This is a genomic window from Brevibacterium sp. K72 (assembly GCF_050562175.1).
GTDB classification, from domain to species: domain Bacteria; phylum Actinomycetota; class Actinomycetes; order Actinomycetales; family Brevibacteriaceae; genus Brevibacterium; species Brevibacterium casei.
Window position 1 is genome coordinate 2895605 of sequence record NZ_CP191582.1, and the last position, 54991, is coordinate 2950595.

Annotated in this window: 57 protein-coding genes (1 of these 57 only partly in view); 16 read left to right on the forward strand and 41 right to left on the reverse strand. The window is 69.0% G+C overall.

Annotated features, from left to right (window positions below; genetic code table 11):
* The first annotated feature begins 13 nt into the window (after window positions 1-13).
* Window positions 14-739, forward strand: coding sequence for a class I SAM-dependent methyltransferase (locus ACQ1RG_RS13080; protein WP_009375736.1), 726 nt, complete (start codon window positions 14-16; stop codon window positions 737-739).
* Between the two features lie 55 nt (window positions 740-794).
* Here ACQ1RG_RS13080 and ACQ1RG_RS13085 read toward each other — a convergent pair whose 3' ends face one another.
* Complete coding sequence (locus ACQ1RG_RS13085; RefSeq protein WP_009375738.1) at window positions 795-1259, reverse strand: Hsp20/alpha crystallin family protein; 465 nt, start codon at window positions 1257-1259, stop codon at window positions 795-797.
* An 87-nt stretch (window positions 1260-1346) separates the two neighbouring features.
* Between ACQ1RG_RS13085 and ACQ1RG_RS13090 the strand changes: the two genes are divergently transcribed.
* The gene (locus ACQ1RG_RS13090; RefSeq protein WP_193338342.1) at window positions 1347-2282 is read left to right on the forward strand and encodes an AEC family transporter; all 936 of its coding nucleotides are present in this window, start codon (window positions 1347-1349) and stop codon (window positions 2280-2282) included.
* A 59-nt stretch (window positions 2283-2341) separates the two neighbouring features.
* Here ACQ1RG_RS13090 and ACQ1RG_RS13095 read toward each other — a convergent pair whose 3' ends face one another.
* The 5 genes from ACQ1RG_RS13095 to ACQ1RG_RS13115 form a co-directional block, all read right to left on the reverse strand.
* Complete coding sequence (locus ACQ1RG_RS13095; RefSeq protein WP_040341019.1) at window positions 2342-2857, reverse strand: ferritin; 516 nt, start codon at window positions 2855-2857, stop codon at window positions 2342-2344.
* 131 nt (window positions 2858-2988) lie between these two features.
* Window positions 2989-4446 (reverse strand): amidase, encoded by a 1458-nt coding sequence (locus ACQ1RG_RS13100; RefSeq protein ID WP_430600155.1) that lies wholly within the window; start codon window positions 4444-4446, stop codon window positions 2989-2991.
* Window positions 4447-4451: 5 nt separating this feature from the next.
* Entirely contained in the window at window positions 4452-5684 is a 1233-nt protein-coding gene (locus ACQ1RG_RS13105; RefSeq protein WP_009375745.1) for an amidohydrolase, read from the reverse strand.
* 45 nt (window positions 5685-5729) lie between these two features.
* Window positions 5730-6461, reverse strand: a complete 732-nt coding sequence (locus tag ACQ1RG_RS13110) for a hypothetical protein (RefSeq protein ID WP_009375746.1) — start codon at window positions 6459-6461, stop codon at window positions 5730-5732.
* Between the two features lie 25 nt (window positions 6462-6486).
* Window positions 6487-7233, reverse strand: coding sequence for a DUF5058 family protein (locus ACQ1RG_RS13115; RefSeq protein ID WP_430600156.1), 747 nt, complete (start codon window positions 7231-7233; stop codon window positions 6487-6489).
* Between the two features lie 139 nt (window positions 7234-7372).
* Between ACQ1RG_RS13115 and ACQ1RG_RS13120 the strand changes: the two genes are divergently transcribed.
* The gene (locus tag ACQ1RG_RS13120; protein ID WP_063250924.1) at window positions 7373-7942 is read left to right on the forward strand and encodes a maleylpyruvate isomerase family mycothiol-dependent enzyme; all 570 of its coding nucleotides are present in this window, start codon (window positions 7373-7375) and stop codon (window positions 7940-7942) included.
* Here the strand turns inward: ACQ1RG_RS13120 and ACQ1RG_RS13125 are convergent, their stop codons facing one another.
* From ACQ1RG_RS13125 to ACQ1RG_RS13165, 9 genes are all read right to left on the reverse strand, one after another.
* Window positions 7943-9289 (reverse strand): MFS transporter, encoded by a 1347-nt coding sequence (locus tag ACQ1RG_RS13125; RefSeq protein ID WP_430600157.1) that lies wholly within the window; start codon window positions 9287-9289, stop codon window positions 7943-7945.
* A gap of 674 nt (window positions 9290-9963) precedes the next feature.
* Window positions 9964-10404 carry a transglycosylase family protein gene (locus tag ACQ1RG_RS13130; RefSeq protein WP_276097487.1) on the reverse strand — a complete coding sequence of 147 codons (441 nt, stop codon included), beginning with the start codon at window positions 10402-10404 and terminating at the stop codon, window positions 9964-9966.
* Between the two features lie 165 nt (window positions 10405-10569).
* Window positions 10570-11319, reverse strand: coding sequence for a transglycosylase family protein (locus ACQ1RG_RS13135; RefSeq protein WP_276097488.1), 750 nt, complete (start codon window positions 11317-11319; stop codon window positions 10570-10572).
* A gap of 102 nt (window positions 11320-11421) precedes the next feature.
* Complete coding sequence (locus tag ACQ1RG_RS13140) at window positions 11422-13800, reverse strand: ATP-binding cassette domain-containing protein (RefSeq protein WP_009375759.1); 2379 nt, start codon at window positions 13798-13800, stop codon at window positions 11422-11424.
* Between the two features lie 7 nt (window positions 13801-13807).
* Window positions 13808-14218, reverse strand: coding sequence for a VOC family protein (locus ACQ1RG_RS13145; RefSeq protein ID WP_009375761.1), 411 nt, complete (start codon window positions 14216-14218; stop codon window positions 13808-13810).
* 25 nt (window positions 14219-14243) lie between these two features.
* Entirely contained in the window at window positions 14244-14654 is a 411-nt protein-coding gene (locus tag ACQ1RG_RS13150) for a helix-turn-helix transcriptional regulator (protein ID WP_009375762.1), read from the reverse strand.
* Complete coding sequence (locus ACQ1RG_RS13155) at window positions 14651-16183, reverse strand: APC family permease (RefSeq protein ID WP_009375763.1); 1533 nt, start codon at window positions 16181-16183, stop codon at window positions 14651-14653. The genes ACQ1RG_RS13150 and ACQ1RG_RS13155 overlap by 4 nt, the downstream gene beginning before the upstream one ends.
* Window positions 16184-16191: 8 nt before the next feature.
* A complete protein-coding gene (locus tag ACQ1RG_RS13160; protein WP_009375765.1) occupies window positions 16192-17553 on the reverse strand; it encodes a flavin monoamine oxidase family protein in 1362 nt (453 codons plus the stop codon).
* A gap of 111 nt (window positions 17554-17664) precedes the next feature.
* Window positions 17665-18600, reverse strand: a complete 936-nt coding sequence (locus tag ACQ1RG_RS13165) for an SDR family oxidoreductase (RefSeq protein ID WP_009375767.1) — start codon at window positions 18598-18600, stop codon at window positions 17665-17667.
* 63 nt (window positions 18601-18663) lie between these two features.
* On the opposite strand from ACQ1RG_RS13165, the gene ACQ1RG_RS13170 reads away from it, so the two are divergent.
* Window positions 18664-19614 (forward strand): helix-turn-helix transcriptional regulator, encoded by a 951-nt coding sequence (locus ACQ1RG_RS13170; protein ID WP_009375768.1) that lies wholly within the window; start codon window positions 18664-18666, stop codon window positions 19612-19614.
* A gap of 24 nt (window positions 19615-19638) precedes the next feature.
* On the opposite strand, the gene ACQ1RG_RS13175 is transcribed toward ACQ1RG_RS13170, so the two are convergent.
* Window positions 19639-20403: a septal ring lytic transglycosylase RlpA family protein gene (locus ACQ1RG_RS13175; RefSeq protein ID WP_009375770.1), complete on the reverse strand. Its 765-nt coding sequence runs from the start codon at window positions 20401-20403 to the stop codon at window positions 19639-19641.
* A 136-nt stretch (window positions 20404-20539) separates the two neighbouring features.
* Window positions 20540-20881 (reverse strand): hypothetical protein, encoded by a 342-nt coding sequence (locus ACQ1RG_RS13180; protein WP_009375772.1) that lies wholly within the window; start codon window positions 20879-20881, stop codon window positions 20540-20542.
* A gap of 55 nt (window positions 20882-20936) precedes the next feature.
* On the opposite strand from ACQ1RG_RS13180, the gene ACQ1RG_RS13185 reads away from it, so the two are divergent.
* Window positions 20937-21716, forward strand: coding sequence for a glycerophosphodiester phosphodiesterase family protein (locus ACQ1RG_RS13185; protein WP_009375777.1), 780 nt, complete (start codon window positions 20937-20939; stop codon window positions 21714-21716).
* 48 nt (window positions 21717-21764) lie between these two features.
* Window positions 21765-22106, forward strand: a complete 342-nt coding sequence (locus ACQ1RG_RS13190; protein WP_009375781.1) for an RNA polymerase-binding protein RbpA — start codon at window positions 21765-21767, stop codon at window positions 22104-22106.
* An 87-nt stretch (window positions 22107-22193) separates the two neighbouring features.
* Here ACQ1RG_RS13190 and ACQ1RG_RS13195 read toward each other — a convergent pair whose 3' ends face one another.
* Both ACQ1RG_RS13195 and ACQ1RG_RS13200 read right to left on the reverse strand, forming a co-directional pair.
* A complete protein-coding gene (locus ACQ1RG_RS13195; protein ID WP_009375783.1) occupies window positions 22194-22946 on the reverse strand; it encodes a polyprenol monophosphomannose synthase in 753 nt (250 codons plus the stop codon).
* Window positions 22947-23267: 321 nt separating this feature from the next.
* A complete protein-coding gene (locus ACQ1RG_RS13200) occupies window positions 23268-24182 on the reverse strand; it encodes a metal-dependent hydrolase (protein WP_009375785.1) in 915 nt (304 codons plus the stop codon).
* Between the two features lie 77 nt (window positions 24183-24259).
* Here ACQ1RG_RS13200 and ACQ1RG_RS13205 point away from each other — a divergent pair, with 77 nt between their 5' ends.
* Both ACQ1RG_RS13205 and secA2 read left to right on the forward strand, forming a co-directional pair.
* Window positions 24260-25978, forward strand: coding sequence for a 5'-3' exonuclease H3TH domain-containing protein (locus tag ACQ1RG_RS13205; RefSeq protein ID WP_231882277.1), 1719 nt, complete (start codon window positions 24260-24262; stop codon window positions 25976-25978).
* A 1-nt stretch (window position 25979) separates the two neighbouring features.
* A complete protein-coding gene (secA2, locus tag ACQ1RG_RS13210) occupies window positions 25980-28241 on the forward strand; it encodes an accessory Sec system translocase SecA2 (RefSeq protein WP_009375788.1) in 2262 nt (753 codons plus the stop codon).
* Window positions 28242-28244: 3 nt separating this feature from the next.
* On the opposite strand, the gene ACQ1RG_RS13215 is transcribed toward secA2, so the two are convergent.
* From ACQ1RG_RS13215 to ACQ1RG_RS13235, 5 genes are all read right to left on the reverse strand, one after another.
* Window positions 28245-30995 carry a DEAD/DEAH box helicase gene (locus tag ACQ1RG_RS13215; protein ID WP_430600158.1) on the reverse strand — a complete coding sequence of 917 codons (2751 nt, stop codon included), beginning with the start codon at window positions 30993-30995 and terminating at the stop codon, window positions 28245-28247.
* Complete coding sequence (gene tatC, locus ACQ1RG_RS13220) at window positions 30992-31780, reverse strand: twin-arginine translocase subunit TatC (protein ID WP_040341022.1); 789 nt, start codon at window positions 31778-31780, stop codon at window positions 30992-30994. Before tatC ends, ACQ1RG_RS13215 begins: the two co-directional genes overlap by 4 nt.
* 56 nt (window positions 31781-31836) lie before the next feature.
* Window positions 31837-32118 carry a Sec-independent protein translocase subunit TatA gene (gene tatA, locus ACQ1RG_RS13225; protein ID WP_040341024.1) on the reverse strand — a complete coding sequence of 94 codons (282 nt, stop codon included), beginning with the start codon at window positions 32116-32118 and terminating at the stop codon, window positions 31837-31839.
* Between the two features lie 78 nt (window positions 32119-32196).
* The gene (locus ACQ1RG_RS13230; protein WP_063250917.1) at window positions 32197-33084 is read right to left on the reverse strand and encodes a WYL domain-containing protein; all 888 of its coding nucleotides are present in this window, start codon (window positions 33082-33084) and stop codon (window positions 32197-32199) included.
* Entirely contained in the window at window positions 33068-34084 is a 1017-nt protein-coding gene (locus ACQ1RG_RS13235; RefSeq protein WP_430600159.1) for a helix-turn-helix transcriptional regulator, read from the reverse strand. The genes ACQ1RG_RS13230 and ACQ1RG_RS13235 overlap by 17 nt, the downstream gene beginning before the upstream one ends.
* Window positions 34085-34143: 59 nt before the next feature.
* Here ACQ1RG_RS13235 and ACQ1RG_RS13240 point away from each other — a divergent pair, with 59 nt between their 5' ends.
* Complete coding sequence (locus tag ACQ1RG_RS13240; RefSeq protein WP_063250915.1) at window positions 34144-35271, forward strand: DUF3866 family protein; 1128 nt, start codon at window positions 34144-34146, stop codon at window positions 35269-35271.
* 44 nt (window positions 35272-35315) lie between these two features.
* On the opposite strand, the gene ACQ1RG_RS13245 is transcribed toward ACQ1RG_RS13240, so the two are convergent.
* The 7 genes from ACQ1RG_RS13245 to dop are packed head-to-tail and all read right to left on the reverse strand — an operon-like array spanning window position 35316 to window position 41359.
* The gene (locus tag ACQ1RG_RS13245; protein WP_009375802.1) at window positions 35316-35690 is read right to left on the reverse strand and encodes an FKBP-type peptidyl-prolyl cis-trans isomerase; all 375 of its coding nucleotides are present in this window, start codon (window positions 35688-35690) and stop codon (window positions 35316-35318) included.
* A gap of 55 nt (window positions 35691-35745) precedes the next feature.
* Window positions 35746-36702 (reverse strand): FKBP-type peptidyl-prolyl cis-trans isomerase, encoded by a 957-nt coding sequence (locus ACQ1RG_RS13250; protein ID WP_231882275.1) that lies wholly within the window; start codon window positions 36700-36702, stop codon window positions 35746-35748.
* A gap of 36 nt (window positions 36703-36738) precedes the next feature.
* Window positions 36739-38142, reverse strand: a complete 1404-nt coding sequence (gene pafA / locus ACQ1RG_RS13255; RefSeq protein ID WP_063250913.1) for a Pup--protein ligase — start codon at window positions 38140-38142, stop codon at window positions 36739-36741.
* Window positions 38142-38831, reverse strand: coding sequence for a proteasome subunit alpha (gene prcA, locus ACQ1RG_RS13260; RefSeq protein ID WP_009375808.1), 690 nt, complete (start codon window positions 38829-38831; stop codon window positions 38142-38144). The genes pafA and prcA overlap by 1 nt, the downstream gene beginning before the upstream one ends.
* Window positions 38828-39628 carry a proteasome subunit beta gene (prcB, locus tag ACQ1RG_RS13265; RefSeq protein WP_009375810.1) on the reverse strand — a complete coding sequence of 267 codons (801 nt, stop codon included), beginning with the start codon at window positions 39626-39628 and terminating at the stop codon, window positions 38828-38830. Before prcB ends, prcA begins: the two co-directional genes overlap by 4 nt.
* A 1-nt stretch (window position 39629) precedes the next feature.
* Window positions 39630-39821 carry a ubiquitin-like protein Pup gene (locus ACQ1RG_RS13270; protein ID WP_095375555.1) on the reverse strand — a complete coding sequence of 64 codons (192 nt, stop codon included), beginning with the start codon at window positions 39819-39821 and terminating at the stop codon, window positions 39630-39632.
* Window positions 39821-41359 carry a depupylase/deamidase Dop gene (dop, locus tag ACQ1RG_RS13275; RefSeq protein ID WP_201670938.1) on the reverse strand — a complete coding sequence of 513 codons (1539 nt, stop codon included), beginning with the start codon at window positions 41357-41359 and terminating at the stop codon, window positions 39821-39823. Before dop ends, ACQ1RG_RS13270 begins: the two co-directional genes overlap by 1 nt.
* A gap of 32 nt (window positions 41360-41391) precedes the next feature.
* Here dop and ACQ1RG_RS13280 point away from each other — a divergent pair, with 32 nt between their 5' ends.
* Window positions 41392-41787, forward strand: a complete 396-nt coding sequence (locus ACQ1RG_RS13280; protein WP_009375819.1) for a DUF3054 domain-containing protein — start codon at window positions 41392-41394, stop codon at window positions 41785-41787.
* A 47-nt stretch (window positions 41788-41834) separates the two neighbouring features.
* Here ACQ1RG_RS13280 and arc read toward each other — a convergent pair whose 3' ends face one another.
* From arc to ACQ1RG_RS13295, 3 genes are read right to left on the reverse strand one after another with little or no spacing between them, the layout of a single operon-like run.
* The gene (gene arc, locus ACQ1RG_RS13285) at window positions 41835-43484 is read right to left on the reverse strand and encodes a proteasome ATPase (protein WP_201670940.1); all 1650 of its coding nucleotides are present in this window, start codon (window positions 43482-43484) and stop codon (window positions 41835-41837) included.
* Window positions 43481-44485, reverse strand: coding sequence for a tRNA (adenine-N1)-methyltransferase (locus ACQ1RG_RS13290; protein ID WP_009375823.1), 1005 nt, complete (start codon window positions 44483-44485; stop codon window positions 43481-43483). The genes arc and ACQ1RG_RS13290 overlap by 4 nt, the downstream gene beginning before the upstream one ends.
* A gap of 46 nt (window positions 44486-44531) precedes the next feature.
* Window positions 44532-45692: a site-2 protease family protein gene (locus tag ACQ1RG_RS13295; protein ID WP_009375825.1), complete on the reverse strand. Its 1161-nt coding sequence runs from the start codon at window positions 45690-45692 to the stop codon at window positions 44532-44534.
* A 131-nt stretch (window positions 45693-45823) separates the two neighbouring features.
* On the opposite strand from ACQ1RG_RS13295, the gene ACQ1RG_RS13300 reads away from it, so the two are divergent.
* Window positions 45824-46633, forward strand: coding sequence for a RecB family exonuclease (locus ACQ1RG_RS13300; RefSeq protein WP_201670942.1), 810 nt, complete (start codon window positions 45824-45826; stop codon window positions 46631-46633).
* On the opposite strand, the gene ACQ1RG_RS13305 is transcribed toward ACQ1RG_RS13300, so the two are convergent.
* Complete coding sequence (locus ACQ1RG_RS13305; RefSeq protein ID WP_201670944.1) at window positions 46611-47270, reverse strand: HAD family hydrolase; 660 nt, start codon at window positions 47268-47270, stop codon at window positions 46611-46613. The two genes, ACQ1RG_RS13300 and ACQ1RG_RS13305, sit on opposite strands and share 23 nt — an antisense overlap.
* 22 nt (window positions 47271-47292) lie before the next feature.
* Here ACQ1RG_RS13305 and ACQ1RG_RS13310 point away from each other — a divergent pair, with 22 nt between their 5' ends.
* On the forward strand, window positions 47293-48123 hold the full coding sequence (locus ACQ1RG_RS13310; protein ID WP_095375550.1) for a proteasome assembly chaperone family protein: 831 nt from the start codon (window positions 47293-47295) through the stop codon (window positions 48121-48123).
* A 26-nt stretch (window positions 48124-48149) separates the two neighbouring features.
* Here ACQ1RG_RS13310 and mshC read toward each other — a convergent pair whose 3' ends face one another.
* Genes mshC through ACQ1RG_RS13325 form a run of 3 tightly spaced genes read right to left on the reverse strand, consistent with a single transcriptional unit; the run spans window position 48150 to window position 50833 of the window.
* Window positions 48150-49409, reverse strand: coding sequence for a cysteine--1-D-myo-inosityl 2-amino-2-deoxy-alpha-D-glucopyranoside ligase (gene mshC, locus ACQ1RG_RS13315; protein WP_430600160.1), 1260 nt, complete (start codon window positions 49407-49409; stop codon window positions 48150-48152).
* Between the two features lie 40 nt (window positions 49410-49449).
* Window positions 49450-50259, reverse strand: a complete 810-nt coding sequence (locus tag ACQ1RG_RS13320) for an SCO1664 family protein (protein WP_009375835.1) — start codon at window positions 50257-50259, stop codon at window positions 49450-49452.
* A gap of 10 nt (window positions 50260-50269) precedes the next feature.
* Entirely contained in the window at window positions 50270-50833 is a 564-nt protein-coding gene (locus ACQ1RG_RS13325) for a DUF3090 domain-containing protein (RefSeq protein WP_009375837.1), read from the reverse strand.
* A 77-nt stretch (window positions 50834-50910) separates the two neighbouring features.
* On the opposite strand from ACQ1RG_RS13325, the gene ACQ1RG_RS13330 reads away from it, so the two are divergent.
* A complete protein-coding gene (locus ACQ1RG_RS13330) occupies window positions 50911-51165 on the forward strand; it encodes a hypothetical protein (RefSeq protein ID WP_063250909.1) in 255 nt (84 codons plus the stop codon).
* A gap of 5 nt (window positions 51166-51170) precedes the next feature.
* Here the strand turns inward: ACQ1RG_RS13330 and ACQ1RG_RS13335 are convergent, their stop codons facing one another.
* A complete protein-coding gene (locus tag ACQ1RG_RS13335; RefSeq protein ID WP_009375843.1) occupies window positions 51171-52070 on the reverse strand; it encodes an aldo/keto reductase in 900 nt (299 codons plus the stop codon).
* A gap of 69 nt (window positions 52071-52139) precedes the next feature.
* Between ACQ1RG_RS13335 and ACQ1RG_RS13340 the strand changes: the two genes are divergently transcribed.
* On the forward strand, window positions 52140-52973 hold the full coding sequence (locus tag ACQ1RG_RS13340; protein ID WP_063250908.1) for an undecaprenyl-diphosphate phosphatase: 834 nt from the start codon (window positions 52140-52142) through the stop codon (window positions 52971-52973).
* Between the two features lie 3 nt (window positions 52974-52976).
* Here the strand turns inward: ACQ1RG_RS13340 and ACQ1RG_RS13345 are convergent, their stop codons facing one another.
* Complete coding sequence (locus tag ACQ1RG_RS13345; protein ID WP_063250907.1) at window positions 52977-53717, reverse strand: histidine phosphatase family protein; 741 nt, start codon at window positions 53715-53717, stop codon at window positions 52977-52979.
* Between the two features lie 37 nt (window positions 53718-53754).
* On the opposite strand from ACQ1RG_RS13345, the gene ACQ1RG_RS13350 reads away from it, so the two are divergent.
* Together ACQ1RG_RS13350 and ACQ1RG_RS13355 are read left to right on the forward strand one after the other, a co-directional pair.
* Entirely contained in the window at window positions 53755-53958 is a 204-nt protein-coding gene (locus tag ACQ1RG_RS13350; protein WP_176472425.1) for a DUF5703 family protein, read from the forward strand.
* Between the two features lie 23 nt (window positions 53959-53981).
* A complete protein-coding gene (locus ACQ1RG_RS13355) occupies window positions 53982-54965 on the forward strand; it encodes a DMT family transporter (RefSeq protein ID WP_231882274.1) in 984 nt (327 codons plus the stop codon).
* On the opposite strand, the gene ACQ1RG_RS13360 is transcribed toward ACQ1RG_RS13355, so the two are convergent.
* Window positions 54919-54991, reverse strand: partial view of a M20/M25/M40 family metallo-hydrolase gene (locus ACQ1RG_RS13360; RefSeq protein WP_009375853.1) — the end only. It continues 1235 nt past the right edge of the window; 73 of the gene's 1308 nt are visible here — the last part of the coding sequence; its start codon lies off the right edge, out of view — the gene reads right to left on this strand; the stop codon is at window positions 54919-54921. The two genes, ACQ1RG_RS13355 and ACQ1RG_RS13360, sit on opposite strands and share 47 nt — an antisense overlap.

Below are 54991 nucleotides of genomic sequence, written 5' to 3' on the forward strand. Positions count from 1 at the left end.
AGAGGAGAGAGCGATGGTCAGGCCCCGCGCCCGCGCCGCTCACGGCACCCGTTTCGGTGCCGAGGCGCACCGCTACGACGCGGTGCGACCCGACTATCCCGCGGACGCCCTCTCCCTCCTCGGACGGGAATGGACGGGCCTCGACGTGTGCGACCTCGGCGCGGGGACGGGGATCCTCAGCCGGCAGCTTCTCGACCGCGGGGCTGCCGTCGTCGCCGTCGACCCCGACGAGGCGGCCCTGCTCCGCAATCCCGCGTCCGGCCGCACAGGCACCGCCGAGGACACGGGTCTGCCGACAGCCTCGTGTGACGTCGTCACCGTCGCCCAGGCCTGGCACTGGTTCGACGAGGCGGCCGCGGCGATCGAGATCGGCCGGATCCTCCGCCCCGGAGGCAGGCTGCTCATCCTCATCAACCAGCTCGACGTCCGCGTCGACTGGGTGCTGCGGCTGAGCCGGATCATGCATGCCGGCGACGTCTACCGCCCCGCCTACGTCCCCGCACCCGACGGCTTCTCCCTCGTCGACCGTGCGGTCATCGACTTCGCCACCCCGCTCGACATCGACGGGATCGTCGACCTCGCCCGCACCCGCTCCTATTGGCTGCGGTCGGATGCGGCGACCCGGGCGCGGGTCGAGTCCAATCTGCGCGGCTACCTCACCGAGGAGCACCCGATCGATGGTGCCGTCGACCTGCCGTACATGTGCCTGGCCTACGTGCTTGAACCGGTGCGGTCCTGACCGGCGGGGCCGCACCTCGTGCGACCCCGCCGGACGGGTGAGGGATTGAGACCCCTCAGAGCCGCTGCTCGTCGTCGGTCTCGATGACCTCGGTGGACTCGACGACCTCGGTCTGCTTCGGCGCCTGGTGCTGGACGCTGATCTTGCGCGGCCGCGCCTCCTCGGCGACGGGGATCGTCAGCGTGAGCACTCCGTCCTCGTAGTCGGCGCGGATGCGGTCGAGGGCGACACGGTTGCCGAGCGTGAGCTGACGGGCGTACGTGCCCGTCGTCCTCTCCCGGGTCAGCCACTTGACGTCCTTGTCGCCCACCGGCGAGGTGCGCTGAGCGCGCACGGTCAGCGTCCGGTCCTCGACGTCGACGTCGATGCTCGACGGTTCGACGCCGGGCATGTCGATCGCGGCGATGAAGACCTCACCGTCACGGTAGAGGTCCATCGGCAGGGTCGTCGCGTTCGGGTTCCGGGTCACCTCGGTGAAGAAGCGGTCGAGGTCGCGGATGGGATCGAATCGGGTGGCCATGGGCATCCTTTCTGCAGGGGTCCTTTACATTGAGTCAATCACACTCAACTTTGAAATCGTCGCGTGCTCATGGAACTCTCAACGAATATGAGCCTGTCTCCGATCCTACTCGCGCTCGTCCCGGTCGTCGTCCTCATCGCCGGCGGCCGGGCGCTGCGTGCCGTGCCGATGTTCGGCGCCGCCGAGTTCTGGTCCGGGGCCGAGAGGCTCGCGTACTACTGCCTCCTCCCCGTCCTCCTCTTCGCCTCCGTCGCCGAGGTGGACGTCTCCCACGTCCCGCTCCTGCCGCTGACGGCGGCGCTCGTCATCCCCACCGTCCTCGTCTCCCTCGCCCTCGTCGTACTCAGGTCCGTGGTCGCGCAGGATCTCCCGTCCTTCACCTCGGTCCTCCAGGGCGGGATCCGGTTCAACACGTACGTCGGCCTGTCGATTTCTGCGAGCCTCTTCGGGTCCGAGGGGGCGGCCCTGGCCGCGATCGTCGCTGCCATCCTCGTGCCCACGGTCAACATCGTCTCGAGCCTCGGGTTCGCTCTGCTGCGGACCGGCCCGCGGACGGCTCTCGGGATGCTGCGCGTCGTCGCGACGAACCCCCTCGTCCTCGGGTGCGCAGCCGGGGGAGTGTGGAACCTCGTCGGGGTGCCGGTGCCCGACCTTGCCTCTGCGGTCCTCGACCCGCTCGCCGCAGCGGCCCTGCCGATCGGGCTGCTGTGCGTCGGCGCGGGGCTGCGCCGATTCTCGCTGCGCGACCACGCAGGAGCGCTCATCACCTCGACCGTGGCCAAGCTCGTCGTCCTTCCGGGCCTCAGCCTCGCCGCCCTCGTCGTCACCGATGCGCCCCCGGTCGCCGCGGCGGTGGGGCTGATCTTCCAGGCGATCGCGACCGCGAGCTCCGGCTATGTCATGTCCCGTCAGCTCGGCGGCAACTCCGAGCTCATGGCCGCGCTCATCGCCGTGCAGACGGTCCTCATGCTCCTCACCCTGCCCCCGGTCCTCCTCCTCGCCCAGGTCGTCCTCGGGGCATGAGAAGACGGCCGGCCCCCGGGAAGGGGACCGGCCGTCGTCTCAGTGGAAGGAGGCGGTGCTCACTCGCTCTCGGCGGTGATGTCGGGGTGACGCGAGCCGAGGGCGTTGTCGATCGAGAGCAGACCCGAGCCGCTGTCGCCGACGATCTCGAGGCGGCCGATGATCTCGCTGATGCTCGCCTCCTCCTCGACCTGCTCGTCGATGAACCAGTTGAGCAGCGGCAGGACGTCGAGGTCGCCTTCGGACTGCGCGGTCCGGTAGATGTTGCGGATCGACTCGGAGACCTTCTCCTCGTGCGCGAGAGCGGCCTTGAAGAAGTCGAGCGGACGCGAACCCGAGACCTTCGGGGCGGCGATGTCGCCGATCTGCGGGGCGAAGCCGCGATCGACGCAGTGCTGGATGAACTTCGCCGCGTGGACCTGCTCCTCCTCCGACTGTGCGCGCATCCACCGGGTCATGCCCGGCAGGTCCTGATCGTCGAGCTGGATCGACATCTGCAGGTAGACCATCGAGGCCTCGAGCTCGAGCGTGACCTGCTCGCCGAGGACCTTCTGCATTGCGGGGCTCATGTGCATGTGCATCTCCTAAAGGCTGTGGCCGGCGGCGGTCTGCCGCCCGCGTCCAGACTATCGTGACACCATTTCTGGAACCGTTCCAGTGTGGAAAGGCTCGGCAAACAGTGCTGAGGCAAGCCGAACCTTCGAGGTCAGGACAGGTCCTGCGGGCCTGCGGCGGGGATCTCAGGGTGGCTGGCGCTCACTCGGGTGGCCTGCTCGAACGCGTGGGCGATGGACAGGAGGCGGACGTCGTCGCCGGGCTGGGCGACGAACTGGACCCCGACGGGCAGGCCCGAGTCGGAGAAGCCGGCGGGAACCGAGATCGCCGGGCAGCCGGTCGCGGAGATCAGACACAGCGCCCGCATCCAGTCGAGATAGGACTCCATCGCCACGCCGTCGATCTCCGTGGGGTACTCGAGGCCCGTGTCGAAGGGCAGGACCTGGCAGGTCGTGAGGACGAGGACGTCGTGATCGGCGAAGAACCCCTCGACCTCGGCGCTGAGCCGGGCGCGCGCGGTCTCGGCCGAGGCGACCTCGGCGCCGGTGAGGCGCAGACCCTGCTCGATGTTCCACACGACGGAGTCCTTCATCCGGTCCCGCTCCGTCTCGAGGAGGGAGCCCCAGAAGCCGACGAAGTCGAGGGCGCGGCGGACGGTGAAGACCTCGTCGGCGTCGCTGAGGTCGGGGATCGTGTCCGCTACCCGGGCGCCGAGTCCTGAGAGGACCGCAGCGGTGCCGGAGACGATCTCCCGCACCTCAGGATCGAGGGGGAGGAGGCCTCCGAGGTCGGGGCTGAAGCCGATCCGCACCCCGGTGAGCTGCGGGTCCGCCTCGGCGCCGAGGCGGAACTCGGGGAGGTCGAAGACGGACCCGGGGTCGGGCAGGGAGGCCGGTGCACCCGGTTCGGGTCCGGAGGCGACGCTCATGAGGAGGGCGACGTCGGAGACGGTGCGGGCCATGAACCCGCTCTGGGCCAGCCACGCGAAGGGATTGCCCGGACGGGTGTGGGGGATCCGTCCGTTCGAGGGGCGGAAGCCGACGACGTTGTTGAAGGAGCCGGGCGAGCGCAGGGATCCGCCCATGTCGGATCCATCCCCGGAGGCCTGGATGCCCGCGGCCAGGGCGGCCCCGACCCCACCCGAGGAGCCCGAGGCCGATTTCGTGAGGTCGTAGGGGTTGCGTGTGGTGCCGAAGACGGGGTTGAAGGTGTGGGAGCCTGCGGCGAACTCGGGCACGTTCGTCTTCCCCGAGGTGATCACCCCGGCCCGGCGGAGGCGGGCGATGATGAGCGAGTCGGCCTCGGGTACCCGATCGGCCATGATCGGCGAACCCCACGTCGTGCGCATGCCCGCCGTGTCGTGGGTGTCCTTATGGGTCATCGGCACCCCGTGGAGGACGCCGACCTCCTCTCCGGCTGCGAGCGCTTCGTCGGCGGCAGTGGCCTCGGCCATGGCGCGGTCGTCGTCGCGGGTGACGACGGCGTTGATCGCCGGGTTGACCTCGTCGATGCGGCGCAGCTGAACGGTCAGGGCCTCCCTGGCTGAAATCTCCTTCGCAGCGATCCTCGCCGCGAGCTCACGGGTGCTCAGCCACCTCAGGTCGTCCATGCCGCTCACTTCCCGACCCGGCTGAGCACGGCGGTCAGGGCCGCCCGCAGGCCGGTCTCGAGCGTCGTCGGCACGTCGTCGGGGGCGAAGTGCGGGGAGTGGTTGCCGGCCGGGGGTTCGTCGCCGTCGAGGTCGGCGGGGGAGTACCCGCCGAAGAACCAGTAGACGAGGGGGACCCCGATCGCGTCGGCGAAGGCCCCGACGTCCTCGCTGCCGGTGACTGCCGGGACGACATGGACGTGGGCGGAACCGAGTTCGGCCTCGGTCGCGGAGACGAAGGCCGCGGTCGCGTCGGGATCGTTGAAGCAGCGGGGGAAGGAGTGCATCTCCTCAATGATCGGTTCCGGTGCCCCCGATGCCTGCGCCTCGGCGGCGATGATCCGGCGCACCCGGTCGAGGACGGTGTCACGGACATCCTCGTCGAAGGTGCGGATGTTCAGGGTGAACTCCGCGGTCTCGGGGATGATGTTCTCCTTGAGCCCGCCGTGGAAGGTTCCGACGGTGACGACGGCTGCGTCCCGGCCCGAGATCTCGCGGGAGACGACGGTCTGCAGGCGGGTGATCATGAAGGCTCCGAGGACGATCGGGTCGATCGCGTTCTCCGGCTGTGAGCCGTGGGCCTGCCGGCCGCGGACGGTGACGCGCAGGGAATCGGACATCGCCATCGCCGTGCCCGAGGAGACGTAGATGTCGCCGGCACGCCCCGGCCACACGTGCTGGCCGTAGACGACCTCGGGGGTGGCGACGGTCTCCCAGAGACCGTCCTCGAGCATCGCCTTCGCACCCGCCGCGGTCTCCTCACCGGGTTGGAAGAGGAGGACGACGGTGCCCGACCAGGCCTCCCGGTGGGCGGTGAGCACACGGGCGAGGTGGAGGCCGACGGTGATGTGCGTGTCATGCCCGCACCCGTGCATGACCGGGGTCCGCGTGCCGTCGGGGAGAACGCCTTCGGCGGTGGAGGAGTAGGGCAGGCCCGTGTCCTCGGCGATGGGCAGCCCGTCGGTGTCGGCACGGTAGGCGACGACGGGTCCCTCGCCGTTCTCGATGACTGCGACGACCCCGGTGCCGCCGAAGGCCTGCGGTACGAGGCCGAGGGCCTCGAGCTCGTCGGCGATCGCCTTCGCGGTCTCGATCTCCTGCATCGAGAGCTCCGGGGAGCGGTGGAAGTCCTCGTAGTCGGCGACCGCCTCGGCGAGGGTGTCGGTGATCGCGGTGGCGATCTCGGTGTTCAGCGACATGGTGTCCTTGTCTCTCGCAGGGTCAGGGTCTCATGGGTCACGGTCTCAGTTGATGCCGGTTGGATCGTCACCCGGGTCGCGGACGTCGGTGACCGCCTTGTTCCTCGTGAACCACGTGATGATGATCGTCACGAGGACCACGATAGCGACGTCCCCGGGGGCGAGGACGGGGACGATCGGAATGAGGACGAGGATGACGAGGGCGGCGACGGTGAGCGCGATGATCGTCGCCTTGACCTGCCGGAGCGAGACGATGAGCTGGATGGTCACCCCGCCGAGGATCGCCGGGAGGATGTAGAGCTGGGCGATGAGCGTGATGCCCTCGGGGATGATCGTCACCAGCCAGGTGCCGAGGACGCCGACGAAGAGGACCATGGAGAAGACGTGGATGAGGGCGGCACCGCAGATCGCCATCGTCGCCGCATACTCGCCTCGTCGGGTCCCCGGCTTCGCCCCGATCGTGTCCTGAGCGACGATCGCCGAGGGGAGGAGCTTGTTGGCGATGTTGCCGATCATGAACGCCTGGTACATCCCGGCCGGGCCGAGGATCGGGTAGTAGGTGAGCGGTTCGACGATGTAGAAGACGCCGTAGACGGCGAAGACGGCGAGGAATGCCGTGAGGATGTCGCCGACGGTGATGTCGGCCTGCGCGACGAAGAGGAGATAGAACGGCACCGAGGTGGCGATGAGGAACCCGGCGAAGAGCGTGATCGAGCCCCACTTCGTCGTCGTCCTCTCGAACGCCTCGTGGGAAGGTGTGGTGATGGAAGGCGGCATGGTCGGGCTCCTCTGTGCGGGTCGATCAGCTCGGGGCGACGCCGAGACCGGCGTAGTGGGCGAAGTAGGCGGCGACGAGTCCGGCGAGCACGGCGATCCCCAGCGCCCACTCCTTGAGCCAGGACTGGCGCAGGGTGCGGGCGAGGAGGAGGCAGACGGCCATGACGGCGGCGGACGCGGCGATCGCGATGATGTGGGTCGGCGACTTGGGGATCTCTCGGAAGGTCAGGGCCGCGAAGGCGGCCAGCAGTGCGGCCCCGGGGATGATCGACATGAGCGCGGGATTGACCTTCTCGAGCCTGTGGGAGCTGCGGCGGAAGATCGGGGTGAGGATGAGCGTGGCGAGCATCCACCCCGCCCCCGAGAGGCTCATCGCCATGAGCGCGACGATGAAGACGCCGCGGGTGAACGTCGCATCGCCGAGATTCGCCCCCATCGTGCCCGCCGCGATCGAGGCGGAGGCGACCTCGGTGGCGGCCGAGCCGATGAGGCCGACGCGGACGATGACCGGGGGAGTGCCGAAGAGCGGCAGGAGGGCGATCGCGACGAGGACGACGGCCAGCGACGGCCCGATCGCCGCGACGCCTCCGGCCCGGAAGGCCCGCGTCACCTCGGCCTGGGTCATCCCCGCCGACTCCGCGTTCCTGCGCACTGCGGACATGTAGATGAGCGACTGGACCACGACGACGCCCATGACCGCGAGTGCGAGGATCCAGAGCAGAGGGGCGTTCGCCAGGGGCAGGTAGTCGGCAGTGCCGCTCGACGTCACCATCGTCGGACTCCTCACGCCGTCGTGAATGCCTTGTCAGAGCAACATAACCCGAATCCGGCAGGTCTCACAGTGTTCTCTCAGGATTTCCCACCTGATGAGAACCCGTGTCACCCGATCGTGCCCGTGGGAGAATCGGGCCATGCCCGATCCCGTCATCGACGCCCAGCTCGATTGTGCCGAGCGGTGCTGGGTCACGGCCCTCGGTCGTCTCGGCGCCGAGGCGGTCGACCGTCCCAGCGGATGCGCGGGGTGGACGAACCGGGACCTCGTCAACCACCTCGTCGGCGGGGGACTGCGCTACGCGATGCTCCTGCGGCAGGAGGATCCGGCAGCGGTCGAGGCGACGAGAGCCGATGACCACCTCGGCGAGGATCCGCTCGTCGCGTTCTGGGAACGCGAACGGGATTTCCGGGCGAGTGCGGGGGAGTGCGACCTCGACCGCGATGTCGCCCACCGGATCGGACCGATCTCCGGCCATCAGCTCGTGCGGATGCGGATCCTCGAACTCACGCTTCACGCCGCCGACCTCTCGACGGGAACGGGTCATGCCTGGCCGATCGAGGAGTCGCTGGCCGAGTGGATCGAGTCCGAGCTCGGCGACCTCATCGTCTCGCTCGGCGCGACCGGCGGGTACGCTCCGCCTCGGGAGGCAAGCGCGTCCGTCACCGCTGCCGAGCGCGTGCTCCTGCTCTCCGGACGCACCCCCTGATCACGACGACCGGGCATTATCACCGCGGACGAGGACCTTGTCCCGTTCAGGATCGGCGAAGATCAGCGTGAGCAGCGCGCTGAGCGCGGCGGCGACGCCGAGGACCTGGAACGCGGTCGCGTAGCCGTCGCCGGGGCTCGCGGCGGCGTCGACGATGAGTCCGGTGACGTACGGGCCGATGAGACCGCCGATGGCCATGAGCGCGAGGAAGATGCCGAGGGTGCCCGCTGTCTGTTCGGGCGGGCAGATCTCGGAGACCGCGGCGTTGGAGAGCGGGAGGACGACGACCCCGACACCGTAGCCGATCGAGACGATCGCGACGGCCGCGGCCGGGTTCTCGATCGAGGGGAGGAGGAAGAGGATCCCGCCACCGACGATGACGAGCAGGGACGGTCCGACGATGCGGACGAACCGGGAGGACCACCCGCGGGCGAGGAGGAAGTCGGAGAGGAGGGTGCCGCCGATGAGGCTGATGAGGCCGACGACCGAGGGGATCGCGAGCATCGAACCGGCCTCGAGGCGACTGAAGCCGAGCCCGACCTCGAAGTAGGACGGCAGCCAGGTGAGGACGACCGTGACGAGGGCGTAGATGCTCGCGACGAGCGGCACCCCGGTGAGGAAGGTGCGAGTGAGCAGGATCCGTGCCCACGGCACCCTGGGCTCGTCGGTGCCGGTGTCCGACGACGTGTTCGTCGGACCGCTCGCCTTCGCGGGGCCGGTCGCCTTCGCGGGGATGTAGGGGCCGACCTTCCAGAGACGCAGCCAGAAGACGCACCAGACGATGCCGATGACCGCCATGGTGATGAGCGCGCTGCGCCACCCGTAGGTCACCGAGAGGTAGGCGAGCAGGGGAGCGAGGACGATCTTCGCGACCGAGGCGGCGCTGGCGAGCAGGGCACCCGGGAAGCCGCGGCGCTCGGTGGGGTGCCACGAATATGCGGCGGTGTGGATGAGCGCAGAGCTCGGTCCTTCGGCGATTCCGAGGAGCATGCGGGAGACGACGAGCACGGCGAAGGTCGCCGAGACGACGAGGGGGAGCATGGCCGCGGCCCAGACGAGGGCGAGGACGAGGAGGACGGTGCGCAGCGACATCCAGCGGTTGAGCGCCCCGGCGAAGAACCCGCCGATCGTGAAGGCGAAGAAGAAGAGGCTGCCGACGAGTCCGATCTGCGCCGCGCTGATGCCGAGTTCGTCCTTGAGGGCCTGGGCGATGATGCCGAAGGCGGCTTTGTCGCCGTAGTTGACGACGTAGAGGACGACGAGCAGGGCGGTGAGCGACCACGCCTTCCGGCGGGACTCGGATCCCGGATGTGTCGTCGTGGCAGGGGGAGTGGGCTGGAGGACCATGAGCTTCCTTGCGTCGTGGAGTCATCCGACCAGCAGTGTGGCCGCGATCACACTCACCTTACTGATCGCACGTTCGAACAGTCAATGGATCCTGTGGGAAGTGAGACCGGAATCGGGGGACTGAGGCAGTCGTCGATCTCAGTACACGCGTAGTCATCCGTGGTCAGGGAGCCGCATCGTACACTGGTGCGCTGATACTCGAGGACGCAGGGGCGAGTGGCATACAGTGCCATATTCTCGCGGGATGCGCGGACCGAGGGCGTCCGTGAACCGCTGATGGCAGATGAATTCTTGACGACGCGTGAACCACAGAGGGCACGTGCACTGCAGACGGCGACGGACGTTCAACGGCGCACGGCGGCGACTGACGGCCGAGGCTCGCCGAGGTGGCGACTGACTGGCGCGTCAGCAGCTGATCTGCTGACGCGAGCTGCCCAGCCAGAGAACGAACTGCCGATGCGAGTCTGCCGACTCGAGGGGATGAGGCCCAATCTGTTTAGTTAACATAATGTATATTATCGGCGCATTGTACAAGGTTGCGCGATACCGCGACAATGCCCGTCACTTCCGCGAGGACGACTGTGGCCGTGGACGGTGCGGCACCGCCCACGGCCACAGGGAGTTCTCTGCAGGTCGAGTTCACCGCAGTTGGCGATCTCGTCAGCGCGAACCGCTCAGTTCGTCACGCTGTATCCGCCGAGTCCGACTTCGCCGGAGTCGCCGCCGTCGTCGGATCCGCCATCACCGTCGTCCGCAGCGCCGTTCTCCTTCGTCAGACCGGCCTTCTCACCGCAGGTCGGCCACGCGCCAGGACCCTGTTCGGCCAGCGTCTTCTGTGCGACGCTGATCTGCTCCTGCTTGCTCGCTTCGTGCGGCATTCCCTCACCGCCGAATGCCTTCCACGTCTGCAGGGAGAACTGCAGGCCGCCGTAGTAGCCGTTGCCGGTGTTGATGCTCCAGTCTCCGCCGGATTCGCATTCGGCGACGCGGTCCCAGACTCCTTCGGACTCGGCGGCCTGTGCCGGTGCGCCCATGCCGACGAGTCCGGCTGCGGCGATCGCTCCGACGCCGGCCAGCAGTGCTGTTCTGCGCAGGTCAGTCGTGGCGAGTTTCACGATGTCATCTCCCGAGGTCGATTGCATTCGGTCCATCGGTCCGGCCGTTACCGAACCGTTATACAACCTAACGAAGATGTACGTTCATGTCCGCCGAGTGCGCGTGGGAATCGGCTCAGAGCTCGGTCACCGTGCCCTGAATGGTCGTGCTCCCCCGTCGACCGATCACTTGTTGAGATCGATGACGTGCCCGGTGAGGCCCGTGTCGTTGGCGTTCGACGAGTTCTCGTCCGCACCGTCGTCGGTGTCGGCACCCTCGCTGTCCGGGGTCTCAGTCAGGGATTCGTCCTCGGTCGTCGAGTCGTCGTCCTTGGGGTCTTCGGGCTGCGGGTCATCGGCCGGTTCCTCAGCCTTGGGCTCCTCAGCCTTGGGCTCGTCCTGCTTCGGCTCGTCGTTCGTCGAGTCCTCGTCCGTCTTCGGTTCGTCCGCCTTCGGCTCTTCGGTCGGCTCGTCGTTCTTCGGTTCCTCAGTCGGTTCGTCCGCCTTGGACTCGTCCTTGGGCTCCTCAGCCTTCGGTTCGTCCTTCTTGGGTTCGTCGGCCCGGCCGTCGTCGGCGGCGCCGTTCTCCTTCGTCAGACCGGCCTTCTTCCCGCACGTCGGCCACGCTCCGGGGCCCTGGACGGCGAGGGTCTTCTGCGCGATGCGGATCTGCTCCTCGCGGCTGGCCTCGTGCGGCATCCCCTCACCACCGAATGCTTTCCACGTCCGCAGGGAGAACTGCAGCCCGCCGTAGTAGCCGTTGCCGGTGTTGATGCTCCAGTCACCGCTCGATTCGCATGCGGCGACGCGATCCCAGACGCTCTTCGCCTCGTCAGCCTGCGAGGGCGCTCCCACGCCGAGGAGTCCGGCTGCGGCCAGTGCGGCGGCACCGACGAGCGCGGCGGTTCGGTGCAGATGAGTCGTGAGGAGTTTCACAGTGGTCGTCTCCGTTGTGAGGTGGACAGGGAAGAAGCCTCGGATGTCACCGAACCCCTGCTCACGGTAATCGACTCCCCCGACCGTGTCCATATCGGGCGTTCAGACGACGGCGCCCTCCCGCACGTATTCGCCGAGGTGGCGTGCCGTGAGCGTCGACCCGTCCGCGATGAGCTCGGCCGGGGTCCCCGCGAAGACGATGCGTCCGCCGTCGTGACCGGCACCGGGACCGAGGTCGATGAGGTGGTCCGCGTGCGCCATGACCGCCTGATGGTGCTCGATGACGATGACCGTGCGTCCGGAGTCGACGAGTCCGTCGAGGAGGCCGAGGAGGTTCTCGACGTCGGCCAGGTGCAGGCCCGTCGTCGGTTCGTCGAGGACGATGACCGAGGCGGCCTCGGCGGCCTTCGCCGACAGGTGGGTGGCGAGTTTGAGCCGCTGCCGCTCACCGCCGGAGAGCGTCGTCAGCGGCTGACCGAGTCTGAGGTAGCCGAGCCCCACATCGACGAGGGTGCGGGCGACCCGCGCCGCCGCGGGCACCTTCGACTCCCCCGCGGAGAAGAAGTCGACCGCCTCGGCTGCGGGCATGTCGAGGACCTCGCGGATGCTGCGGCCCCCGAACGTGTACTCGAGCACGGCGGCCTGGAAGCCCTTGCCCTCGCAGACATCGCACGGTGCGGACATCCCTGCCATGACCCCGAGGTCCGAGTAGATGATCCCCGTGCCGTTGCACACCGGGCACGCGCCTTCGGAGTTCGCGCTGAAGAGCGCGGGCTTGACGCCATTGGCCTTCGCGAAGGCCTTCCGGATCGGGTCGAGCATGCCCGTGTACGTCGCGGGATTCGACCGCCTCGACCCCTTGATCGGGGCCTGGTCGATGACGACGATGCCCTCGCGCCCGACGAGGGAGTCGTGGATGAGCGTGCTCTTGCCGGACCCTGCGACACCGGTGACGACGGTGAGGACGCCGAGTGGGATGTCGACGTCGATGTCGCGGAGGTTGTTGCCGTTCGCTCCCCTGATCTCGAGCGCACCCTCGCCGGTGCGGGTCTCCTCCTTGAGGGAGGCCGTGAACCCGAGGTGCTCACCGGTGCGGGTCCCCGAGGCGCGCAGGCCCTCGACGGTGCCGGTGAAGCAGATCTCGCCCCCGGCGCTGCCCGCACCGGGACCGAGGTCGACGACGTGGTCGGCAATGCCGATCGTCTCCGGTTTGTGCTCGACGACGAGGACCGTGTTGCCCTTGTCCCGGAGCTGGAGGAGCAGCCGGTTCATCGACTCGATGTCGTGCGGGTGGAGGCCGATCGTCGGTTCGTCGAAGACATAGGTGACGTCGGTGAGCGACGAACCGAGGTGGCGCACGAGCTTGATCCGCTGCGCCTCTCCCCCGGACAGCGACCCCGACGACCGCTCGAGGGAGAGGTAGCCCAGCCCGATGTCGACGAAGGCCTGCACCGTCTCGCGCAGGGAGTCGAGGAGCGGGACGACCGTGGGATCGTCGATCTCATCGAGCCAGGTGGAAAGGTCGGAGATCTCCATCGCGCACACCTCGGCGATCGACTTCCCCGCCAGCAGCGACGACCGTGCGGCGGCATTGAGCCGGGTCCCCTGGCATTCCGGGCAGACGGTGAAGACGACGGCCCGGTCGACGAACTCGCGGATGTGCTTCTGCATGCCGTCGCGGTCCTTCGAAAGGAATGAACGGTTGATCCGCGGGATGAGACCGTCATAGGTCATGTTCGTCCCGTTGATGACGATCTTCTCGCCCTCGAGGTGGAGCAGGGCATGGCGTTCGGACTCGGTGAACTCGCCCACCGGTTTGTCGGGGTCGAAGAGCCCCGACTCCGAGTAGAACCGCACCGACCACCCGCCGACCTTGAACCCGGGGATCGTGATCGCCCCGTCGTTGATCGACTTCGACTCGTCGACGATCTCACTGATGTCGATGTCGGTGGCCGTGCCCATGCCCTCGCAGTGCGGGCACATGCCGCCGTTGACGGTGAAGGTGCGCCGCTCGACCTCCTTCGTCTCCCCCTTCTCGATCGTCACCGCTCCCTTGCCGCTGATCGTCGCGACGTTGAACGAATACGCGTTCGGAGACCCGAGGTTCGGTTCGGCGAGGCGGGAGTAGAGGATCCGCAGCTTCGCGTTGATGTCGCTGACAGTGCCGACGGTCGAGCGCGGATTCGATCCGATCCGCTCCTGGTCGACGAGGATCGCCGTCGTCAGGCCCGAGAGGACGTCGACGTCGGGCCGGGCCATCGTCGGCATGAACCCTTGGACGAAGGCGCTGTAGGTCTCGTTGATCATCCGCTGGGACTCGGCGGCGATCGTGCCGAAGACGAGCGAGCTCTTGCCGGAGCCGGAGACCCCGGTGAAGACGGTGAGTCGGCGTTTGGGCACGTCGACGGAGACGTCCTTGAGGTTGTTCTCCCTCGCCCCGCGCACCTGGATGAGGTCGTGGCTGTCCGCTGGCTGAGTCATCGGCGCCTCACGCCCGCTGCTGGATGCGGATCATGTTCCCGGCGGGATCGCGCAGAGCGCAGTCGCGCAGTCCGTAGGGCTGGTCCATCGGCTCCTGCACGATATCGGCGCCCTTGGCCTCCACCTCGGCGAAGGCGGTGTCGACGTCGGGGCTGGCGAGGACGATCGCGGCATAGCTGCCCTTGGCCATGAGCGAGTCGATGGCCGCCCGTTCGGATTCGCTCACGGTGGGGTCGACGACGGCGGGGGTGAGCACGATCGACGTGTCGGGCTGGCCGGAGGGGCCGACGGTGATCCACCGCATCTGTCCCTCCCCCACATCGAGGCGGACGTCGAAGCCGAGGACGTCACGGTAGAAGGTCAGCGACGCCTCGGCGTCGACGTGCGGCAGGAAGCTGGCGTTGATCGAGATGTCCATGCCCTCATCCTAGATGCGGGGGTGCTCACGGGACTTCTCGATTCCTGACCGGTCGCAGCGCGGCCTTGACGACGATGCTCGGCAGCGCATGGGCGCCGTGGGCGGCAGCCGCCCGGTACTCGCGCGGGGAGACTCCGACGAGTTCGCGGAACCGGGTGCTGAAGGTGCCCAGGGAGGAGAAGCCGACGGCGAAGCAGATCTCGGTGATGCTCAGGTCACCGCGGTGGATGAGCGCCATCGCCCGCTCGATCCGCCTGGTCATGAGGTAGGAGTACGGGGGTTCGCCGAAGGCGGCGGCGAACCGGCGGCTGAGATGGCCGGCGGACATGTGGACGCCCGCGGCGAGGCCGGGGACGTCGAGGGGACGGTCGTACTCGCGGTCGATCCGGTCCCGGACCCGGCGCAGGGCCACGAGCTCGGGATCGGCACCGCTCACTCGGCGTGGAGTCCCTGCTTGAGGGTCTCCCCGCGGAAGAACGCCGGATGCCGGATCGCCTGGACGATCATGATGACGACGCCGAGGAGGAGCACCCCGATCCCGAGGACGAAGACGAGGCCGATGCCGAAGACCGACGACCCCGAGCCGTACGCGGGGTCGAGGGAGTCGATCGCGGTGCGGACGAAGATGACGAGCAGGGTGACCCCGCCGATGAGCGGGAAGAGGAAGCGGAAGAAGACCGTGCGCGCTGAGACGAAGAGGGACTTCCGGAAGTACCACGTGCACGCGAGTCCCGTGATCCCGTAGTAGAAGCAGACCATGAGGCCCAGCGCGGTGATCGTGTCCCACAGCGCGTTCTCCGACAGCAGCCGCATGACGACGTAGAAGATGATCGCGGCCGCCGCCGAGGTGATCGTCGCCACCGACGGGGACTTGAACCGCGGGGAGACGTTGCCGTAGCGCTTCGGCAGGGCCCCGTAGTGGCCCATCGCGAGGATCGTCCGCGAGGGTGAGACCATCGTCGACTGCAGTGAGGCGAGTGAGGACGAGAGCACGGCGATCGAGACGATGATGGCGAAGGGTCCCATGATCGGTCCGGCCAGGGCCGCGAAGATCGACTCCTGGTTCTCCGGGTTGCCCGCCCCGAGGCCCTCGGTGCCGACCCCGGCGTAGGAGATCACGGCGATCGTGCAGGCGAGGTAGATGATGACGATCGCGAAGATCGTGAGCATCGCCGCCCGTCCCGGGGTCTTCTCCGGGTCCTTCGCCTCTTCGTTCATCGTGATGACGGTGTCCCAACCCCAGAAGAGGAAGATCGAGAGCGACACGGCAGCCGCGATCGTCGAGAAGTCGCCTGCGGCCACGGGGTTGAACCAGTCGAGTTGAACGGGTGTCGGGTCGTAGGCGGTGCCGGTGGCGACGTGGACGAGCGCGGAGATGACGAACCAGCCGAGGGCGAGGACCTGGAAGGCGACCAGCCACACCTGGACCTTCTCCGTGGCTTCGACGCCGCGGTAGGAGATCCACGCGGCGACTGCGGTGAGCGCCACGGTGATGGGGATGTTGATCCACAGCACCCGTGTGAGGTCGGCGATCGCCGGGTCGGAGAAGATCTGGCTGAGCAGGATGAAGAGGAAGTCGACGCCGACGGCGGCGAGGTTGGACAGCACGAGGACGGTCGCGGCGATGAGGCCCCAGCCGCCCATCCATCCGAGCCACGGTCCGAAGGCCCGTGTGGCCCACGTGAAGGTCGTGCCCGAGTCGGGCATGGCCGTATTCAGCTCGCGGTAGCCGAAGACGACGAGGAGCATGGGGACGAAGCCGATGAGGAGGATCGCCGGGGTGTGGACGCCGACCTCCGAGATCGTCGGGCCGAGCCCGGAGGTCAGGGTGTATGCGGGGGCGATGCAGGCGATGCCGATGATCGCTCCGCCGATCGCGCCGACCTTTCCTGCTGAGAGCCCCTTCGCGCTCAGTCCGGAGTCGGTCTCGATGGGGCGGTCCGGTGCGGGTGTTGCCGAGGTCATTCGCTCATCTAATCAGATCGGTGCCCGGAGGAGAGAATCGTCTCAGCGGTGGCCCGTCCGATGCGCACCGCCCCGTCGACGTGCTGGTAGCCGCGGCCGGCGATGTCGGAGCTGGCGAACCGGATCGGTCCGACCGGGTCGTTCTGATACCGGCCCCACCGGTGGAGCCCGCCGAGGTCGTAGCTCGTCGCGTACGCCCCGCGCGTCCATTCCTCGGCGCCGAAGTCCGAGAGGTGGAAGACGATGGGGTCGAGGGCTTCGGGTCCGAGGAAGTCGGCGATCGCCTCGAGGATGGTGCGCTTGCGGTCCTCCTCGTCCAAGGCCCACATCGCGTCGGCGTTGACGTCGGAGATGAACCCGACGAGGGTGCCCTGCTCCTCCCCGTGGTTCGTGTTGTCGTAGACCTCCTGGACGAGATGCCCGACGCCGAAGCCGGTGCCCGAGAGTCCCGCATCGCGCCAGAAGGGCCGCGGGTAGGTCGCATGGACCTTGATGACCAGCCCCATCGACTGGTGCTGGTGGAAGACCTGCTGGAGGCGCGGCAGGTGGGGGACGTAGGTGATCCGCGAGTAGAGGTTCGGGGGCACGGCGACGATGACGTCGGTGCCCGCGAACTGCGCGTCGTCGGTGCTCACGACGACTGGGTCACCGGACCAGTCGATCGTGCGCACGGGGCTGTTCAGCCGCACCACCGTGTCCCCGAGGTCGGCGGCCATGAGTTCGGAGACCTGCTGCATGCCGCCGATGACGCGGCGGTCGAGGATGAAGTGGTCGTCGACGAGGTTGGAGAACGATCCCGCCGAGGCGGCCATGAGCACGGCCTGGAGCGTCGAGAACGCTGTGTCGGGTTTCGTGAGCATGCCTCCGGCGACGAACATGCCGATGTTCTCGCACGCGAGTTCGTCGGCCGACTGCTCGCGCAGCCAGTGGTGGAAGGAGATCGAGTCGAGCTCCTTCGCGTCCTCGGCATCCCAGGGACGCTCTGCCCCGATGCGCGCGGCGAGGTCGTCGAGGATGCCGATGAGGCGGTCCATCTCCGACTGCCTGCGCTCGGGGACGGGGAACGCGTCACCGGAGTAGACGGTGCGGGTGCCGTCGGGGGCGAGGAAGACCCGATCGCCGTCGCGGTGCCGGGGGAAGGTGCTCAGCCCGAGTTCGTCGACGAGGTCGAGGATCGCGGTCTGGTCGGGTGAGATCCACTGGCCGCCGATCTCGAACATCTGCCCGTCGATGCGGTCCGTCCAGGTCCTCCCTCCCACCCGGTCGCGGGCTTCGAGGACGACGACCGAGCGGCCGACTGCGGTGAGCGTCCTCGCGGCGGTCAGCCCTGTCGGTCCCGCTCCGACGATGACGACGTCGACTCTCTCCATGGCACTCCCCCGTGACCTTCGCTGCGGCACGCGCGTCTGCGCGCGTAGCACTCAGGGTAGCCACGGGCCGGTTCCTTGGGAAGGACCGTCTCGCCGACGCGGAACGCGCGCTCACCGGAACGCCAGCGGATCGGCGTCGGGGTCGGCGTCCTTGGCCTTGAGGAAGCCCCAGGCGTCGGGGCGGGAGCCGTCCAGGTCGGTGAGTCCGTAGGTCGTCGCGAGGTCGAAGCTCGACAGGGTCCGCCCGGTGAAGCGGTGCCGGTCAGGGTCGGCGGCCAGCGCGGCGATGCCCCTCCCGAGCATGTGCGGGGTCTCGGAGACGGCGAAGTCGGCAGGCGGAACGCTGCGGTCCGGGTCGAGGGCGTCGGAAAGCCAGGTCTCCTCGGTCGTCGAGAAGCCCTCGAGCATCATCTCCGAGCGCAGCCATCCGGGGGTGAGCGCCACGGCCGTCGCCTCGGCGCCGGCGAGGTCGTGGGAGAGGCCGAAGGCGAGGCGGCTGATCGCCGTCTTCGTCACATCGAGCCACACCGACTCCCGATAGTGCGTCGCGTTGTACTCGCTCGTCCCGTCGGTGATCTCGACGTGGAGTCCGCCGGGTCGCGCGGTGAGCAGCGGCAGCAGCGCGCGGGCCGTCCTCAGATGGCTGATGAGTCCGGTCTCGACGAGTCGCATGCCCCTGACCGCGTCCGCGCGCCAGAACGGCTCACCCCAGGAGACGTAGGCCTCTCCCCCGATGTCGCCCACGAGGATGTCGAGGTGCTCGCTGCGCGCACCGATCCGCTCGGCCAGTTCCGCGACGTCGTCGGCGACGAGGTGGTCGCAGACGACGGCTTCCCCGTCGCCGCCCTCGGCCCGGACGAGCTCGAGCGTGCCCTCGATCGTCTCGGGGCGCCCGTAGTCCGAGGGTGCATCGGTGCTCGAGCGCCCCGTGCACCACACGAAGGCTCCGGCTGCGCCGAGTTCCCGGGCGATCGCCCGTCCCGCCCCGCGGGTGGCCCCGGCGACGACCGCGGTCCGTCCGCTCAGTGGTCTCGTCTCATCAGTCATGCGACCAGTCTGGACGCCTTTCCCTGACATCTTCTGTCAGCGACTGCGACTATTCTTGCCAAGGTGAAGGCTGCCCGACTCGTCTCCGAGATCGTCCTCCTCTCCGCCCGCTCGACGCCGCTGTCGGCACGCGAGCTCGCGCGCCGCCTCGAGGTCACCGAACGCACGATCTACCGGGACCTTCGGGAGCTCTCGGCGATGGGGGTGCCCGTCGTCGCCGAATCCGGCCCCGGCGGGGGCATCAGCCTGCTCGACGGCTGGACCTCCCCGCTGTCGGGTCTCACCCGCGCCGAACTCGAGTCCGTCCTCCTCGGGTCGCTCGCCGCAACCGACCTCGGCCTCTCCCGTGAGCTGGCGACGGCCCGGGCGAAGATCCTCGCAGCCGAGACCGGCGACGCGGACTTCTCTCGCACCGTCGTCGTCGACGGCCCCGACTGGTTCACCGAGAAGGAGGACCTTCGCGCCCTCGAGCCGCTCGTCACGGCGCTGCGCACCCGGCGTGGCGTGCGCATCGTCTACACCCGCTCCGGTGAGTCCGTCGTTCGGTGCCTCATCCCCCTCGGCCTCGCGGTCAAGGCCGGCCGCTGGTACCTCGTGGCCCAGCCGCCGGGCGGCTCGCCGCGGACGTATCGGGTCGCTCGGATCACCGACGTCGACCCCGTGTGGACGGCGGTGCGCGGGCCTGCGGACTTCGACCTCGGCGCGTTCTGGGAGAAGGCGAAGCGGGGCTTCGACCGGGCCATCCGCACGACTCCGGTCCGTCTCCGCCTCGCCGAGGCGGCCCTGCCCGATCTCCTCCGCGCCGTTCCCGGGCCGCTGACCGCAGAAGCGATCGCCTCGGCGCAACCGGTCGCCGACGGCGACGAGTGCGAGGTCGACATCCTCCTCGAATCCGCTGAGATCGCCGTCTCCCAGCTGCTCACGGTGCCCGGGGTCACGGTCGTCTCCCCGCCGGGGATACGCGACGAGGTCGCGAGCAGGGCTCGCGACCTCGTGCGGCGCAACGGGCGCTGAGGGGGCTCCGGGACGGGCCGGGGTTCAGAGGACGGTCCAGCTCCCCTGGATCTCGCCGGCGCTGATGCCGCCGACGGCCTGCATGGCGGCCTTCGAGAGGTCGATGCAGCGCGAGCCCGAGTAGGGTCCGCGATCGTTGATGCGCACGGTCACGGACTTGCCGTTGGCCGTGTTCGTCACCTTGACCTTCGTCCCCAGCGGAAGGCTCTTGTGGGCGGCGGTGAGCTTGCTCGCGTCGAAGGGTTCCCCGCTGGCGGTGGGGTTGCCGTCGGTGCCGTCGCCCCCGCCGTAGTAGGACATCGGGCACGATCCCGACTGGCCGCCGGACGAGCTGCCCGAGGCCTTGGCGCCGGATCCCCCGGATGCCTCCCCCCCGCTCTTCGCCTTCGATGACGTCGACGACGAGGACTCGGCCTTCGCGGGCGCGGTCTTGGGTGCCTGGGTCTTCACCTCGAGCGAGACCTTGCCCGGCTTCTCCTTCGCCTGTTCCTCGGCCTTCTGCAGGGCCTCATCGGCAGCGGGGGCGGCGGGAGCCTCGACGACGACGGGACTCTGCGCGACGACACGCGAGGAGTCCTGGGCGGCACCGGGAACCATGGCGAACGTCGAACCGACGACGGCGGCGGTCGCCGCTGCGGGGACGACGAACGCCGAGAGGACAGGGCGGGACCGGACCGCTGCCAGCACTCCCCCGGCCGACTCCGGGGTGTGGCGTCCGCTGCGCCGCTTCCGCGGCGCGAGTGCGGAGAGGAATGAGCCCTTCGTCGTCGGCGAGGAGTGTTTGCCCACTGTCCGTCCTTCGGGTGAATGCGGGCACCCAGACAGACGCTGACTGTGCCCGATGGTTATCGGATCGTTACCGAAGGACAGTCTAGTTAACGAACTGTTACATTTTCAACGCGGCGCGCGGCTGACCGCCGAACGATCACCCGCGGTCGCCGCGGCGCTGGGAGGCGCGGACGACGAGGCGGCGGACGCCGTTGGCACCGTTGGTCACGGTCTCCTGCGCCCTGTCGAAGGCGCGTTCGACCTTGCCGCTGCGCACTGCGTCATCGATCGCGTGGGACACGTTGCCGAGTGCCCTGTTCACTCCCGACTCGGTTGCCTCGATGAGGCGGGATCCCTTCGCGGCGTCGCGGACGTTGCGCACCCCGCTGCTCGCTGCGCCGTACGCGCGCTCGGCGACGGAACGGGCCCGCTGGGTCGGGGTGCGCTTGGTCGAATCGATGACGAAGTCGGGTTCGATGGGATCTTCTGCTCGGCTCATGCCTCCATCGTTGTCGACCCCGGGGCGGATTTCAACAGGCGCCTAGGATTGGGGTATGAATTCCCAGCCGGAGGTCATTGCGCATCGGGGCGGGCGCTGGCCGGAGACGAGCGAGAACACGCTGCCCGCCTTCGCGGCCTCGGCTCGGGCCGGTGTGCACTGGATGGAGACCGATGTCCACGCCTCGGCCGACGGCGTCCTCTTCGCCGCCCACGACGCAGACCTCGACCGGATCGCCGGAGTCCCGCATCTCATCCGGGACCTTCCCGCGTCGGAGGTCGACCGCATCGATCTTCTCCACGGGGGCCGACTCCCCCGCCTTAGCGACCTCCTTGACGCACTGCCGGACGTGGAGTGGAACATCGACGTCAAAGCTCCACACTCGATCGGCCCGATGGTCCGCTTCGTCCGGACCCGGCATGCCGAGGACCGGCTGCGCCTCGCCTCGTTCTCCGACGCGACCCTGACCCGGCTGCGGGAGGCGCTGCCGGGAGTGCGCACCTCGGCCGGGACGGGTGAGACCGCCCGCTTCGCCCTCGGGGCGCTGCCCTGTCTGCCCGCGCAGGGACTCCTCGGTCTGCCCCCGGGTCTCGACGCACTCCAGGTGCCGATGCGCTGGAAGGGTCTGCCCGTCGTCACCGAGGACTTCGTCGCCCGCGCCCACCGGGTCGGACTCGTCGTCCATGTCTGGACGATCGACGACCCTGCGGACATGCTCACGCTCGCCCGCCTCGGCGTCGATGGGATCGTCACCGACGAGGTGCTCCTCGCCCAGCGCACACTCGCCTCGGGGGTCGCCGACCCGGCGTCGGAGGGGAATAGCCGGAGACGGTAGACTGTTGCCTTTGTACGGTCGCCTGCAGTCGAGTCGAAGGGAAGAGAGATGAGCGAACGCAGTCTCCGCGGTACGCAGTTGGGCTCGCGCAGCCTCGAGTCGGAGGAGGGTGTCGAGCCCGCGCCCCGGCAGATGGTCGAATTCGAGTGCGAGGACGGCACCCGCTTCAAGGTTCCGTTCTCCATCGAGGCGGAAGTGCCCTCGACGTGGGATTCGGGCATCCACGGCATCGGCGTGCGAGTCGGCGTCAACGAGCCCGACGGCGAACCCGAGAAGCATGTGCGCTCGCACTGGGACATGCTCCTCGAGCGCCGCTCGTTCGACGAACTCCAGGTCCTCCTCGATGAGCGCCTGGCGATCCGCCGCGGCGAGGTTCCCGCCCAGAGCTGAGACAGCACACACCGAGCAGGACGCTCGGATGAGGGGGTGTCGGTCCGTCGACCGACACCTCCTCTGTCATGTCCGCACGGATACGGGTCAGCTGCGGCGGCCCGAGAGCATCTGCCGCAGCTGACGACCGCGCCGGGCCAGACCCCAACCGGCGACCTTGGTGAAGGCCTCGGAGATGATCGAGGAGCTCATCTTCGACTCCCCGAGTTCGCGTTCGACGAAGACGATGGGGACCTCGAGGACGCGGAAGCCGGCGTCGACGGTGCGTCCGGTCATGTCGATCTGGAAGCAGTACCCCTGCGACTGCACCCCGGTGAGGTCGAGGGCCTCGAGCACGGCCCGCCGGTAGGCCCGGAATCCGGCCGTGGCGTCGCGGACGCCGAGCCCCATCGCCGCGTCGACGTAGAGGTTGGCGCCGCGTGAGAGGAGGAAGCGCGAGTACGGCCAGTCGACGATCTCGCCGCCGCGGACCCAGCGGGAGCCGATGACGAGGTCGGCCTCGTCCGCGAGCGCCGGAGCAAGCAGCTGGCCGAGGTCGAGGGGGCGATGGGAGCCGTCGGCGTCGAACTCGCAGATGATCGCGTAGTCACGCTCGAGTGCCCACGCGAAGCCGGCGATGTAGGCCATGCCGAGACCGGCCTTCTCGCTGCGGTGGAGGACGTTGACGCGTGGGTCGACCGCTGCGAGTTCGTCGGCCCACTCCCCCGTTCCGTCGGGGGATCCGTCATCGACGATGAGGACGTCGACCTCGGGCTGGTGCTCGAAGAGCCCGGCGAGGGTGACCGGTAGGGCGAGGCGTTCGTTGTAGGTGGGGATGACCACGAGGATTTCTGAGACCACCCGCCCCACCCTACGCCCGCAGGGGCGAAACAATGAGCCGACACCCCCGCCTTCGGACCACGGTGTGCGTGCAGTCACAGCAGCGCAGTGCACCGAGTTATCTAATGACGGGAGCGTCGGCTCCACTCCACGACCGGTGGAATGTCATCGTCGAATCTAATGGCTCCGACCGCCCCAGCAAAATCCCTCTGACCTGCGGTTTTGATCAACTTCCCAGGTGAGGGCCAGGTTCGGCGGGAAGAAATTCCTCTGCGCCTCGGCGTGTCGGATTGCTCTCGGGCCCGCAGAGCGATCTCAGTCACGCGGCAGGTCCGGTCGCGCTCAGCCGATCCGGGTGGGGAGGGGGACGTCCGCGGCGAGCTCCGGCAGACCCGGGGTGCCCGAGCGCGGGTCGGTGCTCCACGCGGCCACGCGCGGATCGGCGACCTGGACGACGAGCCGCTCGACCCGCCAGCGACCGAAGTCGGCGGCGGCACCGGGACGCAGCACTCCCCCTTCGGGGTTGCCCGCCGCGCGATGGGCGAAGCGGGTGGCGGCGTTGAATGCGGCGCGCGCGCCGATGCCGTGGGTGCCGAGGACGGCCGAGCGGACTCCCGCCCAGGGAGAGTCGTCGGCGAGGACGAGGGAGACCTGGGCGCCGGCGGCGAGCAGCGGGGCGAGCGGCTGGTCGAGGCTGGGGTCGAGGGTGATCGCGATCCCGGAGCGTCCGAGCGCCTCGACGTGGGACTCCGGGACGGCGAAGTCGAGGAGGAGCCGATAGCCGAATCGCTGCGCGTGCGCCGGATGCTCTCCGAGGCGGGCGAGGACGGCGTCGAGCTCGGTGCTCGAGGCGACGGCGAGGTAGAGGGAGGTCTCGGGGAGCGTCTCGAGCTCGGCGAGGGCGGCCGCGGGCAGCCACGCCCGCTCGGTGCCCGCCGCGAGGTCGGGATAGGCGACGATGCGCAGGTCCTCGGGTGCGTCGGCGACGAAGTCCCGGATGGCGGACGAGGGGCCGAGGACGTGGACGTGGGCGATGCCGCGATCACGCAGCGCCGTCGCCGTGGGCGAGTCGGGCCCGAGGATGAGACCGGCATGGACGAACCCCGGGGCGAGGAAGTCCCCGTCGAGGTTCTCCGCCTCCGGGTCGAGGGCAAGGGCCGCCTCGTCCGAGCCGATGAAGTTCACTGTCCCGTCCGCGCTGCCGAGGGCGGTCGCGAAGGGGTCGACGCTGCTGTAGACGTCTCCGCCGTAGTACATATTCACAGCCGCCAGGCTACACCTGCCGTCCACCGCTGCGGGCATCGGCGTCAGGGGCGTCGGGTAGGGTCAGGGCTGTGAAGCCTTTGGTACTCGTCGACACCCCAGCCCTGTACTACCGCGCCTTCTACTCGGTGCCGGATTCGATCGTCAACGACGAGGGGCAGCCGGTCAACGCGATCCGCGGCGTCGTCGACACGGTCGCCCAGATGATCCGCCGCTTCTCCTCCGCCCGGGTCGTCGCGGCGATGGACGCGGACTGGCGTCCGGCCTTCCGCACCGCGATCATGCCCGAGTACAAGGCCGCGAGGATCAAGGACGAGGCTGCGGGGACGGAGATCCCGCCCGAACTCGACGCCCAGCTTCCCATCATGCGCCGTGTCCTCGCCGCCGCCGGCATCCCCATCGCCGAGGTGGACGGGACGGAGGCCGACGACGTCATCGCGACGATCGCCGCACAGTCGGCCACCCCCGTCGTCATCGTCTCCCCCGACCGCGACCTCCTCGCCCTCCTCGACACAGACCGCGACGTCAGCGTGCTCCGGCCCCGCAAGGGAGGGGAATGGGAGGCGATCACCGCCGCCGACCTGCCCGGCCTCTACGGTGTCGACTCGGGCATTCGCTACCGGGAGCTCGCCGCCCTGCGCGGGGATCCCTCCGACGGCCTTCCCGGCGCCGCCGGCATCGGGGAGAAGACAGCCGCGACCCTGCTCACGAGCTTCGGGTCGCTCGCGGGCATCGTCTCCGCCGCGAAGGCGGGGGTGAAGACCGGCGGGCTGAGTGTGAAGCGGGCGACGACGATCGTCGAGTCCGAGGAGATGCTCGCCCGCACCGTCGAGGTGATGACCTGTCTCACCGATGTCGACCACGGCATCGACCTCGATGTCCTCCCCCTGATCTTCGATGCCCAGGCCCTCGAGGCCGCGGCAGCCGGGCAGAACATCGCCCGCTCCGTCGACAACCTCGCCACCGCCCTGCGCGGTCTCGCCGACGCCCCGCCCACCGACGCACAGGCGGGCCCGGGGGTCGCCGCGGCGCAGCCGGTCCGACCCGCACCGAGATCCGAGGCCGGCGTCGCGTGGCCGCACGCCCGGCTCGTCGGCTTCGACCTCGAGACGACCGGGGTCGACCCCGACACCGCGCGCATCGTCACCGCGGCCTTCGTCGAGGACCCCGACCGGGTGGAGATGTGGCTCGCGGACCCCGGCGTCGAGATCCCCGAGGCCGCGCGCGCCGTCCACGGCATCACCACCGAGTACGCACAGGCCAACGGCATGCCCGCGGTCGAGGTCGTCACCGCTCTGTGCACGGAGCTCACGGGCCTCCGGGACGAGGGCGCCGTCGTCGTCGGCCACAACATCGTCTACGACCTCAGCGTCCTCGATGCCGAGGTCCGCAGGCACCGTCCCGACCTCGACCTGCGCTCCCTGCTCCCGGCGATCGTCGACACCTTCGTCCTCGACCGCCGCGTCGACCGCTACCGCCGGGGCAAGCGCACGCTCACGGCCACCGCCGAGGCGTGGGACGTCTCCCTCCTCGACGCCCACGACGCCGCCGCCGATGCCCGAGCGGCCCTGGACATCGCCCGAGCGTTGGCTTCGAAGTCCACGGAAATCGCCGCGTACACCCCACAGGAGATCATGGCGGCGCAGGGCGAGTGGAAGCGCGCTCAGGCCGCTGACCTCCAGGCCTTCCTCCGCCGGAAGGGCAACGCCGACGCAGTCGTCGACGGATCATGGCCCATCGCCGACGAGGCTAGAATCGAGACGCGACCAGACCGATCAGAAGGACGATGACTTGGGACTCTTCTCCCGTTTGCTCAACCGGCCCGGTGCCCAGGCCGACAAGGCCACAGGATGGTTCGAGAAGGCGACCACCGACCTCGATGCGGCAGCCGCCGAATTCGCCGATCTCAGCGATGCCGAGCTGACCGACGCCGCCAGTGAGGTGTTCGCCTCCGGCACCGCCCGCGAGACCCTCGTCCGTTATGCGGCCCTCGCGAGGGAGGCCGCCGAGCGCACCCTGGGCGAACGCGCCTACGACACGCAGCTCGTCGGACTCATCGGACTCCTCCAGGGGCACATCGTCCAGATGGCCACCGGTGAGGGCAAGACGCTCGTCGGTGCGCTCGCCGCGGCCGGATATGCGCTCCAGGGCCGCCGGGTCCACGTCGTCAGCGTCAACGACTACCTCGCCGTCCGCGACCGGACGTGGATGCAGCCGGTCTTCGATCTCCTCGGCGTCTCCTCGGCCGCGATCTCGGCCGCCCTCGACGACGACGACCGGCGCGAAGCCTACCGGTCGGAGGTCCTCTACGCCTCCGTCACCGAGGTCGGCTTCGACGTCCTCCGCGACCGCTTCGTCCTCGACGACGAGGACATCCGGGTCGCCGAACGCGATGTCGTCATCGTCGACGAGGCCGACTCCGTGCTCATCGACGAAGCCCGCGTGCCTCTCGTCCTCGCCGGGTCCTCGTCCATCGAGGACGGTGATGAGCGCATCGCCGCCCTCGTCGAGACCCTCATCCCTGGCACCGACTACGAGATCAGCCCCGACCGCCGCGCCGTCTCCCTCACCGATGCCGGCGTCACCCGGGTCGAGGACGAGCTCGGCGTCGAGCTCTTCGGCGACGGCGCCGCCGACCTCGCCGCCGTCAACCTCGCCCTCTACGCGAAGGCCCTGGTCAAGCGCGACATCGACTATCTCGTCGTCGATGGGCGGATCAAGCTCATCTCCTCCTCCCGCGGCCGCGTCGCCGAACTCCAGCGTTGGCCCGACGGGCTCCAGGCCGCCGTCGAGGCGAAGGAGAAGCTCGAGACGACCGAGAGCGGGGAGATCCTCGACCAGATGACCGTCGAGGAGCTCATCCACGGCTACGAGACCGTCTGCGGGATGACGGGCACGGCGCTTGCGGTCGGCGACGACCTCCGCGAGTTCTACTCCTTGGAGATCGTCCCCGTCGACACCCACCTGCCCGTCGTCCGCGAGGACGAACCCGACCGGCTCTACACGTACCAGGAGTCGAAGGAGCGGGCGATCGTCGAGGAGGTCGTCGAGAACCACGCGAACGACCGTCCGGTCCTCATCGGCACCTCCTCGGTCGCCGAGAGCGAGTCGCTGGCGCAGCGACTGGTCGAGCGCGGCATCGACGTCGCCGTCCTCAACGCGAAGGACGACTCCGCCGAGGCCGAGATCATCGGTGCCGCCGGACGCCCGGGAGCCGTCACCGTCTCGACGCAGATGGCCGGCCGCGGCACCGACATCAGGCTCGCCGACGACTCCGTCGCCGAAGGCGGCGGGCTGCTCGTCATCGGCGCCGGACGCTACCTGTCCTCCCGCCTCGACGATCAGCTGCGCGGACGCGCCGGGCGACAGGGTGATCCCGGCACCTCGGTGTTCTTCACCAGCCTCGAGGACGAGATGCTCACCAGGGTGCCCGAGATCCAACGGTTCGTCTCCGAAGGCGACGAGACCGGTCGGATCGACTCGAAGCGCGCGCTCACCCTCGTCGAGCACGCCCAGCGCATCGCCGAGGGCCAGAACACCGCTCTGCACCGTGACACGTGGCGGTTCAACGAGCTCATGGCCAAGCAGCGCGAACTCGTCCTCGCCCGTCGGCGCGAGCTGCGCACCGAGGATGAGGCGATCGACGAACTCAAGGACCGCCTCGGCGAGAGGGCGACGGAACTCGCAGAGAAGCACTCGGAGGAGGTCGTCGACGAGAGCCTTCGCGCGGTCCTCCTCTTCCACCTCGACGCCCGCTGGGTCGACCACCTCGCGTTCCTCAACGATCTGCGCGAGGGCATCCACCTGCGCACATTCGCGAAGGAGAAGCCCCACGAGGCCTTCAACACGGAGTCGATCCGGGTCTTCTCCTCGTTCTGGTCCGATGTCCTCGACGACTCCGTGAGCACCGTCGAGGAGGCGGAGTTCACCGACGAGGGCATCGACCTCGCCTCGCACGGGCTCAAGCGCCCCTCGTCGACGTGGACCTATCTCACGACGGAGAACGCGTTCGGCTCAGACATCGAGAACATCGTCAAACGGATCCGCCGGTAGCGCCTACGAGTCGGCGACGACTCCCCGGCGGACGGCCTCGATCGTCCGCCGGATGCGCACCGCGGTCTCCGGGGCGCTCACCTCGGCGAGCTGCCCGAGCAGGTCGAGGGTCTGCTTCGCCCAGCGGACGAAGTCACCGGCGGCGATGTCCGTGCCCCGGAGCGACTCGGCGAGGTTCTTCCCCTCCGTCCACCGGAACATCGGGGTGAACAGTCCCCGGTCGGGTTCGGGCGTCGGGGTGAGCGCGTGCTGCTCCTCGAGGCGGAAGAGCTCCCGCCACAGGTCGATCGCCGCATCGCCGGCGACCTTGAGGTCGCGGCTGGGCGCACGCTCGGCGTGGAAGCTCTCGCTGCGACGCGCCTGATAGACGAAGCACGAGGCGAAGGCGGCGAGTTCGGGTTCCGTGAGGCCGTCCCACAGGCCGGCGCGCACGGTGAGCGCCACGAGCAGGTCCCGCTCGCCGTAGATGCGGCGGAGCATGTCCGAGTGCTCGGGGTCGAACCCGAGGGTCGTGAGCACCTCCTGGACGCGTTCGAAGACGAGGGCGATCGACGTCGTCCTCCCCTCGATGCGTTTGATCAGGGACGCGTTCTCCTTCTCGAGCTTCGCCGCGCGGTTGGCCCACCGGGCGTGGATCTCCCGGTCGGGACAGTCATGGCAGGGGTGGGCGCGCATCCTGGCGGTGAGCTCGGCGACCGTCGAGCTCACCCCGCCGGGCGCGCTGTGGGGCACCCAACGCACGTCCCGATCGACGCGGCCATCGGCGATCGCCTCGGCGAGGATGCCCAGCAGCGCCCGACGGTCGGAGGCCTGACGGTGGTTGAACTTCTTCGGCACCCGGATCCGTCCCATCGGGGCCACCGGCTCGGTGACCTCGTGGGGACGCAGATGCCACACCTTGCCCTGCTCGGTGAGCACGGTCGGGAGCCGGGAGACGCCGTCGCGGTTCGTCATCGGGGCGATGATCACCGCAGTGCCCTCGACCCGCCGCGCGGGCAGGGTGATGACGTCGCCGATCTTCAGCGCCGACAGGGACTCGACGATCTCGCGCTGCTTGACCTTCGACTTCGTCCTCGTCTCCTGCTTCTCCGTCTCGGAGATCTCACGGCGCAGGGCCGCGTACTCCCCGAAGTCGCCCCGGTCGCAGTGCATCGACTTCTCGTACGCGGCGATCGTCGCCTCGTTCTTCCGGACCTTGCGGGCGAGGCCGACGACGGCCTTGTCGGCCTGGAACTGCGCGAACGAGGTCTCGAGGACCTTCGCGGCATCGGCCGGGCTCATCCGGGAGAGCAGGTTCGCCGTCATGTTGTAGGTGGGTCCGAACGCGGATCCGAGCGCGTACGACCGGTTGGAGGCGAGGCCGGCGATCTCGCTGATGTCCATCGTGGGGTGCCAGACGACGACGGCGTGGCCGATCCGGTCGATGCCGCGGCGGCCGGCGCGCCCGGTCAGCTGCGTGTACTCCCCCGGGGTGATCGAGACGTGGGCTTCGCCGTTGAACTTGACGAGCTTCTCGAGCACGACCGTGCGGGCGGGCATGTTGATGCCCAGCGCCAGCGTCTCCGTGGCGAAGACGACCTTGATGACCCCGGCGGAGAAGAGCTCCTCGACGAGCTCCTTGAACTGCGGGATCATGCCCGCGTGGTGGGCGGCGACGCCGCGGAGGAGGCCCTCGCGGAACGTGTGGTAGCCGAGGATCCCCAGATCCTCCGCCGGCAGCTCCTCGCGCAGCCGCTCGAGAGCCGCGTTGACGATGACGTTGTCCTCGCGGGAGTTGAGGTCGGCGCCCGTGGCGATGTACTGCTCGACGGCCTCATCACAGCCGTTGCGGGAGAAGATGAACATGATCGCCGGGAGCATCCCCGCCTCGGCGAGGGAGGCGACGATCTGGGTCCGGCTGGGGCGGCGGAACCGGGCGCGATTGCCGCGCTCGCGCTTCGACCGGGGTCCGCCGTACGTGCGGGTCGCGTGCGCGAGCGCCGGGTCGATGCGCTCGGAGTCGTGATGGGTGAAGAGGTCGTACATCCGGTGGCCGACGAGGGCGTGGTTGACGAGCGGGACCGGGCGGTGGGAGGTCGAGACGACGGTCGTCGGCCCCCTGACCTCGCGCAGCCACGCTCCGAACTCCTCGACGTTGGACACGGTCGCCGAGAGCGAGACGACCTGGACGCGTTCGGGCAGGTGGATGATCACCTCCTCCCACACGGGACCGCGGAACCGGTCGCCGAGGTAGTGGACCTCGTCGAGGACGACGAAGCCGAGGTCATCGAGGCCGCCCGGGTCGTTGTAGAGCATGTTGCGCAGGACCTCGGTGGTCATGACGATGATCGGCGCATCCCGGCGGATCGTCGTGTCCCCGGTGAGGAGTCCGACGTTCTCGGCGCCGTGGACGGCGACGAGATCGGCGAACTTCTGGTTGCTCAGCGCCTTGATCGGGGTGGTGTAGAACACCCGGGTGCCGGCGTCCATCGCGAGGTCGACGGCGAACTCGGCGATGATCGTCTTGCCGGCCCCGGTCGGCGCGGTGACGAGGACGTCCTTGCCCTCCTGGAGCTCCTGGCACGCCTCGATCTGGAAGTCGTCGAGCTCGAAGTCGGTGCGGGCGAGGAACCGACCCAGCGGGGTCTGCTCGCGTTCGGCCCGTCCCCGGAACTCCGCGTACGCCTGCGCCGGGCTCTTGGCCTCGGCGTCTGCGGTGGCCTCGGCACCCGCCGAAGCGGTGTCATGGTCGTTGCGGTCTCCGCGCCTGCTCATGCTGTGCCCTTCCCACTGTCCTCGTCGAGCTCGTCCGGGTCGACCCAGATGCCCTGGGCGACGAGCTTGCGCTTGCGGCGCCGGTCGTTGAGAATGCACACCACCCACGCCAGGCAGAACAGCGTGATCATGGGGATGACGAGGAAGAACATCGACATCGCATCGGGTGTCGGAGTGGCGATCGCGGCGAAGATGAAGACGATCATGACGATGATGCGCCACGACTTGCGGATCCGCGTCGCCGAGAGGATCCCGAGCATGTTGAGTCCGACCATGAGCACAGGCAGGACGAACGCGATGCCGAAGACGACGATGATGATCATGACGAACGTCAGGTAGTCCTGGGCGGGGATGATGTTCGTCGCCCCCTCAGGGGTGAACGACGTCAGCGCCTTGACCGCGTTGGGCAGGGCGAAGAACGCCATCGCCGAACCGGCGAGGAAGAGCGGAACGGCCGCGCCGAGGAACCCGAACGAGTAGCGCTTCTCCTTGCTCGTGAGCCCCGGGACGATGTACGCCCAGACCTGGTAGAGCCACACCGGACACGAGATGAAGAGGCCGATGAACAGGGAGAGCTTGATCTTCATGTCGAAGGCCGAGGCGACCCCCGCGAAGTTGATCTGCGCCACCCGGCCCGACGTGTCGTTGATCGTCCGGATGGGCTCCTGGAGGATGTCGAGGACCGGGTCGTAGAGGAACCATCCGCCGACCGCGCCGAGGACGATGGCGATGGCGGCGATGACGAACCGATTGCGCAGTTCGACGAGGTGCCCCATGACGGGCATCCTCTTCTCAGGGTTCTTCCTCCGTGAGGTCCGGCCTCTGCGCTGACTGCTGTCTTTCACTTCTCGCGTGGCTGCGGATCCTGATTCCTGTGCGCCGCCGGCTGCGCGGCGTCGGGGGCGGACGGGGGCGTCGACTGGGTGGACTGGCCCGCATCACGGCCGAGCTCTCCGGGTTCGGTCGTCTTCTCATCCTTGTCGTCGCGCAGGTCCTTGACCTCGGACTTGAAGATCTTCAGCGACTGACCGAGGCTCCTGGCGAGCATCGGCAGCTTGGGCGCACCGAAGATGAGGATGATGACGATGACCACCACGGCGATATGCATGGGGCTTAAGTTCATGAGAGCTCCTTGGCTTGTGTTTGCTCGAGGTGATTCTACTCTGTGCGGCTGAGCCTTTCATCCGACTCACCAGTGCGCTCAGCCGAGTCGGCGCCTCGCTGCGGCGACCGCATCGGCGGCATCGATGTCCGCGATGACGTCGGCGTGGCCCAGCAGGAAGCGGCTGAGCCAGTCGAGCGAGTGGACGGTGAAGCGCACCTCGACGCTGCCGTCGCCGCCTGCGTCGTAGACCCGTTCGTTCACGTCGATTTCATCGGCGAGCCACGCTCCCTCGGCGCGCAGCGTCATCGTCACCTCCTGCGGGGCCGGTGCGGGGGCGCCGGTGCCGATCGGCGGGTGGCTCGTCTCGGCGAAGCGGCGGATCCGTGAGAGCGCGAAGCGCCTGGGCGCCTGGGCCGAATAGCACCACGCATCGAGGTACCAGTCGGCGCCGGGAACGAGCCGGGTCGGGGCGATCGTCCGCGTCGTGAGTTCGTCGCGGGAGGCGACGTAGTAGTCGATCTCGACGGCCGCGCTGGCGTCGATGAAGCCCTTGAGCGCGCTCATCAGCTCCGCATCGGCGGGCACCGGGCTGACGTCGACGGGGGTGTGGAGGTTCTCACCCGCGGCGAGACGCAGCTTCGCCGCCGCCGTGCGCACCGCCTCGGCGTCGAGGCCGGGCAGGGCGTCGAGGAGTTCGAGGGCGAGGACGAGGAGGCCCGCCTCCTCGGCGCTCAGACGCACGGGGACGGAGACCTCCTCGGCGTTGGAGATGAAGATCTTCCCGCCGTCCCACGTCGCATCGATGAGGTCGTCGGGCATGTGCCCGGGTCGGCCGGTGACGAAGAGGAGCTCGAGGTCGTCGATGAGGGTCGCCGAGTCGATGCCGAAGTAGGCGGCCGTCTCCTCGAGGTCGGCGCCGGGATGGGCGTCGAGGTAGGGCACGAGGCTGAGCAGCCGGGTGAGGCGTTCACGCGCTGAGGACACTGCGACCTCCCAGCCGATCGAGGGCCTCGGCGATGACCTCGCGTCGTCGGTCGACGGCGCGCGCGAGTTCGTCGGGCCGAACGACACGCACGGCGTCACCGTAGCCGACGATCTCCGCGGCCAGGGTCTGGGCATCGGAGTACTCGACGACCTGGTGCTCCCCATCGGTGCGCACGGACCGCCGCCGCAGCGGATCGGCGCGGTGGGCGGCGATGTCGAGGACCGCCTCGGTGACGACGGCCATCTCCGTGCTCGCATTGAGCGAGACCTGGGGCACGAAGTCGGCGGGGATTGAGTAGTCGCCGGGTTCACGGCCGCCGAGTTTGGCAAGCTTCCCCTCGATCCGGGTCAGCCGGAATGTCCGCTCGGCCCCGCGGTGGAGGTCGTTGCCGACGAGGTAGACCCGGTCGCCGCGGCTGAGCAGGGCGTAGGGTTCGAGCCGCACCTTCCGCGCGCTCTGTCCGGGCTTGTGGTACTTGAACCCGATCGCTTCGCGGGCGTTGATGTGGTGGAGCGCGGTGGCGAAGTTCGCATTCCCCAGCTTGCTCGCCGCCCCGGGGCTGAAGCCGAGCCCGGGCACGTCGTCGCTGAGCTCGAGGCCGAGTGCCCGCAGCTTCGTCAGCGCCTGCGCACTCGAGGCACCGAGTTCGGTGTCGGACCAGAAGCGGGCGGCCACCGCCACCGCCGCCGCCTCGGACGGGGTGAGGTCGACGTCGCCCATCGCGTAGTCGTCGGTCGAGATGCGGTACCCGGTCTCCCCGACATCGGAGTACGCATCGTGCTCGGCGCGGGTGGCGATCGTGATGCCCATGTGCCGCAGCAGCTCCTTGTCACGGGAGAACTTGCGATCGAAGGCGACGTCGTCGAGCCCGGCGTAGCCGTCGATCGCGGTCATGAGCGTCTTCCGGGACACCCAGCCGCGGGCGGCGCGCAGGGCGATGAGCAGGTTCATCAGCCGCTCGGTCTGCTGTCGCTGCCGGTTGGGTCGTTGAGTGTTCACAGACTCCACCGTAACGCAGAACCACGGCCGGGAAGCACCGCGCGGGATAGGGTTGGGGCATGATCCATTGGCGCACAGGCATCGTCACAGCCATCCGTTCCACCCGTCCCGGCCTCACCGAGTTCACCGCCGAACTCGAGACGCCCCTGCCGGGCACCGACATCGCCGAGATCAAAGCGATCGCGTACACCGACGCCGTCGGTGAGCCCGAGGTCGGCGACACCGTCCTCCTCAACGTCTCTGCGCTCGCCAAGCGCCTGGGCACCGGCGGCTTCGGGCTCGTCGTCGCCCTCCCCGACCGTCTGCCGGCCGATCCCCCGCCGGGGCCCGGCCACCTCGTCAAGGACCGCTATTCGCCGCTCCAGACGATGGTCCTCGGCGTCGACGATCAGGAGTCCGAGCACCACGGGGTCCTCGCCGCGGCGGAATCGCTGGCAGGCATGCCCGTCCTCGTCGCCGACCTCCATTCGGCACTGCCGGCGATCGTCGCGGGCATCCGGGCGGTCGATGACGATCTCAGGGTCGCCTACGTCCTCAGCGACGGCGCCGCCCTGCCTGCGGCGTTCTCGCAGGCCGTCGCCGGGCTCAAGGAGGCAGGATGGATCGCCGGCAGCGTGAGCACGGGACAGTCGTGGGGAGCCGACCTCGAGGCAGTGACGGTCCACACCGGCCTGCTCGCGGCCAAGCACGTCCTCGGCGCCGACATCGCCGTCGTCGCCCAGGGACCGGGCAACCTCGGCACCGGGACGAAGTACGGGTTCTCCGGGCTCGTCGCCGGTGAGCACCTCAACGCCGCGGCCCTCCTCGGCGGGGTGCCGGTCGGGGTGCTGCGGATGTCGAACGCCGACGCCCGCGGCCGGCACTTCGGGATCTCCCACCACACGCTGACCTCGCTCGCCGAGGTGGCTCGGCCCGGCGTCCGCGTGCCTGTACCCGACTTCACGACGCTGACCGAGGCCGAACGCGCCGAGATGGACCCTGAGCCCGGGGTCATCGCCGAGACGGTCGCCGCGCAGCTGCCGCAGCTTCACGACCACGAGCGCATCGACGTCGACCTCACCGGTCTGTGGCCCGCGCTCCAGGCCTCTCCGGTGGGCCTGTCGACGATGGGACGCAGACTGCCCGCCGATGCGGCAGCGTTCCTCGCTGCCGCCGCGGCGGGCAGGTATGCGGCCGGGCTCGTCTAGCCCGCGCCGGTCGGCTGAGCTGAGCGCTCAGCGCAGCGTCGGTCTCAGCGCACGCCTTCGAGGTCGCACACGAAGATGAGGCTCTCACCGGGCTTGATGACGCCGCCGGCGCCCTGGTCGCCGTAGGCGAGGTGCGGCGGGATCTGCAGGGTGCGGCGACCGCCGACCTTCATCCCCTGGATGCCCTGGTCCCAGCCGGCGATGACCATGCCGGAGCCGAGCCGGAACTCGAGCGGGGTGCCGCGGTTGTACGAGGCGTCGAACTCCTCGCCGGTCGAATGGGCGACGCCGACGTAGTTGACGCTCACGGTGTCTCCGGCCTTCGCCTCGGGGCCGTCGCCGATGATGTCATCGACGATGACGAGCTCGGTCGGGGCGTCGCCGCCGGGGAAGTCGACGACGGGCTTCTGCTTGCTCATGGGTGTCTCCTTCTGGGTGGTCCTGTCAGCGATCCGGGATCGGATCGCCGGCCTCTCAGCCCTGTGCCGAGAGGATGTCGATGACGAAGACGAGGGTCGCGTTGCCGGGGATCTTCGGCGGGCTGCCCTGCTCTCCGTAGCCCTTGTCCGGCGGGATGACGAGCACGATCTGGCTGCCGACCTTGGCCCCGACGAGGCCTTCGTTCCAGCCTTGGATGACGTTGGCCTCGCCGACGGGATCGACGGCGAACGGCTGTCCGCCCCCGCCCCAGTTCGAGTCGAAGGGCTGGGAGGCGTCGTCCCACAACCAGCCGGAGTACTTCACGGCGACCTTCTGCCCCTTCTTCACCTCGGGGCCGGTGCCCTCGATGGTCGTGAAGGACTGCATCTCGGCGGGCGGTTCGCCCTCGGGCTGGGTGATCTTCGGCGTGCCGTCGTCCTCCCAGCTCACGGTGAGCGGGTTGCCCGCCTGGTCGGCCTTCTTCCCTTCCGCCCGGGTGAGCGGCTTCGTCGTGTCCTCGACGTCGATGACGTAGACGAGCGTCTGGCTCGGCTGTCCCTGCTGGGGACTGCCGTTGAGCGTCATGAGCACGCGGGAACCGACAGGGACGCCTTCGAGGGCGTTGAACAGCTCCTCGGAGATCTGGGCCGTGTCCATCGGGAAGCCCGCCGGGGACTTCGAGTCGTAGCTCGACTCGACGACGTCTCCGGTGGTCCCGGACACGAGCGTCATCTGCGCGGTGACCTGCTCGCCGTCGGCGACGGGTTTGCCGTCGCCCTCGCTGAGCACCTTGGACTCGGTCTTCTCGACGACGAGTGGTGCCTCGAAGCTCACCGTCGGCTTCTTCCCGGGCTTGCCCTCGACGGTGATGTCGTCGAGGCTCGTCGACTTCGCGTCCTGCGCGGGCACCGATGCGGGGGCGCTGGCACCGCCGTCCTCGGGTTCGCTCTGCCCGCAGGCCGAGAGCAGCAGCACGGCTGCGGCGATGGCACTGAGCACTCTGGTGCGCACGTGGTTCCTTTCGTTCGAACTTCTCCAGCGTCGATCCTACAGGCCGGCGATGAGTGCCTCGGCCTGGGCATGCGTCGCGGAGAACGGGTCCTTGAGGGCGACCGCGCGCCCGGATTCGTCGTTGAGCCGCAGATGCACCCAGTCGACGGTGTAGTCGCGCCGGGCGTCGTGGGCGGCACGGATGAACGCGCCGCGGACCGCTGCCCGCGTCGTCTCGGGCGGTTCGTCCTTCGCCCGCGTGACCGCCTCCGCGGGGACGAGGCTCTTCGCCAGTCCCGCCGCCTCGAGTCTGGGGAAGAGTCCCGTGCCCGGGGTGATGTCGTGGTAGGCGATGTCGAGGCGCTGGATCTGCGCGTCGCCGATCCCGATCCCGCCGCGGGCCATCGCCCGGTCGATGAGCGCCTTCTTCATCACCCAGTCGATCTCCGTGTCGACGGACGAGAAGTCCTGGGTCTCGACGGCGCCGAGCATCCGCGTCCACAGGTCGATGACGTAGGCGGCGAGGTCGTCGTCGCCGAGGCTGTGGTCCCCGGTCTCAACGAGGTGGGCCGCCCGGTCACGATAGTCACCGAGGAGTCCCAAGGGCGTCGTCACCGTCCCGTCGGTGCGCTCGAGCCGGGAACGGCCGGTGAGGTCGCGGGCGATGACCCGGATGTCGCGCACAGGGTGGCGCAGACCGTGGTCGGGGATCCGCGCCCCCTGCTCGATGAGGTCGAGCATGAGAACGGCGGAGCCGAGTTTGAGCGCCGAGGTGGCCGTCGACATCGAGGAGTCGCCGACGATGACGTGGAGCCTGCGGTACTTCTCCGCATCGGCGTGGGGTTCGTCGCGGGCGTTGATGATCGGCCGCGACCGGGTCGTCGCCGAGGACAGCCCCTCCCACATGACGTCGGAGCGGGCGGAGAGGCCGAAGGTGAGCTCGCCGCGGTCGGCGTCCTCATCGGGGCTGAGACTCGAGGTCCGCGGGATGATCGCGCCCGCCCCGACGAGGAGCTGCCGGGTGACGAGGAAGGGCAGGAGGACGGTCGTGAGCCGGTTGAAGTCGAGCCCGCGGCGGATGAGGAAGTTCTCGTGGGAGCCGTAGGAGTTGCCCGCGGCGTCCGTGTTGTTCTTGACCATGTGGATCCGACCGGACAGGCCGTCGGTGTCCATGCTCGCCTGAGCTTTCTCGAGCAGGTCGATCATGTGGGCCTCCCCCGCCCGATCCTGGGCGAGGAGATCGCCGAGGCTGTCGCATTCGGCCGTTGCGTACTCCGGGTGGGAGCCGACGTCGAGGTAGAGGCGCGACCCGTTGGGCAGGAAGACGTTCGACGAACGCCCCCATTCGACGACGGGGCGGAAGAGGTAGCGGGCGATCTCCTCGGGACCGATGCGCTTGTGGTCCTCCCCCGGCGTGTGGGCGAGGCCGTACTCGGTCTCGAGTCCGTAGATCCGCGCCATCAGGCGCTCCGGAGCTCGGCGACCGCGGCATCGGAGAGCCTGCGGAACTTCCGGTGCCCGGCGACCTCGCGGTCGAGGACGGCGGCTTCGAGGTCGTCGACGGCAAGCGGTCCCGTCGTCGTTGCGGCCAGCGCGTCGATGCCGAGCCCGAGGACCTCGGGCAGCGGCTTCCGGCTCGTCACCACTCCCCGCAGCCGCTCGGTGATCGCATCGGCCTGCCCGCCGATCGCCACGTGCTCGGTCTCGTCGATGACCGAACCGTCATAGGTGATCCGATAGAGCTGGTCGTCGGCCGGGGTGTGGCCGAGTTCGGCGACGACGAGTTCGACCTCGAAGGGCTTCGACTCGGTGGTGAAGACGCCGGCGAGCGTCTGCGCGTACGCGTTCGTCAGTCCCCTGGCGGTGACGTCGCTGCGGTCGTAGGAGTATCCGCGCAGGTCGGCGTAGCGGACGCCCGCCTGGCGCAGGGTCTCGAACTCGTTGTACTTGCCGACGGCGGCGAACCCGATGCGGTCATAGATCTCGGCGATCTTGTGCAGCGTCGGCGAGGGGTTCTCGGCGAGGAGGAGGATGCCCGTCTCGAAGCGGAGCACGACGACGGAGCGGCCGCGGGCGATGCCCTTGCGGGCGAAGTCCGCCCGATCCTTCATCAGCTGTTCGGGCGAGACGTAGAACGGGGCCTGGGTCATGACTGCGCCTTCCGCGTCCGCTCGGCGACCACCTCGGTGGCGGTGGCGAGCACCTGGGCTGCCGGGATCTGCGTGACCCCGGTGCCGAGTTCGACGGTGAAGACCGTCGGGGCGATGGCCCGGACGAAGTCGGGTCCTCCCGTCGCCGAGTCGTCGTCGGCGGCGTCGAAGAGCGCTTCGACGGCGACGGCGATCGCCGCTTCGGTCTCGAGCGCCGGTTCCCACAGCTTCTTCAGCGCTCCGCGGGCGAAGCCGGAGCCCGAGCCGATTGCATGGAAGCGGTGCTCCTCGTACTTGCCGCCGGTGACGTCGAAGCTGAAGATCTGCCCGTCGGGCCGGGACTCGTCGACGCCGGCGAACATCGGCACGACGGAGAGTCCCTGCATCGCCAGGCCGAGGTTGCCGCGCAGCATCGCGGCGAGCCGGTTGGCCTTGCCGCCGAGGGAGAGGCGCGCGTCCTCGATCTTCTCGTAGTGTTCGAGTTCGAGCTGGAAGAGCCGGATGAGGTCGAGGGCGACACCGGCGGTCCCGGCGATGCCGATGACCGAGAAGTCGTCGGCGGGCCGCACCTTCTCCATCGCATGGGAGGCGATGAGGTTGCCGATCGTCGCCCTCCGGTCACCGGCCATGAGGATGCCGGATGCGGTGCGGAAGCAGATGATCGTCGTGCCCTCGGGCACCTCCGCACCGTGGTCCGCGCCGTTCCACCGGGGCAGGGCCTCGGGGGCGAGGTCACGCAGGAGGTCGGTCAGGGAGTTGCTCGTCGAGGAGAGGTACGCAGGAGGAAACCCTGCCATCTCATTGCCCGCCCTTCTGGACGAAGTTGCGGACGAACTCCTCGGCGTTGGATTCGAGGACGCTGTCGATCTCGTCGAGGATCGAATCGACGTTCTCGGTGTTGATCTGCGCGGACACGGCCTGCGGCGGATCGACCGGGGGCTCGTCCCCGCCGGCGGAGTGGTCCTTGTTGATCTGCTCGTTCGAACTCATCACAGCCTTCTCTCTTGCGTCTTCGCGCTCAGTCTAGTCACTCCGAGACGACGGAGCAGGGTGGGTGCGTCGTCGACTCCCGCCAGCCGGTCCTCGAGCAGCGCACGGGTGCCCTTGCGCGGTTCGCTCATCGGCAGGCGCACAAGCCCGTATTCGCCGGCGTCGAGGACGAGGGAGTCCCAGCTCGCGGCGACGAGGGAGGCGGAGAACCGGGTGACCGCGAGCGAGCGGAGGTAGGCGCGGGTCCCCTCGGGCGGGGTGACGACGGCGGCTTCGACCTCGGCGTCCGTGGTCAGCCGCGTGATCCGCCCGGCCCGTTCGAGTTTGTGGAAGAGGCCCTTCTCGGGCCGGACGTCATGGTACTGGACGTCGATGAGGCCGAGCTTCGGATGGTCCCACTCGAGGCCCTCCCGCTGCCGGTAGCCCTCGAGGAGGACCCATTTGGAGACCCAGTCGATCGAGTCGGCAAGCGACTTCGGGTCGGCGGCGAGCCCGTCGAGGAAGCGGCGCCATTCGGCGAGCACTTCGGCGGTCTCCGGGTCGTCGTCGGCGTGCTCGCTGCACGCGGCGAAGTAGAGCTCCTGGATCTCCAGGGCGCTCAGGCTCGTCCCGTCGGCAAGCGGCAGCCGTGCGCTCAGGGTGAGGTCCCTGCTGACGTCCCAGAGCGACTGGAGGGGGTCGGCGAGTTCGAGGCGGGGGGCGAGTCCCTGCTCGATGAGGCCGAGGACGAGCGCGGTGCTGCCGAAGCGGACGAGGGTGGCGGGTTCGGCCAGCGTGGCGTCGCCGATGATGACGTGGAGCCGGCGGTACTTCTCCGGGTCGGCGTGGGGTTCGTCACGGGTGTTGACGATGGGCCGGCGCAGGGTCGTCTCGAGCCCGACCTGGGCTTCGAAGAAGTCCGCGCGCGAGGAGATCTGGTAGCCCGGCGTCTCCCCTTCGCGTCCGAGCCCGACCCGGCCGGAGCCGCAGAGGATCTGTCGGGTGACGAAGAACGGGATGAGTCCGGCGACGAGGTCGTCGAAGTCGACGGCGCGGTCGACGAGGTAGTTCTCGTGTGTGCCGTACGACGCGCCCTTCGAGTCGGTGTTGTTCTTGTAGAGATTGACCGGAGCGGCCGAGCGCTCGAGCCGACGCACCGAGTCGAGGGCGACGAGATCGCCCGCGCGGTCGTAGGTGACGAGGTCGCGCGGGGTGAGCACCTCCGGGGAGGAGTACTCGGGGTGGGCGTGGTCGACGTAGTAGCGCGCGCCGTTCTCGGTGACGACGTTGGCCAGGTATTCGGCTTCGACCGCTTCGGCGGGCAGGTGCGTGAGCTGGGAGGCGTCGGCATCGGCGACGTTCATGAGGAACCCGCGGGCGTCGGCGAGCGGTGACTCGGTCTCGAAGTCCCAGAAGCTCTGCGAGGACTTCAGTCCTCGCGGGCCCGCATAGGCGTCGACGACACGCGCCGAGTCCCGCATCGGATTGGCCCCCGGATTGCCCGGCTGGCTCAGCCCGAACTCCGTCTCCGATCCCATCACCCGGTGCACGGTGACCATGTCCACTCCTCCAAACGTCTAGACTCGCCTACGTGGCAGCGAAGAAATCCCATCTCCCCATCGCCCTCGTCGTCGACCTCGTGCTCGTCGTCCTCTTCACCATCATCGGTCATTACACGCACTCCGGGAATCTCGATCCCCAGGGGCTGCTCACGACCGCGTGGCCGTTCCTCGCCGGTCTCGGCGTCGCGTGGGTGCTCACCGCGGTCTGGGACCGCCCCCTGTCCCCGCTCCACTCGGGCACGGGCATCTGGGCGATCACCGTCCTCGTCGGCCTCCTCCTGCGCGGTCTCACCGGGGCCGGCGGGGATCCCGGGTCGGTTCCGGTGAGCTTCATGGTCGTCGCCTCCGTCCTCAACCTCATCACCCTCGTCGGCTGGAGGATCATCGCCACCGCAGTCGCCGGGGGAAGCCGCACCCGCCGCTAGAACAGGACGCCTGCGACCGGGCGGCCCGGTCAGCGCAGGCGAACGGCTCAGAGCAGATCCGAGTCCGGCGTCGCCTCGGCGATCTCGGACTCGAGCGCCGGGGCTCCCCGGGTGGTGTCGAGGTGCATCATCCGCAGGTGCGTGACCCTCTCCCCCTTCCGCCCGGAGATCCGCGCCCACTCGTCGGGGTTCGTCGTGTTGGGCAGGTCCTCGTGCTCGCTGAACTCCTCGGCGATCGCCTCGGCGAAGTGCTCCGGATGGAGTCCGCGCTCCCCCGTCTCGAGCAGCGATTTGATCGCTCCCTTCTTCGCCCGGTCGACGATGTTGTGGATCATCGCCCCGGACGCGAAGTCGGAGAAGTGGAGGACCTCTCGGGACCCGTCGGCATAGGTCGCCTCGACGAACTCGTTCTCCGGAGTCGCGGCGTACATCCGCTCGACGCAGAAGTCGATGAGCGCGGTCACCGCAGGCTCCGGGCCGCCGTGTTCGGCGACGAGCGCGGGATGCAGCGGCAGCTCCGCGGTGAGGTACTTCCCGAAGATGTCGCGGGCGGCCTCGGCGTCCGGACGTTCGATGCGGATCTTCACATCGAGGCGACCGGGACGCAGGATCGCGGGATCGATGAGGTCCTCGCGGTTGGAGGCGCCGATGACGATGACGTTGTCGAGCTGTTCGACGCCGTCGATCTCGGTGAGCAGCTGCGGAACGATCGTCGTCTCGACGTCGGAGGACTTGCCCGTGCCGCGGGTGCGGAAGAGCGACTCCATCTCGTCGAAGAAGACGACGACCGGGAACCCGGCGGAGGCCTTCTCGCGGGCGCGGGCGAAGATCAGGCGCAGCTGCCGCTCCGTCTCACCGACGTACTTGTCGAGCAGCTCGGGGCCCTTGATGTTGAGGAAGTACGTCCGCCTGGCCTGCGCGGCCGTGGTCCTCTCCGCCAGCGAGTTCGCCACGGCCTTGGCGATGAGCGTCTTGCCGCAGCCGGGAGGACCGTAGAGGAGGATCCCCTTGGGCGGCTTGAGACCGTGCTCGGTGTAGAGCTGCGGATGTTCGAAGGGCAGTTCGACGGCGTCCTGGATCTGACCGATCTGGTCGGCGAGACCGCCGATGTCGGAGTACGTGATGTCCGGGACCTCTTCGAGCAGGAGCGAGGAGACCTCGGGCTTCTCGACGACCTCGAGCGCGTAGTGGGTGCGGGAGTCGACGACGACGGCATCGCCGAGGCGCAGGCCGGAGTCGATGAGCTCCTGGGTGAGCACGTAGACCTGCTCGTCATCACCCGGAGCGCCGACGAGGATGCGGGTGTCGTCGACGAACTCACGGACGGTGACGACGCTGCCGACCGCGGCGAAGTCCCCGGTGCCGATGATGACGAGGCCTTCGGAGAGGAGGACATCGGAGCCGGGGGTCAGGTGCTTCGGCTCGACCTCGGGTCCGACGGCCAGACGCATGCGCCGGCCGCCGACGATGACGTCGCCGGTGAGTCCGTCGGATGCCAGCGCCACGAGGGTGCCCCAGCTGTTCGGCGGCTCGGTCAGCCGCCGGGCCTCCTCCTTGATCCTCCCGAGCTCCTCCCTGGCGGTGCGCAGGGTCGTCGAGAGGGCCTCGTTGCGCTTGCCCGCACTGTAGAGCTGCTGGCGCAGCGAAGCGGTGTCCTCGCGCAGCTTCCTCACCTCAGGGGTGGACGTCTCGGTCATCGCTCCTCCTCCTTGTGCTCCAGTCGCCTGCCGGCCTCACGCATCACCCGCCGCAGCTTCTTCCCCGTGGCCACCCGGGTGCCGATGGCCGTCTCCGTAACCTCGCCGCCGGTCCAGGCGTCGACGTCGGCGGGTGAGGCCGGCGCCCCCTGCGGGCGCTTCTTCTTCTCCAGTGGCGCACTGCCCGGGGCCATCCGGCGGGCGATGACGAGGAATCCGGTGTGGGCGATCATCCGATGGTCGGGGCGCACGGCGAGTCCGTCGACGTGCCAGCCGCGGACCATCGACTCCATCGCGTTGGGCTCGCTGAAGCACCCCGATGCGCGCACGGCCTCGACGAAGCGCGAGAGCTGGGGGACGGTGGCGACATAGGCGACGACGGCGCCGCCCGGTGCCAGCGCCGTGCTCACGGACTCGAGCACCGTCCACGGGGTGAGCATGTCGAGGACGACGCGGTCGACGGTGCCGGGGGCGAACTCCTCGGGCAGCCGCTCGGCGAGATCGCCGACGGACACCGCCCAGTTCTCCGGTCGGCCGTCGAAGAAGTCGGCGATGTTGCCCGCCGCGATCTCCGCGAACTCCTCCCTGAGCTCGAACGAGTGGACGCGGCCCTCCGGCCCGACGGCGCGCAGCAGGGCGATCGACAGGGCGCCTGAGCCGACGCCCGCCTCGACGACGGTGGCTCCCGGGCGGATGTCGCCGAGGGTGACGATGAGACCCGAATCCTTCGGGTAGACGACTGCGGCGCCGCGGGGCATCGAGAGGACGAAGTCCTCGTAGAAGGGGCGGAAGACCTGGAAGTCGACTCCGCCCGAGTTCGTCACCACGATGCCCTCGGGACGACCGATGATCTCGTCGTGGCCGATGAGGCCCTTGTGCGTGTGGAACACCTCGCCCGCGGCGAGCACGATGGTGTGCATCCGGCCCTTGGGATCGGTGAGCTGGATCTTCTCCCCCGCCCGGAGCACGGCTGCGGCGGGGATCGTCTCTGGCTGCGTCATGATGCTTCTACTCTACGCTGGTGAGGTGTGCCTTACGCACACCGGTTCAGGCTGCGAGAAGCTCGTCGAAGAACTCCTGCAGATCGATCACGCCGATGAGCGTGTTGCCGTCCATGACCAGGCAGAACTGCGCTTTGGGACGGTGGGTGAGGGACTCGAGGAGGTGCGGGGCGGTGATGTCCTTGGGCACCCCGATCCATCCGGCAAGGGGACGTGCCACGTCGCCGGCGGGGATCCGCGCCGAGGATTCGGCCAGTCGCCCTGCCGCGGCGTGGCGGTCGACGAGGCCGTAGGGCAGGCCCTTCTGGTCGAGGACGACGATGAGCGTGCGCTCCTTCGCGTTCCCCAGCGTGTTCGCGTAGTCGAGCGTGTCGGCGAGGTCGGCATCCCACGTCGCGGCGATCGCCGGCTGGATGACCTGGGAGAGGTCGTAGGTCTCCATCTTCCGCGCCCGCTTGGCATGGGTGGCGGCATCGCCTGCGGAGAACCACAGCATGATCGCGATGAGCGACATCCACGCGACATTGAGCGGATCGGGCCGCTGACCGGCGAGCAGCGGGGTGATGACCGACCAGCCGATGAACCCGGCGGCGATGATCCGTCCCACCCAGCTCGCGACGATGGTGCCGAGGTACTGGGAACCGGTGATCCGCCACATCAGCGCCTGCAGCGCCCAGCCGCCGTCGAGCGGGATGCCCGGCAGCAGATTGATCGCGCCGAGGGCGACGTTGGCGAAGGTGACGGCGATGAGGAGCAGCCACGGCACCGAGGACGGGGTGACCGCGCTCAGGCACCACCAGCCGAGCAGGGCGAGGACGATGTTGACGATGGGGCCGACGATGGAGATGACGAAGCTCGTCATCGCCGCCTTGTCCCGCGGGTTGTCGACCTGGGGTTCGAAGCGGGTGAACCCGCCCCAGATGTTCAGCTCGATCGCTGCGACCTTCTGCCCGTAGAACTGCCCGGCCACGCCGTGGGCGAGCTCGTGGAGGAACACCGAGGCGAAGAGGAGGACGGCGTAGGCGAACGCCACCGCCCACGACCAGATGCCGAGGTCGGGGCGGACGGTGAGCACCCAGGGGGCGAAGAGGATGGTGATGACGATCGCCGCGAGGAACCACGACCAGGCCAGGATCACCGGGGCACCGAGGACGGTGCCGAGGCGCAGGCCGGAGGAGGCACCGGTCTGGTGGTTCTTCACGGCCATCGCAGGACATCCTCAGATCGGTTGGGGTCGGGACTACTCAGCCTAACAGCGACAGGTGGCTTCACCATGTCAGACGCGTCGTGTCCGCTCAACTCGGCGCCCATGTCAGACCCCCTGGCTAGAGTGGTCCCATGGCCGAGCTCACCAGTCTCTCACCGTCCCGCGCGAACGACTTCGTCCAGTGCCCCCTGAAGTTCCGGTTCCGCAGCATCGACAGACTCCCCGAACCGCCCTCACAGGCGGCATTCAAGGGCACGCTCGTCCATTCGGTGCTCGAGCAGCTCTTCACCCTGCCCGCCGCCGAGCGGACCGAGGAGGCGGCTGCGGCGATGCTCCGCCCGAGCTGGGAGGCGCTCATCGAGAAGGACCCCGACGTCCTCGAACTCTTCGCCCACGAGGGCGAGAGGGAGACGTTCCTCACATCGGCGCGTTCCCTCATCGGCGCGTACTTCACCCTCGAGTTCCCCGAACACCTCGAACCGGAGTCGACGGAGAAGTACGTGACGACGACGCTCGACTCGGGGCTCGAGCTGCGCGGGTTCATCGACCGGGTCGACGTCGCCCCCGGCGGGGAGAAGCGGCTCGTCGACTACAAGACGGGCAGGCAGCCGAAACCGCAGTACGGACGGGAGGCGAAGTTCCAGATGGGCTTCTACGCCCTCGTCGAGTACCGGCTCACCGGCGAGCTCGTCCACACGCTCCAGCTCATGTACCTCGGTTCGCGCAGCGTCCTCAAGTCGCATCCGACGATGGCCGACATCGAGGGCAGCGAGTTCGAGATCGATGCGATCTGGAAGGACATCGTCGCCTCCGCCGAGTCCGACCGCTGGCGTCCCCGCAAGTCCCCGCTGTGCAACTGGTGCTCGTTCAAGCCGCTCTGCCCGGCGTGGGGCAATGCGGCACCGCCGACCCCGGAGATCACGCGGATAGTCGGGATGTGACCGTGCGCAGGTCGTCGACGCTGCGTCCGGCCAGGCTCGGCCAGAGCGTCGTCCCCGGCGCCGGGTCGAGGTCGACGAGGTGCGGGATGCCGACGGCGATCGTCCCCGCCGCCTCCGCGCTGGCCAGGCCCGGACGGGAGTCCTCGAGGGCAACGCACTCGGACGGGTCGACCCCGAGCAGGGCGGCGCCTGCGAGGTAGGGCTCCGGGTCGGGTTTGCCGGCGGCCACGTCGTCGCCGGCGACGAGGCCGGCGAAGCTGCCGGGCGGGCACGCGGCGATGACCGCCTCGGCGAGGCTGCGGTAGGACATCGTCACCATCACGCACGGGATGCCCGCCTCCCGCAGCTCCTCGAGCAGCTCGAGGGCGCCGGGACGGAACGGCACGCTCCGGCGGATGCGCGCGATGACCCCGTCGAGCAGGGTCTCGACGATGACGGGGGCGGGCAGGTCGAGACCCGCGTCTCGCATCATCGATGCCGAGGTGAGGAGGTCGTTGCCGACGAACTCGAGTCCCTGCTCCTCGCTCCACGGCAGTCCGTGGGCGGCCATGAGCTCGGTCTCGGCCGCGATCCAGAAGGGCTCGGTGTCGACCAGGGTTCCGTCCATGTCCCAGAGGACTGCGGCAGGGTTCGTCATGGTTCCAGCGTAATCTGGTCGCATGACATTTCTCCCATCAGGTCACGGTGCGCTCGTCTTCATCGCGTTCGAGGGACAGGATGCCGACGCCTCGGAGGCCGCGAGCTCTCTGGTCAAGGACCTCATCGACGCCTGGGCGCTCGACGACAGCGAGATCCTCGACACCGACGGCTTCTACGAGTTCCGCTTCTCCGAGCCCGAGATCGAACGCGACGAGACGGGCAGGGCGACCATCGCGTGGCCCGGCGTCGAGGTCCACCGCGGAGAGCATGCAGGCACCCCGGTGACCGTCATCCACGGGCACGAACCCGGGCTCAAATGGCGGGAGTTCCTCTCCCTCATCCTCGCCGAGGTCGGTGAGGACGATTCCGTCGTCCTCCTCGGCGGACTCCACGCAGAGGTCCCGCACACCCGTCCCTTCCCCGTCGTCGCGAACACCGAGGACCCGGACCTCGCCGCCGCGCTCGGGATCGAGATCAACAGCTACTCCGGTCCCATCGGCATCCTCGGGCTCCTCGGGGTGGCGTGCTCATGGCGCGGGCTCAAGTCGATCAACCTCTGGGTCGGCGTGCCCGACTACTTGAGCGACTCGCCGTCGCCGAAGGCGGAACTCGCTCTCGTCCGCGCCGTCGAACGGACCACGGGAGTCGAGATCGACATCCCGATCCTCGAGGAGGAGAGCCGGGCCTGGGAGCTCGGCGCCGATGAGGTGGTCTCCGCGAATCCGCAGCTGAGCGATCTCGTCAAGGAGCTCGAGGAGCGCATCGACGCCACCGAGCTGCCCGAGGCCAGCGGCGAGGCGATCGCCGCGGAGTTCGAACGCTACCTGCGCGGACGCGGCCGGGACAGGTAGGCCGCCGGGACCGGCAGCACGCGGTCTCAGTCGCGCAGGCGGATCCCGAGGAGGGAGTCGACGGCGTCGGCGACGCGGTCGCCGCTCACCGGTCCGGCATCCCCTGCCGGCGAGTCCGCGTAGTGCTCGGCCCATTCGTCGAGGATCCCGAGCGCCCGCGGGCTGTCGAGGTCGTCGGCGAGGGCTTCGCGCAGCAGTGCGATGATGTGTCCGCGCAGGCCCTCCCGGCATTCGGCCTCGCGGTCTGCGGCATGTCGCCATGCAGCGAGCCGCTTCTCCGCCGCCTCGAGCAGCTCGGGGGTGAACATCCAGTCGCTGCGGTAGTGGTTGGACAGGAGCACCGTGCGGATGACCATGGGGTCGACGCCCTCGGCGAGCAGCTGGGAGACGAGGACGAGGTTGCCCTTCGACTTGCTCATCTTCTCGCCCTGGTAGCCGACCATGCCCGTGTGCATGTAGGTCTTCGCGAGCGGACGGTGGAGCCATGCCGCACTGTGCGCGGCCCCCATCTCGTGGTGGGGGAAGACGAGGTCGCTGCCCCCGCCCTGGACGTCGACGGGCAGTCCGGCCTTCTCCTCGGCGATGACCGTGCACTCGATGTGCCAGCCGGGTCGGCCCGGTCCGAGGCTGCCCCCGTCCCAGGACGGTTCGCCGTCACGCTCGGCCCGCCACAGCAGCGGGTCGAGCGGGTTCTCCTTGCCCGGGGTCTCCGGATCTCCGCCGCGTTCGGCCGACAGCCGCAGCATCGTCGCCTTGTCGTCGTGGCTGACGCTGCCGAAGGGCGGCTGGACCGGGGTGGCGACCCGGTAGTAGACGTCGCCGGTCTCGAGCGTGTACGCCGCTCCGGCCTCGATGAGCGCCGCGACCGCCTCGGCGATCTGCGGGATCGATTCGACGACGCCGACATAGTCCTGCGGCGGGACGACGCGCAGCGCCTCCATGTCGTCGCGGAAGAGCTGGATCTGGGAGTCGGCGAGTTCGCGCCAGTCGACGCCGGTGGCTTCCGCGCGTTCGAGGAGGGGGTCGTCGACGTCAGTGGTGTTCTGGACGTAGACGACGTCGAGTCCGGCGTCGCGCCACACCCGACCGAGCAGATCGAAGGCGACGTAGGTGGCCGCATGCCCGAGGTGGGTCGCATCGTAGGGGGTGATCCCGCAGACGTAGAGGGTCGCCGTCCCGTCCTTGCCGGTGAGCTTCCGAGGACTGCGCGCCCCCGTGTCGAAGACCGTGGGCAGGATGCCGGGGGTGGACAGAGAGGGCAGTTCGGGAGCGGACCAAGACTTCACGCAGACCAGCCTAACCGAGAGGCCGGGATTCGAGCATTTCCTAGATCGGGGGCCACGGGATGACCGTGCGATCCCCCGGAGGCTCGGGGAAGGCGCCGGCCTCGGTGAGAGCCACGGCGCGGTCAGTGAGGGCGCTGATCTCCGCGGGAGCCAGGCACTCGCCGAGGCTCTCAGCGAGCTCGTCGGGCATGGCGGAGACGGCCTGCAGGGCCGCCGTCTCCGCGGCATCGAACGCTTCGCCCGCGAAGCCCCAGAGGACGGTGCGCAGCTTCTCGTCGGTGTGGAAGCTCAGTCCGTTGTCGATGCCGTAGGTGCTCTCGGCGTCGGGGTCGCCGGGCAGGGTGCTGCCGGTGATGATGTGTCCGGCCTTGCGGTCCGCGTTGCCGACGAGGAGGTCGAAGAAGGCGATGCGCCGCAGCCCCGCGCCGAGGCTGTGGGAGAGGACGAGGTCGCGTCCCTCCTCGGTGCGCAGAGCGAACATCGGCACGTACCCGTCGGGGATCTCGGCCACCCCGGTCAGTGCCACGGGGTCGTCGTCTCCGGCGTCCTCGACGTAGGCCTGCAGCGAGCCGGGTCCCGCCGGGAGGTCGGTGCGCAGGACGGTCGGGGGGACGACGCCGAGGTCGAGATGCCGGCTCAGTCGGTAGGACGCGACCTCCCGCAGCCCGAGCGTCCCGCGGGGGAAGTCCCGCAGCGGCCGCTCCCCCGACATCGGCTTGTAGACGGCTTTGAGTGTGTGCTCCCCGGATTCGACGACGACGAGGGAGGTGGCATTGCTCGCCCGTGGGATGTCGCCCATGAGCGTCGACTCGCCCTGGGTGAGAGCGGTCTCGATGAGGTCGCGGGTCATCCTCCGCGCTTCAGGCTCGGGCCACGCCGTTGGCGCGCGGGCAGAGGTGTCCCTCCGGCTCGAGCGGCAGCGAGCAGAACGGGCAGTCGCCGCGCCCGGCGGAGACGACCTGTTCGGCGCGGCGGGCGAACTCGCGGGCTCCGGCCGCGTCGAGGACGGTGCGCAGGACGTCGCGCTCGACCGCGTCGTCGTCGGGGTCGGCCGAGGTTCCCGCCTGCGCGTCCTCCTCGGTGAGTTCGAAGCATTCGACGACGAGTTCGTGGGCGACGGTGTCCCAGCCGAGGCTCATCGTCCCGACCCGGAACTCCGGGTCGATGGGGACGTTGAGACCGGCGTTGTCGATCCGGTCATCGATCGCCGTCTGCGGGACGCGGGCGGCGGGGTCCTTGATCATCACCATGTCGAGGAGCTCGGTGATGCGGTCGGCGAGGATCTCCACCTGCTCCTTCTCGACGATCACGGTCGTCAGCGCGGACCCGGACTTCGCCTGGAGGAGGAAGGTCCGCTCCCCCGGCAGACCGACCGTGCCGACGACGAAGCGATCAGGGGTGGGGTGATCGTAGAGTGAGGCCATGCCGTCTAGGGTAATTCAAAGCCGTCCTGCTCCCTCAACCCTAGGCTTCTCTCTCCCGCCTGGGATACATTTGAGTCATGAGCACAGATCCTCGTGAGGCCCTGGACGCATTCCTCGAAGCGGTGAGGGAGCACTTCGCCGCATCCGCGCACCGCAACGGAGACCAAGACCCTCGCGTCGAAGCCGCCTACATGGCACTCGCCGACGCCTTCGAGATCTACGAAGACGCCATCTACACCGCGTATGACGAGGTCACCCCCTTCGAGCTCTTCGACGATGTCGAGGATGCGAAGGCCGACGACGTTGAGGACGAGGTCGACTCCCGGAGGTGAGCCGCTCAGGAGATCTGCTCGAGCACCTCGGCGATCTCCGGGGCGAGGGCGACGTCGCTGTCAAGGATCTGCGCGAGCTGCTCGGGGGTGCGTGCTGAGACGAGCGTCGAGGCAATCCCGCGGTCGCGGTTGAAGGCCAGGGCGATGTCGGTCGTGCTCACGCCGAGCGCCCCCGCCGCCCGACGCACCCCGGCAAGCACCTTCGCCGACCGGTCGTCGAGGTAGGCGGAGACGTAGTCGGAGAGCTCCCCGGCCAGACGGGAGTCCTGCGGGGTCGCCCGCTGATACTTGTCCGTGAGCACGCCGCGCCCGAGGCCGGCTCCAGCGATGATCCCCACTCCCGCGTAGTCGGCGGCGGGGACGAGGTCGGCGTCGGCATCGCGGTTGAGCAGCGAGTACTCGGTGAGAGCACAGGCGATCGGAATGCCCGCACCCCGCATCTCTGCGAGCTGCCAGCCCGTGTGGTGGGAGACGCCGACGTAGCGGACGGTGCCGAGGGTGAGCAGGGTGTCGATCGCCGAGGCGGTCTCGGAGCGGTCGACCTCTTCGTCGAAGACGTCGAGGACGAGGATGTCGAGGTGGTCGCGCCCCGTGGTCTCGAGCAGCCGACGCACCTGGTCGAGGATGCGGGCGCGCCCGAGGCCGAGCTCGATGTGGGAGGACTCACTGACCGAGACTCCGACCCGGCCGGCGAGCACGAGGTCATCGGGCAGGGTGAGCTGTCCGAGCACGGCGGCGGCGTGGAGGCCGGAGCTGGGGAGTTCGAGGAGATTCCCGCCCGCGGCGGCGAAGTCGTCGACGAGGCGCTGCGCCCCGTCCGCATCGACCCGGTGTCCCCATTCGAATGTGCCGAGGCCCACATCGCTGACGTCGAGACCGGTCGTGCCGAGGCGGTTGTGCTTCATGATTCTTGAGGTTACCCGATTCGCCGACTACCGTGGTCACGTTCCCCCACCCCCTTCTCAAGGAGACCCATGTACGACTGGCTCGTGGCCGCCGTGCTCGGAATCGTCCAGGCACTCACGGAATTCCTTCCGATCTCGTCGTCGGCGCACGTGCGCATCGTCGGGGAATGGCTGCTCCCGGGTCAGGACCCGGGCGCCTTCTTCACGGCGATCATCCAGATCGGCACGGAGGCCGCCGTCGTCGTCTACTTCTGGCACGACATCGTCTCCATCATCACCAAGTGGTGCAAGGCGCTGGTCGGCCGACACGATCGCAAGGACCCCGAGGTGCGGCTGGGCTGGCTCATCATCATCGGCTCGATCCCCATCGTCGTCATCGGCCTCCTCTTCGAGGACTACATCGAAGGCGCCTTCCGGAGCCTGTGGATCACGGCGACGATGCTCATCGTCTTCGGCCTCATCATCGGCTTCGCCGACTGGGTGGGCAAGAAGCAGTACACCCTCGAAGACATGACGTGGGGGCAGGGCATCGTCTACGGTCTCGCGCAGGCACTCGCCGTCATCCCCGGCGTCTCCCGCTCCGGCGGGACGATCATGGCCGGTCGCTTCATGGGCTTCGAACGCCCGGCCGCCGCCCGCTATTCGTTCCTCCTCGCGATCCCCGCCGTCCTCGGTTCGGGCTTCTACGGGATCTACAAGAGCCTCGGGGCCAACGACATGGTCCTCGGCTGGGGACCGACGATCCTCGCGACCGTCATCTCGTTCGGGCTCGGCCTCGTCGTCATCCACTGGTTCCTCGGCTACATCAAGACCCGGTCGTTCGCGATCTTCGTGTGGTACCGGGTGGCGCTCGGCATCCTTATCTACATCCTGCTCGCCACGAACGTCCTCCAGCCGCTCTGAGGCTCACGCGAGTCCACCGCCGCCGGGCACTCCTGACACGGAGAGCCCGGCGGCGGTGATCGACATCGCCGTCATCACCGGCACGCGTCCCGTGTAGTCGATGACGGTGAACGACCCGGGGGCCACCGACAGCCGCTGGAAGTCGTCGAGGGGCATGCCGAGCGCATCGGCGATGATCGCCTTGATGATGTCGCCGTGAGAGACGACCATCGCCCATTCGCGGAGGTCGCCGCCGTCCTTCCCAGCGTCTCCCCCGCCGCCGTCCTTCCCAGCCTCTTCGGCGCTCGCCTGCGCGGCCTCGCGCTTCGCCTCCTCGACAGCACGGAGTTCGGCGACGAGCCCGGCGACGCCGGCCACCGCACGATCTGCCGCCTCGGCGATCGACTCCCCACCGGGGAAGCGCATCTGCGAGGCCCGCTGCGCCACGGTCTCCCACTCGGGGGTGGTGACGAGATCCTCGAGGCGGCGCCCCGTCCAGTCGCCGTAGTCGAGTTCGATGAAGTCCTCGGCCACCTCCGTCGTCCCGAATCCGGCGAAGCGTGAGGCGATCGCCGCCGTCTCCGCGCACCGCGTGAGCGGGGAATGGAGGAGGCGGGAGAAGTCGCTGCGCGGAAGCATCCGCAGTGTGTCCTCGAGAGCGCGGACTCCGTCCTCGGTCAGTGACACGCCGGGGGCGCGTCCGGCCAGTATCCCTGCCGTGTTCGCGCTCGAGAGTCCGTGCCTGAGGAGGACGATGACGGGCATACGATCCAGACTAGCCCACATCGTCTACAGTGGGCCTATGAAACGTCAGCGCCCGAGAATGACCTACGAGTACAGGTCGGTCTCCTTCTCCAAGGACGTCCCGCGCTCCGTCACGCTGCAGGAGCTCAACGACCAGGCCGAGTACGGCCAGTGGGAGCTTGCGCGGACCAGGATCACCGCGGGCGGCACCCGCACCGTGTGGCTGCGGCGCAAGATCATGCCGCTGCCTGCCGCCGGTTGACCGCAGCCCGCGGTTCCTCGGGCTTGGCTGGGCCCGGGGCATCCTCCCTCCTCACGCTGCTCACAGCGGGGTTCGTCACGATCGTCGCCGGTGCGGCGATGTCGCTCCAGGGACGGGCGAACGGCCTGCTCGGCCCCGTCCTCGGTCACGCGGTCTTCGCCGCCCTCGTCTCCTTCGCCACCGGTCTCCTCATCGTCGGCGCCGTGCTCGTCTGCTCGCCACGGGCCCGGACCGGCACCGCCGTCCTCGTCCGTCTCGTGCGCTCCCGCAGGCAGCCGTGGTGGATGCTCCTCGGCGGACTCAGCGGGGCGCTCGTCGTCGTCGCACAGGCGACGACTGTGCCGATCATGGGCGTGGCGATGTTCACGATGGCCTTCGTCTCGGGGCAGGTCACCGGTGGACTCGTCGTCGACTCGACGAGGCTGCCGCCCGGTGGCCGACAGCGACCCACCCTGCTGCGCATCCTCGGCGTCCTCATCGTCCTGGCCGCCCTCGCCGTCGGCACCGAAGAGCGACTGGCGGGCGGAGTGCCGCTCTGGGCTCCCCTGCTGCCGTTCGCCTCGGGCACCCTCACCGCCGTCCAGCAGGCGTTCAACGGTCGGATCCGGGCCGTCTCCGGCTCGGCGCTCGTCGCGACCGCCACGAACTTCGCGACGGGGCTGCTCGCCCTCGTCCTCGCCACCGCCCTCGTCATGGCCGCAGGTGCACGGTGGACGGACTTCCCCACCGCACCGGGTCAGTGGTGGCTGCTCCTCGGCGGGGCGTTCGGGGTCGTCTTCATCGGGCTGACCTCACTCACGGTCGCCCGCCTCGGCGTGCTCCTGCTCAACCTCTTCTCGCTCTTCGGCAACCTGCTCGGGGCGATGCTCCTCGACGCCCTGCTGCCGCTGCCGGGCTCGCTCGTGAGCGTGACGACGGTGCTCAGCGCCGCAGGAGTGCTCGCGGGGATCGCGGTGACGATCACGCCTTCATCAGGAAGTCGCCGAGGACGCGGGTCCCGAACGTGAGGGCGTCGACGGGCACCCGCTCATCG

Coding starts and splice junctions, on each gene's coding strand:
- ACQ1RG_RS13200 (WP_009375785.1), bottom strand. CDS start 24,182: ATGTACTACGGCGGAGACGTCTACAGCAGCGTCGACCCCTTCGCGACC.
- ACQ1RG_RS13290 (WP_009375823.1), bottom strand. CDS start 44,485: ATGACGCAGCCAGAGACGATCCCCGCCGCAGCCGTGCTCCGGGCGGGG.
- ACQ1RG_RS13155 (WP_009375763.1), bottom strand. CDS start 16,183: ATGACCTCGGCAACACCCGCACCGGACCGCCCCATCGAGACCGACTCC.
- ACQ1RG_RS13115 (WP_430600156.1), bottom strand. CDS start 7,233: ATGGTGACGTCGAGCGGCACTGCCGACTACCTGCCCCTGGCGAACGCC.
- ACQ1RG_RS13190 (WP_009375781.1), top strand. CDS start 21,765: ATGAGCGAACGCAGTCTCCGCGGTACGCAGTTGGGCTCGCGCAGCCTC.
- ACQ1RG_RS13345 (WP_063250907.1), bottom strand. CDS start 53,717: ATGCCCGTCATCGTCCTCCTCAGGCACGGACTCTCGAGCGCGAACACG.
- pafA (WP_063250913.1), bottom strand. CDS start 38,142: ATGGCGCGGATCTACGGACTCGAGACCGAGTACGGCCTCGCCCACACG.
- ACQ1RG_RS13270 (WP_095375555.1), bottom strand. CDS start 39,821: ATGAGTTCGAACGAGCAGATCAACAAGGACCACTCCGCCGGCGGGGAC.
- ACQ1RG_RS13080 (WP_009375736.1), top strand. CDS start 14: ATGGTCAGGCCCCGCGCCCGCGCCGCTCACGGCACCCGTTTCGGTGCC.
- ACQ1RG_RS13185 (WP_009375777.1), top strand. CDS start 20,937: ATGAATTCCCAGCCGGAGGTCATTGCGCATCGGGGCGGGCGCTGGCCG.
- ACQ1RG_RS13305 (WP_201670944.1), bottom strand. CDS start 47,270: ATGACGAACCCTGCCGCAGTCCTCTGGGACATGGACGGAACCCTGGTC.
- ACQ1RG_RS13180 (WP_009375772.1), bottom strand. CDS start 20,881: ATGAGCCGAGCAGAAGATCCCATCGAACCCGACTTCGTCATCGATTCG.
- ACQ1RG_RS13335 (WP_009375843.1), bottom strand. CDS start 52,070: ATGAAGCACAACCGCCTCGGCACGACCGGTCTCGACGTCAGCGATGTG.
- ACQ1RG_RS13110 (WP_009375746.1), bottom strand. CDS start 6,461: ATGCCGCCTTCCATCACCACACCTTCCCACGAGGCGTTCGAGAGGACG.
- ACQ1RG_RS13245 (WP_009375802.1), bottom strand. CDS start 35,690: ATGAGCAAGCAGAAGCCCGTCGTCGACTTCCCCGGCGGCGACGCCCCG.
- ACQ1RG_RS13340 (WP_063250908.1), top strand. CDS start 52,140: ATGTACGACTGGCTCGTGGCCGCCGTGCTCGGAATCGTCCAGGCACTC.
- ACQ1RG_RS13160 (WP_009375765.1), bottom strand. CDS start 17,553: ATGGAGAGAGTCGACGTCGTCATCGTCGGAGCGGGACCGACAGGGCTG.
- ACQ1RG_RS13215 (WP_430600158.1), bottom strand. CDS start 30,995: ATGAGCAGGCGCGGAGACCGCAACGACCATGACACCGCTTCGGCGGGT.
- ACQ1RG_RS13125 (WP_430600157.1), bottom strand. CDS start 9,289: ATGGTCCTCCAGCCCACTCCCCCTGCCACGACGACACATCCGGGATCC.
- ACQ1RG_RS13145 (WP_009375761.1), bottom strand. CDS start 14,218: ATGGACATCTCGATCAACGCCAGCTTCCTGCCGCACGTCGACGCCGAG.
- prcA (WP_009375808.1), bottom strand. CDS start 38,831: ATGACCCAGGCCCCGTTCTACGTCTCGCCCGAACAGCTGATGAAGGAT.
- ACQ1RG_RS13350 (WP_176472425.1), top strand. CDS start 53,755: ATGAAACGTCAGCGCCCGAGAATGACCTACGAGTACAGGTCGGTCTCC.
- arc (WP_201670940.1), bottom strand. CDS start 43,484: ATGACCGAGACGTCCACCCCTGAGGTGAGGAAGCTGCGCGAGGACACC.
- prcB (WP_009375810.1), bottom strand. CDS start 39,628: ATGGCAGGGTTTCCTCCTGCGTACCTCTCCTCGACGAGCAACTCCCTG.
- ACQ1RG_RS13325 (WP_009375837.1), bottom strand. CDS start 50,833: ATGGCCTCACTCTACGATCACCCCACCCCTGATCGCTTCGTCGTCGGC.
- ACQ1RG_RS13300 (WP_201670942.1), top strand. CDS start 45,824: ATGGCCGAGCTCACCAGTCTCTCACCGTCCCGCGCGAACGACTTCGTC.
- ACQ1RG_RS13105 (WP_009375745.1), bottom strand. CDS start 5,684: ATGTCGCTGAACACCGAGATCGCCACCGCGATCACCGACACCCTCGCC.
- ACQ1RG_RS13165 (WP_009375767.1), bottom strand. CDS start 18,600: ATGACTGATGAGACGAGACCACTGAGCGGACGGACCGCGGTCGTCGCC.
- ACQ1RG_RS13085 (WP_009375738.1), bottom strand. CDS start 1,259: ATGGCCACCCGATTCGATCCCATCCGCGACCTCGACCGCTTCTTCACC.
- ACQ1RG_RS13090 (WP_193338342.1), top strand. CDS start 1,347: ATGAGCCTGTCTCCGATCCTACTCGCGCTCGTCCCGGTCGTCGTCCTC.
- ACQ1RG_RS13320 (WP_009375835.1), bottom strand. CDS start 50,259: ATGACCCGCGACCTCATCGAGACCGCTCTCACCCAGGGCGAGTCGACG.
- ACQ1RG_RS13120 (WP_063250924.1), top strand. CDS start 7,373: ATGCCCGATCCCGTCATCGACGCCCAGCTCGATTGTGCCGAGCGGTGC.
- tatC (WP_040341022.1), bottom strand. CDS start 31,780: ATGCCCGTCATGGGGCACCTCGTCGAACTGCGCAATCGGTTCGTCATC.
- ACQ1RG_RS13240 (WP_063250915.1), top strand. CDS start 34,144: ATGATCCATTGGCGCACAGGCATCGTCACAGCCATCCGTTCCACCCGT.
- dop (WP_201670938.1), bottom strand. CDS start 41,359: ATGGTCACCGTGCACCGGGTGATGGGATCGGAGACGGAGTTCGGGCTG.
- ACQ1RG_RS13095 (WP_040341019.1), bottom strand. CDS start 2,857: ATGCACATGAGCCCCGCAATGCAGAAGGTCCTCGGCGAGCAGGTCACG.
- ACQ1RG_RS13295 (WP_009375825.1), bottom strand. CDS start 45,692: ATGGCCGTGAAGAACCACCAGACCGGTGCCTCCTCCGGCCTGCGCCTC.
- ACQ1RG_RS13330 (WP_063250909.1), top strand. CDS start 50,911: ATGAGCACAGATCCTCGTGAGGCCCTGGACGCATTCCTCGAAGCGGTG.
- ACQ1RG_RS13140 (WP_009375759.1), bottom strand. CDS start 13,800: ATGACTCAGCCAGCGGACAGCCACGACCTCATCCAGGTGCGCGGGGCG.
- ACQ1RG_RS13310 (WP_095375550.1), top strand. CDS start 47,293: ATGACATTTCTCCCATCAGGTCACGGTGCGCTCGTCTTCATCGCGTTC.
- tatA (WP_040341024.1), bottom strand. CDS start 32,118: ATGAACTTAAGCCCCATGCATATCGCCGTGGTGGTCATCGTCATCATC.
- ACQ1RG_RS13100 (WP_430600155.1), bottom strand. CDS start 4,446: ATGGACGACCTGAGGTGGCTGAGCACCCGTGAGCTCGCGGCGAGGATC.